Annotated in this window: 63 protein-coding genes (2 of these 63 only partly in view); 27 read left to right on the plus strand and 36 right to left on the minus strand. The window is 66.0% G+C overall.

From position 1 onward, the window contains the following. The 3 genes in view from FHR22_RS13555 to FHR22_RS13565 are tightly spaced (at most 1 nt apart) and all read right to left on the minus strand, a layout consistent with a single transcriptional unit that may run on beyond the window. On the minus strand, positions 1 to 97 hold the beginning of the coding sequence (locus FHR22_RS13555) for a CoA transferase subunit B (RefSeq protein ID WP_166943646.1). 545 nt of this gene lie to the left of the window's left edge; only the first 97 of its 642 coding nucleotides appear in the window; its start codon is at positions 95 to 97; the stop codon falls past the left edge of the window. 1 nt (position 98) lies between these two features. Further along, positions 99 to 998, minus strand: a complete 900-nt coding sequence (locus FHR22_RS13560) for an HAD family acid phosphatase (protein ID WP_166943952.1) — start codon at positions 996 to 998, stop codon at positions 99 to 101. After that, positions 995 to 1,705 carry a CoA transferase subunit A gene (locus FHR22_RS13565; RefSeq protein WP_166943648.1) on the minus strand — a complete coding sequence of 237 codons (711 nt, stop codon included), beginning with the start codon at positions 1,703 to 1,705 and terminating at the stop codon, positions 995 to 997. Before FHR22_RS13565 ends, FHR22_RS13560 begins: the two co-directional genes overlap by 4 nt. 91 nt (positions 1,706 to 1,796) lie before the next feature. Between FHR22_RS13565 and FHR22_RS13570 the strand changes: the two genes are divergently transcribed. Next, positions 1,797 to 2,690 carry a LysR family transcriptional regulator gene (locus FHR22_RS13570; RefSeq protein WP_166943954.1) on the plus strand — a complete coding sequence of 298 codons (894 nt, stop codon included), beginning with the start codon at positions 1,797 to 1,799 and terminating at the stop codon, positions 2,688 to 2,690. Positions 2,691 to 2,844: 154 nt separating this feature from the next. Here the strand turns inward: FHR22_RS13570 and FHR22_RS13575 are convergent, their stop codons facing one another. Together FHR22_RS13575 and FHR22_RS13580 are read right to left on the minus strand one after the other, a co-directional pair. After that, positions 2,845 to 3,492 (minus strand): HAD-IA family hydrolase, encoded by a 648-nt coding sequence (locus tag FHR22_RS13575; RefSeq protein WP_166943650.1) that lies wholly within the window; start codon positions 3,490 to 3,492, stop codon positions 2,845 to 2,847. Continuing rightward, on the minus strand, positions 3,489 to 4,607 hold the full coding sequence (locus FHR22_RS13580) for a DUF2855 family protein (RefSeq protein WP_166943652.1): 1,119 nt from the start codon (positions 4,605 to 4,607) through the stop codon (positions 3,489 to 3,491). The genes FHR22_RS13575 and FHR22_RS13580 overlap by 4 nt, the downstream gene beginning before the upstream one ends. A gap of 56 nt (positions 4,608 to 4,663) precedes the next feature. On the opposite strand from FHR22_RS13580, the gene FHR22_RS13585 reads away from it, so the two are divergent. Next, positions 4,664 to 5,047 carry a DUF488 domain-containing protein gene (locus FHR22_RS13585; RefSeq protein WP_166943654.1) on the plus strand — a complete coding sequence of 128 codons (384 nt, stop codon included), beginning with the start codon at positions 4,664 to 4,666 and terminating at the stop codon, positions 5,045 to 5,047. A gap of 118 nt (positions 5,048 to 5,165) precedes the next feature. Here FHR22_RS13585 and FHR22_RS13590 read toward each other — a convergent pair whose 3' ends face one another. The 4 genes from FHR22_RS13590 to FHR22_RS13605 are packed head-to-tail and all read right to left on the minus strand — an operon-like array spanning position 5,166 to position 7,488. Further along, positions 5,166 to 5,855, minus strand: coding sequence for a VIT1/CCC1 transporter family protein (locus FHR22_RS13590; RefSeq protein WP_208417693.1), 690 nt, complete (start codon positions 5,853 to 5,855; stop codon positions 5,166 to 5,168). A 13-nt stretch (positions 5,856 to 5,868) separates the two neighbouring features. Further along, on the minus strand, positions 5,869 to 6,261 hold the full coding sequence (locus tag FHR22_RS13595) for a type II toxin-antitoxin system VapC family toxin (RefSeq protein ID WP_341786622.1): 393 nt from the start codon (positions 6,259 to 6,261) through the stop codon (positions 5,869 to 5,871). Next, positions 6,258 to 6,536 (minus strand): type II toxin-antitoxin system Phd/YefM family antitoxin, encoded by a 279-nt coding sequence (locus FHR22_RS13600; RefSeq protein WP_166943657.1) that lies wholly within the window; start codon positions 6,534 to 6,536, stop codon positions 6,258 to 6,260. Before FHR22_RS13600 ends, FHR22_RS13595 begins: the two co-directional genes overlap by 4 nt. 31 nt (positions 6,537 to 6,567) lie before the next feature. Continuing rightward, entirely contained in the window at positions 6,568 to 7,488 is a 921-nt protein-coding gene (locus FHR22_RS13605; protein ID WP_166943660.1) for an SMP-30/gluconolactonase/LRE family protein, read from the minus strand. 187 nt (positions 7,489 to 7,675) lie between these two features. On the opposite strand from FHR22_RS13605, the gene FHR22_RS13610 reads away from it, so the two are divergent. After that, entirely contained in the window at positions 7,676 to 8,275 is a 600-nt protein-coding gene (locus tag FHR22_RS13610) for a TIGR02466 family protein (RefSeq protein WP_166943663.1), read from the plus strand. 51 nt (positions 8,276 to 8,326) lie between these two features. After that, on the plus strand, positions 8,327 to 9,760 hold the full coding sequence (locus tag FHR22_RS13615; protein WP_166943666.1) for an NAD-dependent succinate-semialdehyde dehydrogenase: 1,434 nt from the start codon (positions 8,327 to 8,329) through the stop codon (positions 9,758 to 9,760). Between the two features lie 83 nt (positions 9,761 to 9,843). Here FHR22_RS13615 and FHR22_RS13620 read toward each other — a convergent pair whose 3' ends face one another. Together FHR22_RS13620 and FHR22_RS13625 are read right to left on the minus strand one after the other, a co-directional pair. Beyond that, positions 9,844 to 10,605: an SDR family oxidoreductase gene (locus FHR22_RS13620; RefSeq protein ID WP_166943670.1), complete on the minus strand. Its 762-nt coding sequence runs from the start codon at positions 10,603 to 10,605 to the stop codon at positions 9,844 to 9,846. Next, entirely contained in the window at positions 10,602 to 10,985 is a 384-nt protein-coding gene (locus FHR22_RS13625; RefSeq protein WP_166943673.1) for a dihydroneopterin aldolase, read from the minus strand. Before FHR22_RS13625 ends, FHR22_RS13620 begins: the two co-directional genes overlap by 4 nt. 90 nt (positions 10,986 to 11,075) lie before the next feature. Between FHR22_RS13625 and FHR22_RS13630 the strand changes: the two genes are divergently transcribed. The 4 genes from FHR22_RS13630 (at position 11,076) to FHR22_RS13645 (ending at position 14,103) form a co-directional block, all read left to right on the plus strand. Then, the gene (locus FHR22_RS13630) at positions 11,076 to 11,579 is read left to right on the plus strand and encodes a GNAT family N-acetyltransferase (protein WP_166943676.1); all 504 of its coding nucleotides are present in this window, start codon (positions 11,076 to 11,078) and stop codon (positions 11,577 to 11,579) included. Positions 11,580 to 11,723: 144 nt separating this feature from the next. Then, positions 11,724 to 12,308: a DUF1285 domain-containing protein gene (locus FHR22_RS13635; RefSeq protein ID WP_166943961.1), complete on the plus strand. Its 585-nt coding sequence runs from the start codon at positions 11,724 to 11,726 to the stop codon at positions 12,306 to 12,308. Continuing rightward, positions 12,308 to 12,898 carry a CoA pyrophosphatase gene (locus FHR22_RS13640; RefSeq protein WP_166943679.1) on the plus strand — a complete coding sequence of 197 codons (591 nt, stop codon included), beginning with the start codon at positions 12,308 to 12,310 and terminating at the stop codon, positions 12,896 to 12,898. The genes FHR22_RS13635 and FHR22_RS13640 overlap by 1 nt, the downstream gene beginning before the upstream one ends. Then, entirely contained in the window at positions 12,895 to 14,103 is a 1,209-nt protein-coding gene (locus tag FHR22_RS13645; RefSeq protein WP_166943682.1) for a tRNA nucleotidyltransferase/poly(A) polymerase-related protein, read from the plus strand. The genes FHR22_RS13640 and FHR22_RS13645 overlap by 4 nt, the downstream gene beginning before the upstream one ends. Here FHR22_RS13645 and FHR22_RS13650 read toward each other — a convergent pair. Further along, a complete protein-coding gene (locus tag FHR22_RS13650; RefSeq protein WP_243853721.1) occupies positions 14,076 to 15,752 on the minus strand; it encodes a putative bifunctional diguanylate cyclase/phosphodiesterase in 1,677 nt (558 codons plus the stop codon). The two genes, FHR22_RS13645 and FHR22_RS13650, sit on opposite strands and share 28 nt — an antisense overlap. A gap of 88 nt (positions 15,753 to 15,840) precedes the next feature. Next, on the minus strand, positions 15,841 to 18,144 hold the full coding sequence (gene parC / locus FHR22_RS13655; RefSeq protein ID WP_166943688.1) for a DNA topoisomerase IV subunit A: 2,304 nt from the start codon (positions 18,142 to 18,144) through the stop codon (positions 15,841 to 15,843). 318 nt (positions 18,145 to 18,462) lie between these two features. Between parC and FHR22_RS13660 the strand changes: the two genes are divergently transcribed. Together FHR22_RS13660 and FHR22_RS13665 are read left to right on the plus strand one after the other, a co-directional pair. Then, positions 18,463 to 18,981, plus strand: a complete 519-nt coding sequence (locus FHR22_RS13660) for a hypothetical protein (protein ID WP_166943691.1) — start codon at positions 18,463 to 18,465, stop codon at positions 18,979 to 18,981. Next, the gene (locus tag FHR22_RS13665) at positions 18,978 to 19,796 is read left to right on the plus strand and encodes a ferredoxin--NADP reductase (RefSeq protein ID WP_166943693.1); all 819 of its coding nucleotides are present in this window, start codon (positions 18,978 to 18,980) and stop codon (positions 19,794 to 19,796) included. Before FHR22_RS13660 ends, FHR22_RS13665 begins: the two co-directional genes overlap by 4 nt. Before the next feature lie 30 nt (positions 19,797 to 19,826). Here the strand turns inward: FHR22_RS13665 and FHR22_RS13670 are convergent, their stop codons facing one another. Further along, positions 19,827 to 21,236, minus strand: coding sequence for a M20/M25/M40 family metallo-hydrolase (locus FHR22_RS13670; RefSeq protein ID WP_166943696.1), 1,410 nt, complete (start codon positions 21,234 to 21,236; stop codon positions 19,827 to 19,829). Positions 21,237 to 21,350: 114 nt separating this feature from the next. Between FHR22_RS13670 and FHR22_RS13675 the strand changes: the two genes are divergently transcribed. Genes FHR22_RS13675 through FHR22_RS13685 form a run of 3 tightly spaced genes read left to right on the plus strand, consistent with a single transcriptional unit; the run spans position 21,351 to position 23,187 of the window. Next, positions 21,351 to 21,983 (plus strand): lysophospholipid acyltransferase family protein, encoded by a 633-nt coding sequence (locus FHR22_RS13675; RefSeq protein WP_166943699.1) that lies wholly within the window; start codon positions 21,351 to 21,353, stop codon positions 21,981 to 21,983. Next, positions 21,980 to 22,807 (plus strand): DUF1295 domain-containing protein, encoded by an 828-nt coding sequence (locus tag FHR22_RS13680; protein WP_166943702.1) that lies wholly within the window; start codon positions 21,980 to 21,982, stop codon positions 22,805 to 22,807. The genes FHR22_RS13675 and FHR22_RS13680 overlap by 4 nt, the downstream gene beginning before the upstream one ends. Continuing rightward, the gene (locus tag FHR22_RS13685) at positions 22,774 to 23,187 is read left to right on the plus strand and encodes a ribose-phosphate pyrophosphokinase (RefSeq protein WP_166943705.1); all 414 of its coding nucleotides are present in this window, start codon (positions 22,774 to 22,776) and stop codon (positions 23,185 to 23,187) included. Before FHR22_RS13680 ends, FHR22_RS13685 begins: the two co-directional genes overlap by 34 nt. A gap of 4 nt (positions 23,188 to 23,191) precedes the next feature. Here the strand turns inward: FHR22_RS13685 and FHR22_RS22345 are convergent, their stop codons facing one another. Together FHR22_RS22345 and FHR22_RS13695 are read right to left on the minus strand one after the other, a co-directional pair. Further along, positions 23,192 to 23,647: a hypothetical protein gene (locus FHR22_RS22345; protein ID WP_243853722.1), complete on the minus strand. Its 456-nt coding sequence runs from the start codon at positions 23,645 to 23,647 to the stop codon at positions 23,192 to 23,194. Between the two features lie 371 nt (positions 23,648 to 24,018). Beyond that, on the minus strand, positions 24,019 to 24,948 hold the full coding sequence (locus FHR22_RS13695; protein ID WP_166943712.1) for an isopenicillin N synthase family dioxygenase: 930 nt from the start codon (positions 24,946 to 24,948) through the stop codon (positions 24,019 to 24,021). Between the two features lie 121 nt (positions 24,949 to 25,069). Between FHR22_RS13695 and FHR22_RS13700 the strand changes: the two genes are divergently transcribed. Continuing rightward, entirely contained in the window at positions 25,070 to 25,495 is a 426-nt protein-coding gene (locus tag FHR22_RS13700) for an EVE domain-containing protein (protein WP_166943715.1), read from the plus strand. A 13-nt stretch (positions 25,496 to 25,508) separates the two neighbouring features. On the opposite strand, the gene FHR22_RS22550 is transcribed toward FHR22_RS13700, so the two are convergent. The 8 genes from FHR22_RS22550 to FHR22_RS13740 all read right to left on the minus strand — a co-directional run bounded on the left by FHR22_RS22550 (position 25,509) and on the right by FHR22_RS13740 (position 30,768). Next, positions 25,509 to 25,829, minus strand: coding sequence for a PilZ domain-containing protein (locus FHR22_RS22550; RefSeq protein ID WP_166943717.1), 321 nt, complete (start codon positions 25,827 to 25,829; stop codon positions 25,509 to 25,511). A gap of 90 nt (positions 25,830 to 25,919) precedes the next feature. Next, positions 25,920 to 26,507: an SOS response-associated peptidase family protein gene (locus FHR22_RS13710; RefSeq protein ID WP_166943719.1), complete on the minus strand. Its 588-nt coding sequence runs from the start codon at positions 26,505 to 26,507 to the stop codon at positions 25,920 to 25,922. Between the two features lie 9 nt (positions 26,508 to 26,516). Then, the gene (gene arfB, locus FHR22_RS13715) at positions 26,517 to 26,918 is read right to left on the minus strand and encodes an alternative ribosome rescue aminoacyl-tRNA hydrolase ArfB (protein WP_166943721.1); all 402 of its coding nucleotides are present in this window, start codon (positions 26,916 to 26,918) and stop codon (positions 26,517 to 26,519) included. Further along, on the minus strand, positions 26,911 to 27,594 hold the full coding sequence (locus FHR22_RS13720; RefSeq protein ID WP_166943724.1) for an RluA family pseudouridine synthase: 684 nt from the start codon (positions 27,592 to 27,594) through the stop codon (positions 26,911 to 26,913). The genes arfB and FHR22_RS13720 overlap by 8 nt, the downstream gene beginning before the upstream one ends. Positions 27,595 to 27,855: 261 nt before the next feature. Then, the gene (locus FHR22_RS13725; RefSeq protein ID WP_166943726.1) at positions 27,856 to 28,662 is read right to left on the minus strand and encodes a DODA-type extradiol aromatic ring-opening family dioxygenase; all 807 of its coding nucleotides are present in this window, start codon (positions 28,660 to 28,662) and stop codon (positions 27,856 to 27,858) included. 4 nt (positions 28,663 to 28,666) lie between these two features. After that, entirely contained in the window at positions 28,667 to 29,269 is a 603-nt protein-coding gene (wrbA, locus tag FHR22_RS13730) for an NAD(P)H:quinone oxidoreductase (RefSeq protein WP_166943728.1), read from the minus strand. 74 nt (positions 29,270 to 29,343) lie between these two features. After that, positions 29,344 to 29,940, minus strand: a complete 597-nt coding sequence (locus tag FHR22_RS13735) for an FMN-dependent NADH-azoreductase (RefSeq protein WP_166943730.1) — start codon at positions 29,938 to 29,940, stop codon at positions 29,344 to 29,346. A gap of 129 nt (positions 29,941 to 30,069) precedes the next feature. Further along, positions 30,070 to 30,768 carry a pirin family protein gene (locus FHR22_RS13740; protein ID WP_166943733.1) on the minus strand — a complete coding sequence of 233 codons (699 nt, stop codon included), beginning with the start codon at positions 30,766 to 30,768 and terminating at the stop codon, positions 30,070 to 30,072. Positions 30,769 to 30,948: 180 nt separating this feature from the next. Here FHR22_RS13740 and FHR22_RS13745 point away from each other — a divergent pair, with 180 nt between their 5' ends. Then, positions 30,949 to 31,896 (plus strand): LysR family transcriptional regulator, encoded by a 948-nt coding sequence (locus FHR22_RS13745; protein ID WP_166943735.1) that lies wholly within the window; start codon positions 30,949 to 30,951, stop codon positions 31,894 to 31,896. Between the two features lie 184 nt (positions 31,897 to 32,080). Continuing rightward, on the plus strand, positions 32,081 to 32,788 hold the full coding sequence (gene ctrA / locus FHR22_RS13750; RefSeq protein ID WP_166943737.1) for a response regulator transcription factor CtrA: 708 nt from the start codon (positions 32,081 to 32,083) through the stop codon (positions 32,786 to 32,788). A gap of 265 nt (positions 32,789 to 33,053) precedes the next feature. On the opposite strand, the gene FHR22_RS13755 is transcribed toward ctrA, so the two are convergent. Beyond that, on the minus strand, positions 33,054 to 33,455 hold the full coding sequence (locus tag FHR22_RS13755) for a PilZ domain-containing protein (protein ID WP_341786623.1): 402 nt from the start codon (positions 33,453 to 33,455) through the stop codon (positions 33,054 to 33,056). 309 nt (positions 33,456 to 33,764) lie between these two features. Here FHR22_RS13755 and FHR22_RS13760 point away from each other — a divergent pair, with 309 nt between their 5' ends. From FHR22_RS13760 to FHR22_RS13810, 11 genes are all read left to right on the plus strand, one after another. Continuing rightward, entirely contained in the window at positions 33,765 to 34,907 is a 1,143-nt protein-coding gene (locus FHR22_RS13760; RefSeq protein ID WP_166943741.1) for a zinc-ribbon domain-containing protein, read from the plus strand. Between the two features lie 86 nt (positions 34,908 to 34,993). Further along, positions 34,994 to 35,557, plus strand: a complete 564-nt coding sequence (locus tag FHR22_RS13765; protein WP_243853724.1) for a GbsR/MarR family transcriptional regulator — start codon at positions 34,994 to 34,996, stop codon at positions 35,555 to 35,557. Positions 35,558 to 35,568: 11 nt separating this feature from the next. Further along, the gene (locus FHR22_RS13770; protein ID WP_166943746.1) at positions 35,569 to 36,246 is read left to right on the plus strand and encodes a DUF4166 domain-containing protein; all 678 of its coding nucleotides are present in this window, start codon (positions 35,569 to 35,571) and stop codon (positions 36,244 to 36,246) included. Then, positions 36,239 to 36,664 (plus strand): thiol-disulfide oxidoreductase DCC family protein, encoded by a 426-nt coding sequence (locus tag FHR22_RS13775; protein WP_166943748.1) that lies wholly within the window; start codon positions 36,239 to 36,241, stop codon positions 36,662 to 36,664. The genes FHR22_RS13770 and FHR22_RS13775 overlap by 8 nt, the downstream gene beginning before the upstream one ends. Positions 36,665 to 36,666: 2 nt before the next feature. Next, on the plus strand, positions 36,667 to 38,331 hold the full coding sequence (locus FHR22_RS13780; protein ID WP_166943963.1) for a saccharopine dehydrogenase family protein: 1,665 nt from the start codon (positions 36,667 to 36,669) through the stop codon (positions 38,329 to 38,331). A gap of 98 nt (positions 38,332 to 38,429) precedes the next feature. Beyond that, positions 38,430 to 40,589 (plus strand): prolyl oligopeptidase family serine peptidase, encoded by a 2,160-nt coding sequence (locus FHR22_RS13785; protein ID WP_208417696.1) that lies wholly within the window; start codon positions 38,430 to 38,432, stop codon positions 40,587 to 40,589. Then, entirely contained in the window at positions 40,565 to 41,680 is a 1,116-nt protein-coding gene (locus FHR22_RS13790) for an exonuclease/endonuclease/phosphatase family protein (RefSeq protein WP_166943750.1), read from the plus strand. Before FHR22_RS13785 ends, FHR22_RS13790 begins: the two co-directional genes overlap by 25 nt. Positions 41,681 to 41,695: 15 nt before the next feature. Beyond that, positions 41,696 to 42,184 (plus strand): GAF domain-containing protein, encoded by a 489-nt coding sequence (locus FHR22_RS13795; RefSeq protein WP_166943752.1) that lies wholly within the window; start codon positions 41,696 to 41,698, stop codon positions 42,182 to 42,184. A gap of 457 nt (positions 42,185 to 42,641) precedes the next feature. Further along, positions 42,642 to 43,529 carry a glycine zipper 2TM domain-containing protein gene (locus tag FHR22_RS13800; protein WP_166943755.1) on the plus strand — a complete coding sequence of 296 codons (888 nt, stop codon included), beginning with the start codon at positions 42,642 to 42,644 and terminating at the stop codon, positions 43,527 to 43,529. A gap of 187 nt (positions 43,530 to 43,716) precedes the next feature. Then, on the plus strand, positions 43,717 to 44,244 hold the full coding sequence (locus FHR22_RS13805; RefSeq protein ID WP_166943757.1) for a hypothetical protein: 528 nt from the start codon (positions 43,717 to 43,719) through the stop codon (positions 44,242 to 44,244). Between the two features lie 195 nt (positions 44,245 to 44,439). Then, positions 44,440 to 44,979, plus strand: a complete 540-nt coding sequence (locus FHR22_RS13810; protein WP_166943759.1) for a hypothetical protein — start codon at positions 44,440 to 44,442, stop codon at positions 44,977 to 44,979. 82 nt (positions 44,980 to 45,061) lie between these two features. On the opposite strand, the gene rplQ is transcribed toward FHR22_RS13810, so the two are convergent. From rplQ to FHR22_RS13865, 11 genes are all read right to left on the minus strand, one after another. Further along, the gene (gene rplQ / locus FHR22_RS13815) at positions 45,062 to 45,481 is read right to left on the minus strand and encodes a 50S ribosomal protein L17 (protein WP_166943761.1); all 420 of its coding nucleotides are present in this window, start codon (positions 45,479 to 45,481) and stop codon (positions 45,062 to 45,064) included. A 165-nt stretch (positions 45,482 to 45,646) separates the two neighbouring features. Next, the gene (locus FHR22_RS13820; RefSeq protein ID WP_054589141.1) at positions 45,647 to 46,705 is read right to left on the minus strand and encodes a DNA-directed RNA polymerase subunit alpha; all 1,059 of its coding nucleotides are present in this window, start codon (positions 46,703 to 46,705) and stop codon (positions 45,647 to 45,649) included. A 106-nt stretch (positions 46,706 to 46,811) separates the two neighbouring features. Further along, entirely contained in the window at positions 46,812 to 47,201 is a 390-nt protein-coding gene (rpsK, locus tag FHR22_RS13825; RefSeq protein ID WP_003040416.1) for a 30S ribosomal protein S11, read from the minus strand. A gap of 103 nt (positions 47,202 to 47,304) precedes the next feature. Further along, a complete protein-coding gene (rpsM, locus tag FHR22_RS13830; protein ID WP_166943967.1) occupies positions 47,305 to 47,673 on the minus strand; it encodes a 30S ribosomal protein S13 in 369 nt (122 codons plus the stop codon). Between the two features lie 189 nt (positions 47,674 to 47,862). Beyond that, the gene (locus FHR22_RS13835) at positions 47,863 to 48,654 is read right to left on the minus strand and encodes an inositol monophosphatase family protein (protein ID WP_166943763.1); all 792 of its coding nucleotides are present in this window, start codon (positions 48,652 to 48,654) and stop codon (positions 47,863 to 47,865) included. A 7-nt stretch (positions 48,655 to 48,661) separates the two neighbouring features. Then, positions 48,662 to 50,005, minus strand: coding sequence for a TldD/PmbA family protein (locus FHR22_RS13840; protein ID WP_166943765.1), 1,344 nt, complete (start codon positions 50,003 to 50,005; stop codon positions 48,662 to 48,664). Between the two features lie 157 nt (positions 50,006 to 50,162). Then, a complete protein-coding gene (locus FHR22_RS13845) occupies positions 50,163 to 50,561 on the minus strand; it encodes a hypothetical protein (protein WP_166943767.1) in 399 nt (132 codons plus the stop codon). Between the two features lie 286 nt (positions 50,562 to 50,847). Beyond that, positions 50,848 to 51,447 carry a hypothetical protein gene (locus FHR22_RS13850; RefSeq protein WP_166943769.1) on the minus strand — a complete coding sequence of 200 codons (600 nt, stop codon included), beginning with the start codon at positions 51,445 to 51,447 and terminating at the stop codon, positions 50,848 to 50,850. 85 nt (positions 51,448 to 51,532) lie between these two features. Next, positions 51,533 to 52,057 (minus strand): demethoxyubiquinone hydroxylase family protein, encoded by a 525-nt coding sequence (locus FHR22_RS13855; protein ID WP_166943771.1) that lies wholly within the window; start codon positions 52,055 to 52,057, stop codon positions 51,533 to 51,535. Beyond that, the gene (locus FHR22_RS13860) at positions 52,054 to 52,533 is read right to left on the minus strand and encodes a disulfide bond formation protein B (protein WP_166943773.1); all 480 of its coding nucleotides are present in this window, start codon (positions 52,531 to 52,533) and stop codon (positions 52,054 to 52,056) included. The genes FHR22_RS13855 and FHR22_RS13860 overlap by 4 nt, the downstream gene beginning before the upstream one ends. A 12-nt stretch (positions 52,534 to 52,545) precedes the next feature. Beyond that, positions 52,546 to 53,161: the final stretch of a S41 family peptidase gene (locus FHR22_RS13865; protein WP_166943775.1), read on the minus strand. It continues 773 nt past the right edge of the window; only the last 616 of its 1,389 coding nucleotides appear in the window; its start codon lies beyond the right edge, outside the window; its stop codon occupies positions 52,546 to 52,548.

Below are 53,161 nucleotides of genomic sequence, written 5' to 3' on the forward strand. Positions count from 1 at the left end.
CGACCAGGGTCGGAATGCCGATGCCGAGGTTGACGTAATAGCCGTCCTGCAGTTCCTTCGCGGCGCGCGCCGCCATATCATCACGCGTCCAGGGCATATCAGTTCGGCTCCCATTGCTTGTCGGAGGGGAAAATATCGTCGAAGCCGCCACGGATCGATGGGCCATAGACGGGGTTGGGCAGCAGGAACCAGCCACGGCCCCAAAGACCGGCGATCGGCTCACCCGTCGCGAGCATCTTGCGATCCGCGACCGAAAGCTCGCGGGCGTTGAAGCCCTGCGCGAAGTCGCCGAGTTGGTCGCCGCCCATCGCGATCACGCAATAACGCGATGCGATCAGCGCGCGGCGGCCGTCCTTGCTCGCGCCGTCGGGCGTGTCGCCCATCAGGAACAAGGTCTCGCCATGCTTGAATTCGCCGAGTCCGGCGGCGCGCAGCGTATCCTCGCTACCCTTCGCATTGGCGGCGGTGCGGTTGGTGTTGACGATGACCGTCACCCCGGCGCTGCGCATCACGGCGATCGCGTCGGTGACGCCGGGCATCGCGACCGCCTTGCCAGCCCCGGTCTTTTCCCACCGGTCCCAGGTCGCGGGGTCGAAATCCTTATGCTGTTCGGCAAAATAGCGCATCGCGCCAAGGTTCCAGATCAGCGTTTCGTCGGCATCGAACACCGCCGCCAGCGGCTTGTCGCCGCAATCGTCGAAACGCGGCGCGGCAAGCGTCGACCCCTCGGCCAGCACGACCTGGCGGTGCGGGGCCGCCGAGATGGCAATCGCGCGGACATAGGCCGCGAGCGAGCGATAGACCTGGGCCGAAGCGACCGCGCCCTCAGCCGAGCCATAGAGCCATTGCTGGCCGGCGGGCGGCGAGGCCGGCACCGGCCTCTCCCCGGCCTGCGAGACCATAGCATCGGCGCTCGGCGGCTTCGGAAATGTTTGTGCGGTGGTCGCAGCACAGCCCGCGAGCAGCAGGCCGGCCGCGAGCCCGAGACTGCGCATCAGGCGGCTTCCCGCGGACGCGTCGTGCGGAATTCGATCTTCTTGTCGTAGGGCGCGCCGAGGACGAGGCGCTTCACATAGATGCCGGGCAGGTGGATGCTGTCGGGGTCGAGGCTGCCGACGGGGACGATTTCCTCGACCTCGGCGACGCAGATCTTCGCGGCGGTCGCCATCGGCTGGTTGAAGTTGCGCGCGGTCTTGCGGAAGATGAGGTTGCCGCTTTCGTCGGCCTTCCATGCCTTGACGATCGCAAGGTCGGCGAAGATGCCGCGTTCGAGGATATAATCCTGGCCGTCGAAATTCTTCACTTCCTTGCCCTCGGCGACCAGCGTGCCGACGCCCGTCTTGGTGTAGAAGCCGGGGATGCCCGCGCCGCCGGCGCGGCAGCGTTCGGCGAGCGTCCCCTGCGGGCAGAATTCGACCTCGAGCTCGCCCGCCAGATATTGCCGCTCGAACTCCTTATTCTCGCCGACGTAGGAGGAGATCATCTTCTTGACCTGCTGGGTGCGGAGCAGCTTGCCGAGCCCTTCGCCGTCGATGCCGGCGTTGTTGCTGGCGATGGTCAGATTCTGCGTGCCCGCGTCGCGGATCGCGTCGATCAGCCGTTCGGGAATACCGCAAAGGCCGAAGCCGCCCGCGCAAATCTGCATGCCGTCGAAGAGCAGGCCTTCGAGTGCGGCGGCGGCGTCGGAATAGCGCTTGTTCCCCATGAAACAGCCTCCTTGTTGGGTGATCGCGCGCGATCTTGGCGCATTTGATCCATCAATTCTAATTACTCTATTTTTCGATTATACATAAATGATGTCTATCAATCGCGTCTCGCTATATCATCTCGAAACCCTGCTGTGGATCGACCGGCTCGGGACTTTTTCGGCCGCCGCCGAGCGGCTCAACACGACCCAGCCCGCCGTGTCGGCGCGAATGCGCGAGCTGGAACAACGGCTCGGAACGACGCTGTTCCACCGCGACGGGCGCGTCATGGCGCTGACCTCGGCGGGGCGCAAGCTGGTGCGCGATTGCGACCCGCTGCTGCGCGACATGCAGGTCGCGCTGCTCGGCAGCGGCGGTTTTGGCGAAGCGAGCGGGGTGGTGCGAATCGGCGCCGGCGAAATCGCGGCGGCGAGCTGCCTTCCGGCTTTCGTCGCGGCATTGAAGGCGGACATGCCCAATGTCGGCCTCGAAATCGAGATCGACCTCACCGCGAACCTCATCCAGCAATTGCTTACCGGGCGCACCGACATGGCGTTTGCGGCCGGGCCGATCGCGCATCCGGCGCTCAAGACACGGCCGATCGGCGAGGTCGAACTGGTGTGGCTGGCAAGCGCTGCCGTCGCGGCGGCGTTCGCGGCGGGCGAGGCGAAGCTGCCGGTCTGGTCGCTCGCCAGCCACTCGCCGATCCACGGCCGCATGCGCGACGCGATCCAGGCGTCGCGGATCGCGCCAAAGTCGCTCAACCTCTGCAACAACGCGCGCACGATGATCGACATCGCGAAGGCCGGCGGCGGGATCGGCATTTTCCCGCGCCCGATGGTGCGCGGCGAGGTTGCGGGCGGCGCGCTCGTCGAAATCGCGGCGATGCCCGCGCTCGCGCCGGTCGAATTCCATGTCGCGATGCGGGTGTCGGACACCGAACCCGTGCTCGCCGAAATTTTCGCCCGCGCGGCGATGCTCGATATCGCCGACGTATTGGGCTGATCTATGTTTTGCGCCGGACCTTGCCAGTTATCGTCATCCCGGGCTTGACCCGGGATCCCGCTTTTTTCGGCTGAGCGCTTCCTGGTTTCAAGCGGGACCCCGGGTCAAGTCCGGGATGACGAAGAAGGGAAATGATAACAACAGGCCGGAACCCTCAGGGCAAACGCATCTCCAGCGCCGCCGACAGGTCGGCGAGCGCCTGTTCGCCGCTCGTCACCTTGATCGCGTGCATGCCAAGCTGGCTCGCGGGTTTGCAGTTGATGCCAAGGTCATCGAGATAGATGCAATTGGCCGGCGCGACCCCGAGCGCGTCGCACATCATGCGATAAATCGCCGGATCGGGCTTGCGCACGCCGACCTTGCTCGATTCGATGACATGGTCGAAGCGCGCCATGATCGCCGCGACTTCGGCCGCCAGTTCCTCGCTGCGCGCCATGCCCGCGCCCTTGCCGCTCGGCACATTGTTCGTGATGCAGCCGATCGTGAAGCCGGCCGCCTTCAGCGTATCGAGCGCCGCGACCATCGCCGGCCGCACCGCCCCCGCGAGGACGGCGAGCACCGCTTCGCCTTCCAGTTCGTGGCCAAGCGTCCGCGCTTCGGCGGCGAACAGCGCATCGAACGCCGCCGCGTCGATCTCGGCGCGTTCGAACTTCGCCCAGGCATTGCCGTCGGGATCGGCAGCGTTGACGCGGCGGACGAAGTCGCGCGGTAATCCGCGCTCTTCCTCCAGCCGGTTGAACGCCTCGAAGGGCGAGGCGGTGATGACGCCGCCGAAGTCGAAGATGATGGTGGTGAAGTTCATGGTTTGATGACGATTCCTGTCCTGGGGTCGGCCTGTCCCGATAGCATCTCATGATAGGCGGCGAGCGCCGCCTCGCCGCCGCGGCGCTTGTCGATCGTCGTCAGCCGCGGCGCGACCTCCATGAAGGCGAGCCAGGCTTCGGCGATCTTCTGTCCGAACACCGCGCCGCCCCAGTCGGCGATCCGTTTCTGGCTGCGGCCCGGCGCGAAAAAGCCCTGCCGCTCGGGGCCCGGCAGACCCTCGATATCGGCCTGCGCGTCCCAATGCGACTTGCCGACGATGATCGAGGCTTTCAGATTATTTCCGAAATGGCTGTGCACCGCGCGCGTCACCGCGCCATTCCCCGCCATGTCGACCAGCGCGGCGGGGCTCGCGGCGTTGAGCGTCATGATCTGGTCATAGCTGATGACGCGGTCGTAAATCCCCTGCGCGGCGAGCGTGTCGACGTTCGCCGCGCTCGTCAGGCCGATCGTTTCGGGCCGCGCCGTTCGCCGTCCGAGCGAAAAGCCAAGCCCGATCGCGGTCTTGCTCGACGCGCTCGCGATCAAGATCTGGCCGGCGCCATAATCGCCCTCATCCTCGAACTGGTCGGCAATCAGCCAGCCGGTCAGGAACAGCGGGCGAAACACCGGCCAATAATCATGGTCCGCGGCGCGATAGCCCTCCAGCGCCTCGACCCGCTGATAATGATTGTAGATCGGGGGCAGGGTGGTGCGCCGCGGCGTGACGTCGGTAAAGCCGCCCGGCCCCGCCTTGCCGGCGGTCAGCACCGCATGCTGTGCCATCGGATAATAGCCGTAGAAGCACTCGCCCGCCGCGACGCCGTCGGCGGTGCTTTCGGTCACCGTCGCAAAGCCCCAGACGGGCAGGCGGCCGGACTGGCCGGGCTCGGCGAAGAAATCCCAATAGCCTTGATCCTCCCCATCTTTATTGGCGCCGAACAGCCCCGCGGGCTTGCCGAACACCGCATAGGTGATGTTGTTCGCGGTCATCGCATAGCTGTCCAGATGGACACGCACCTGCCCCGGCGCGAGCGGGGTAGCGGGATCGGCGACCAGACGGGCCTGCGTGATATCGTCGCGATCGATGTCGATCGCCCAGCTTGTTCTGCTCATGTCCGGACCCCTCCGATGGCTTGCCCGCGGCTGCGGAATCGCCGATAGTCATACAGATGGCGGCGCCCCTGACAATCGCGGTCAAACGCATTCACGAACCGGCCGGTCCCGGCGATGGCACGCGTTTCCTTGTCGACCGGCTGTGGCCGCGCGGCGTGTCGAAAGAGAAGGCGGCGCTCGCCGCGTGGCTCAAGCCGCTGTCGCCGAGCGATGGCCTGCGCAAGCGTTTCCACGGCGAAACCGCCGATTCGGACGAAGCGTGGGACGAATTCCGGTTCGATTATTTCGCCGAACTCGATGCGGGTGGCGAGGAGGTGAAGGCGGCGCTCTTCACACTTGATGCGGCGGCGAGAGCCGGGCCGGTGACCTTGCTCTATGCCGCGAAGAATGCGGAGCGGAACAACGCCGTCGCGCTGCGGGAGTGGCTGGCGCGGCGTTGAGCCAAATAGATTACCGTGTCCCCGCGCAGGCGGGGACCCATCTCCTGCCGGTTCAAAATAGTGCCGACTGGAGATGGACCCCTGCCTTCGCAGGGGTCCACGGAAATTTTGTGATATCTTACCCCACCGTTGTCCCGAGCAGCGACCCGATCGCGATCGTCACCGCCATTGCCATCGCCCCCCAGAAGGTTACCCGAACGACCGGGCGCAGCATCGGCGCATTGCCCGCCCGGGCTCCGAGCGCGCCGAGAATCGCGAGGAAGACAAGCGACGCCGCCGAAACGGTCCACGGCAACGACGCGCCGCTGTCGACCAGCACCGTCGCCAGCGGCAGCGCCGCGCCGATCGCAAAGCTCGCCGCCGAAGCCGCCGCCGCCTGCACCGGCCGCGCCGCCATCGCGTCGGTCATGCCCAGCTCGTCGCGCAAATGGGTGTCGAGCGCGTCATGTTCGGTCAGTTGGACCGCGACCTGCTCGGCGAGCGCGCGGTCGAGCCCGCGCTCCTCATAGATTTGCGTCAATTCCTCGAGCTCATACTCCGGATCGGCGGCCAGATGGCGCTTCTCCAGCTCGACATCGGCCTTTTCGGCGTCGCCCTGCGAACTCACCGACACATATTCGCCCGCCGCCATCGACATCGCGCCGGCGACGAGGCCCGCAGTCCCGGTGACGAGGATCGACGCCCCAGATGCTCCTGCCGCCGCGACGCCCGCGATCAGGCTGGCGGTCGACACGATCCCGTCATTGGCGCCGAGGATCGCGGCGCGCAGCCAGCCGATCCGGGTGACGGTGTGGGTTTCCTCGTGCATCTTCGGCAGCCTCCTACCAAAAGCGGATGACGCCGAACTGGTCGAACAGCGCTTCGTTCGACACCAGCACCAGCTGCTCAATTTGCGCCTGCGCGATCAGCATGCGGTCGAACGGATCGCGATGGGGGATTTGAAGCGCCCCCGCGAGCCGGGCATGTTCGGCGGTCAGCGATAGCGGGAGGAAGCCGGGTACCGCGATCTCCTTCAGGAAATCGAGCGCTAAAGGTTCGGCAAAGCCGAGTTTGCCGAACCCGTGCTTGAGCGCAATTTCATAAGCTGAAACCGCACTCGCATAAACGATCGCTTCACCATCTCCGATTGCTTCACGAACATCCGATCGCAGGCGTTCGGGCGCATAGATCACCCATAGCAGCGCATGGGTATCAAGCAGATAAGCTTGACTCACAGGGCGTCATTGGGATCGTCAACTTCCCCGTTCCAAAGCTTCAGATCTTCTTCGGGGAGAGGATCCCAGAAACCATCTTCCAGCGGATCTTTGCCCGGCGGAATCAGGTGCGCAAGGTGGCCGAGCTTGCGCTTCGCCTTGGGTATTTCCTTCACTGGCATCAGCTTGACCACCGGCTCCTTGCCGCGCGCGATCGTCACTTCTTCGCCCGCCAGAACGCGGGCGATCAGGCGCGACAGATGCGTCTTCGCTTCGTGGATGGTCACGATGGTCATGGCGGATACTTAGCTAAGTCATATGACTAAGTCAATATTGCAGCTGCAGCCCCGGCCTCGCCCAGCGCGCCTTTACCAGCCGGCCCGTGCCCGACAGGGTGATATAGGCGTCCTGCCGGTCGGGCCCGCCGAACGCGATGTTGGTGGTGAAGATATCGTCGGTCGCGACAAATTCGACCAGTTCGCCCTGCGGCGAGACGACGCTGATTCCGCACTCGCCGATCGTCGCGACGCAGATATTGCCATTGGCTTCCATCGCAAGGCTGTCGAAGAATTTATAGCCGGCGGGGCGATACAGCGGGATGCCGGGACCGCCGGGGCCGGCATCCGCCGCCACCTTGCCGGGCGCGATGATGTTGAATTTCATCAGGCGGCAGGTGTAGGTTTCGGCCGCGTAAAGCGTGTTGCCGTCGGGAGAGATGCCGATGCCGTTCGGATTGTTCGACGGAAAGATCACTTCCTCGATGAAGCTGCCGTCGGCCTTGGCATAAAAGATGCCGACGATGTCGTGACAGCGCGCGGCATAATCGACCTTGCCATGATCGGTGAACCAGAAGCCGCCATGCGTGTCGAACATGATGTCGTTCGGGCCGCGCAGGATCACGCCATGGTCGCCGCTCTTGTAAAGGATTTCGACCGCGCCGGTGTCGATATCGATCCGCTCGATCCGCCCGCCCGAATAATCGTCCGCAATGCCGTGTGGCGCCAGATAGCCATTCGATTCGACATAGTTGAAGCCGCCGTTGTTGCAGCAGTACAGCTTGCCGTCGGGGCCGATCGCCAGGCCGTTGGGGCCGCCGCCGGGGGTCGCGACGACCTCCTTCCGGCCGCCGGGCCAGCAGCGCGTGATCCGCTTCGCCTCGATCTCGACGACGATGACGCTGCCGTCATCCATCACCACCGGCGCCTCGGGAAAACGCAATCCGTCGGCGATCAGTTCAAACTCGGCCATCCTCGTCTCCCTGGTTGTGCGAGGTCAATGGAGTTTGCCGCTGTTTCTTCTTTCGTCACCCCGGACTTGATCCGGGGTCCATCGAGGCCTTGGCGGGAAGAATGGATGCCGGATCAAGTCCGGCATGACGAAATGAGGGTCAGCGTCTCTCCTTGCTCTCGCGGGCTTCCTATGCTTTGCGGCCATCATGCCCGTTCGCACGCTCTTCGCCACCAATTTTTACGAGGCCGATATCGGCACGCCCGGCCTGCTCGAAGAGCTGGAGGAGAGCAGCCGCCTGTTCGCCGAAGAGGATGGCGCGGGCCGGCGCTGGAGCCGCGATCATGGCTACAAGGGCTATACAAGCTATGCGTCGCTCGGCGACCTGCCCGAGCGCGATCCGGCCTTTTATGATCTCAAGCGCCTGCTCGACAAGCATGTGAAGGCGTTCGCCAAGGCGTGCCATTTCGACCTCGCCAAGCCGCTGAGGCTCGACAGCCTGTGGGTCAACATCCTGAAACCCGGCGGCACCCACAGCGGCCATATTCACCCGCACAGCATCGTGTCGGGGACCTTCTATGTCGCGGTCCCGCCGGATTCGGGGGCACTGAAGCTGGAGGATCCGCGCCTCGCGATGCTGATGGCGGCGCCTGGCCGCACCGACGATGCGCCCGAACAATTATTGCCGTTCGTCTATGCCGAACCCGCCGCGGGCCGCGTCTTCCTGTGGGAAAGCTGGCTGCGCCACGAGGTGATGCCGCATGCGGGCAAGGGCGAACGGATCAGCATCAGCTTTAACTATCGCTGAGCCGATCCTATATCGCGGCACATCCCCCCATTCCTTGACAAAGGATCCCCCATGACCGCGACCTACGACGCCGACCTCCAGCTCTTCATCAACGGCGCGTGGCGGAGCGGCGAGGGGCGCGAGGGGCGGCCGGTCTATAATCCCGCGACTGCGGGCACGCTCGCCGAACTGCCCGTCGCCACCATCGCCGACCTCGATGAAGCGCTCGCGGCGGCGGAGCGCGGCTGGCCGGTCTGGCGCGCCAAGACTCCCGACGAGCGCGCGGCGCTGATGCACAAGGCGGCGGGGATCATCCGCGAGCGGGTCGATCATATCGCGACCCTGCTGACGCTTGAACAGGGCAAGCCGATCGCCGAGGCGCGCGGCGAAGTGCTGTCGGCGGCGGGGCTGTTCGACTATTTCGCCGAACAGGGCAAACGCATCGAAGGCCGCGTGCTCCAGCGCCCCGCGGGCCAGCGCGCGATGGTCACCAAGCATCCCGTCGGCCCCGTCGCCGGCTTCAGCCCGTGGAACTTCCCGGTCAATCTGATGGTCAAGAAGATTGCGCCCGCGCTTGCCGCGGGCTGCGTCGTGATCGCGAAAGCGCCCGAGGAAACGCCGGGCTGCACCAGCGCGATCATGCGCTGCATCGCCGATGCGGGCATCCCCGGCGACGTCGTCCAGCTCGTCTATGGCGATCCCGACCAGATCAGCCGCCATCTGCTTGCCAGCCCGGTGATCCGCAAGGTCAGCTTCACCGGTTCGACCGCGGTCGGCAAGCATCTGATGAAGCTTGCCGCCGACGGGGTGAAGCGGATCACGATGGAACTCGGCGGTCACGCCCCGGTGCTCGTCTTCGATGATTGCGACCTCGAGGCGACGCTCGACAAGGTGGTGATGCAGAAATTCCGCAACGCCGGGCAGGTCTGTATTTCGCCGACGCGCTTCTATGTCCAGCAGGGCATTTACGACGCCTTCGTGAAGGACTTTGGCGAACGGACCGCGAAGGTGAGGATCGGCAGCGGGCTCGACGCCGATACCCAGATGGGGCCGCTCGCCAACGCGCGCCGCATCCCCGCCCTGGAAGCGCTGGTGGCCGACGCCAAGGCCAAGGGCGCGCGCGTCATCGCGGGCGGCGAAGCGACCGGCGACGGCTATTTCTTCCAGCCGACCGCGATCGCCGACGTGCCGGTCGAGGCCGATGCGATGAACAACGAACCCTTTGGCCCGATGGCGCTGATCCGTCCGTTCGGCACCGAGGATGAAGCGCTCGAACAGGCGAACCGGCTGCCCTATGGTCTCGCCGCCTTCGCCTTCACCGAGAATGGCCGCCGCATCAACCGCATCGTCGACGGCATCGAAAGCGGGATGGTCGGCGTCAACAGCTTCGTCATCTCGGCGCTCGACACGCCGTTCGGCGGGATCAAGGAATCGGGCTTCGGCAGCGAAAGCGGGCCCGAGGGGCTGGATGGCTATCTGGTCACCAAGGCGGTGCATATTTATTGACGCCCGTCGCCCCCGCGAAGGCGGGGGCCGCTGGAGACGTAGCGCAAGGCCGACTGCGGCCCCCGCCTTCGCGGGGGCGACGTTCAGTCTTTTTCCAGCGCGACGAAATCGCGCTCCATCGGCGCCAGATGCGCGCCGCCGTCGACGAAGATCGTCTGGCCGGTCACCGCCTCGGCGCGCGCCAGATAGACGACGGCGTCGGCGATCTGCGCCGGCGTCGGCAACGCCCGCAAGGGCATGCGCTGCGCCAGCCGTTCGACCTGGCCCGGGCTGTAATCGTCGGTCGCCATCGTCAGCCCCGGCGCGACGGCGTTGACGCGCGCGCGGTTGCCGAATGCCACCGCCAGCGTCGCGGTCGCTTGCCACAGCGCCGATTTCGACAGGCTGTAGGCGATCTGGTCGGGCACCGGATGGACGACGCGCTGGTCGACGATATTGACGATCGCGGGCCGGGCGCCCTCGCTCGCCGCGACCAGCGCTTTCGCCAGCATCACCGGCGCATGGTGATTGACCTGCATCATTTCGGTCAGCGCCGCCGCCGACAGGTCGCTCCATTCGCCCTCGGCGAACAGCGCGGCATTGTTGACAAGCAGGTCGGGCACACGGCCGAATTTCTCGATCACGGCCGGCAGCAGCGCATCGACCTCTGCCGGATCGGCGAGGTCGGCGGCAAAGCGATGACAGCGCGCGCCCGTCTCCGCAATGGCTTCGGCGAGCACCGGATCGGCCTCGGCCGCGCTGCGCTTGTGCAAGGCCAGCGCATAGCCTTCGCGCGCGAGCCGCGCCGAAATCGCGGCGCCGACGCGGTGGAGCCCGCCCGTGACGAGAGCGAGCTTTTGCGTCATTTCCTTGACCCCAAACGGCTTCGGCGCATCGTGATGCCAATCTCCTCGCCATCCTCGGCGATCGCGAGCTTGACGATCTTCACCTCGATTTCCTCGATCTTTTCGTCCTGCAGGAACAAGGTGTCGATGATATGGTCGGCGACGCTTTCGATCAGCACGAAATGCACGTCCTTCGGGATGCCCTCGGTCGCCGCGAATTTCAGATGCATGTAATTTTTGGATGCGCTGAGCGGCGTCACCGGGTCGTAATGATCGATCATCGCCAGCTTGGCGCGGACCGAGATGCGCAGCGGCTGCGGCAGATGCGTTTCTTCGGAATAAATGCCGGTCAGCACCTGGGCCGTCAGGCCCGCCACTTCCAGCCACAATGTATCGGTCACCAGAACATCCTGTCGAACGAGCGCGACATTCGGCTTTCCATTGCCGGTCCGCGACCCTAAAGCGCCGCCGCATTAGCGAAAGGGTACGCGTTGGTCGAGTTACTTCCATTGTCCGATATCGAACCGCAGGCGGTCGAGCATCTGCTCGACGCCGCTTTCGGAACGGATCGCTTTGGACGAACCGCCTATCGCATCCGCGCCGGCGTCGACGCGGTGCCCGCGCTCAGCTTCGCGGCGGTCGAGGACGGCGCGCTCATCGGCACGATCCAATGCTGGCCGGTCGCGCATCGTGCGGCCGACGGCAAGGCCACACCGTTGGTCATGGTCGGCCCCGTCGCCGTATACCCCGGCCAACAGCGCGGCGGACATGGCCGCACGCTGATGGCGCATATGCTCGAAGCGGCGGAAACCAAAGCCGACAGCGCGTTGATGATGATCGGCGACCCCGAATATTATGGCCGCTTCTTCGGCTTCGACGCCGATGCGACGGGCGTATGGGACCTGCCCGGCCCGTTCGAACGCCGCCGTCTGCTTGCTCGCGTGGTGAATGGCCATGCCTTGCCGACGGGCGCGGGGATGATCGGGCCGAGGTAACCCAATAATCGTCATCCCGGCGAAGGCCGGGATCTCGACCTCTCGTCCTGACGCGCCGGTGAGATCCCGGCCTTCGCCGGGATGACGGAGTTGTTGATGGCGTCGCGGACTTGCACCCCTCGCCTGTCCCCCTATGTCGGTTCCATGGTCACCCCCGCGCCTTCGCTTCCGAAAGACTTCTCGCAACTCTCACTCGCCGAAGCGGCCGAGCTGCTCGCGGCGCGCAAGCTGCCGCCGGTCGAGCAATGGCATCCAGCGCGCGAGGGCGACAGCGCGATGGAGATTCGCGCCGACGGCAGCTGGTATCATGAGGGCGGGCGGATCAATCGTCCCGCGATGGTCAAGCTGTTCTCGACGATCCTGCGCCGCGAACCCGGCGGCGGCCACGTCCTCGTCACCCCTGCCGAGAAACTGTCGATCGCGGTCGAGGATACGCCCTTCCGCGCGGTCGAGATGAAAAGCGAGGGCGAGGGGGCGGCGCGCAAGCTGGTGTTCCGCCTCGACACCGACGACCTCGTCATGGCGGGCGCCGATCATCCGCTCGGCTTCGGCAGCGATGCCGACAATCCCGATCCGCGCCTCCACGTCCGCGGCGCGATCGGCAACGGGCTCGAGGCGCGGATCGATCGCGCGCTTTATTATGAGATCATCGACATGGCGCTTGCCGAGGGGGCGGAGCCGCCCGCCATCTGGTCGAACGGCACCCGTTTTGCGTTGGTCGATCGCTGATGCTGTCCGAAAAGCTGCGCACCGCGCTCGCCAACCTGCTGCCGGGTGCGGGCGAGGACGAAACCTATCTGATGGACGATATGCCGACGCTGCGCGACGCGGCGGTGCTGATCGCCTTCACCGACCGGCCCGATCCGGGCGTCATCCTGACCCAGCGGCCGCAATGGCTGCGCAGCCATGCGGGGCAGGTCGCTTTCCCGGGCGGCAAGATCGATCCCGGCGACCGCGACGCCATCGACGCAGCCCTGCGCGAGGCGGAGGAAGAAATCGGGCTCGACCGCCGCGACGTGACGATCGCAGGCACGACCGAGGCCTATCGCTCGGGCAGCGGCTATCACATCACCCCGGTGCTTGGGGTGATCCCTCCCGACCTGCCGCTCGATCCGAACCCCGACGAGGTCGAGGACTGGTTCGAAGTGCCGCTCGACATCCTGTTCGACCCCGGCAATTACATGCAGCAACAGGCGCATTGGCAGGGCCATGATCGCCACTATTATGACATGCATTGGCAGGGACGGCGGATCTGGGGCGTGACGGCGGGCATCATCATCAATCTGGCGCGGCGCATGCCGGCGGGCTGGCACCGGTGACCCGGTTGCCGCACGCCGAATGGCTGGACCGCCCGGGGCTGCACCGGATCGTCGCGGCGCTGACGGCCGATGGCGGCGCGGTCCGCATCGTCGGCGGCGCGGTGCGCGATACGCTGCTCGCCCTGCCCGTCACCGATATCGACCTCGCGACGCCGCTTCGCCCCGAAGAAGTGTCGCGCCGGCTCGAAGCCGCCGGTATCAAGGTGATCCCGACCGGTATCGCGCACGGCACGGTGACCGCGATCGCGAGCGGCGACCATCACGAAATCACGACGCTGCGCCGTGACGTCGAAACCGACGGGCGCCGCGCGACGGTGGCGTTCGCCGACGACTGGCGCGAAGATGCGGCGCGGCGCGATTTCACGATCAACGCGCTTTACGCCGACCCGGGCACGCGGGCGGTCGACGACTGGTTCGGCGGGCTCGCCGATCTGGAGGCGGGTCGCATCCGTTTCATCGGCGATGCCGCGACGCGCATCGCCGAGGATCATCTGCGGATCCTGCGCTTCTATCGCTTCGCGGCGCGCTTCGGACGCGGCGAACTCGACCCCGACAGCCACGCCGCGGTCATTGCCGCGCGCCAGTCGCTCAAAAGCCTGTCGCGCGAACGGATCGCCGACGAACTGATCAAGATATTGGCGCTGCCCGATCCGCGCGCGATCGTGGCGCAAATGGCAGGCGACGGGATTTTCGGCGTCCTGCTCCCCGAACTCGACCCGGCTTTCCTCCCCGCGCTCGATCGCCTGCGCGCCAATGAGGACACGACGGATACGCCGCCCGCGGCGCTTCGTCGCCTGTCGGCGCTGCTGCCGGCCGACCCGGCGGCGGCCGAACAGGTGGCGAGCCGGCTGCGCCTGTCGACGCGGCAGCGCAAATATCTTGGCGCTCTTGCGGCGCATCGCGGCGATGGCCCGCGCCCGGCGCGGCAACTGGCGCATGCCATTGGCATCGACGCGGCGCGCGACGTCTACCTGCTCGCCGGCGATGGCGCGACGGCGACTGCGGCGCTGCAGGCGCTGGCCGGCTGGGAGGTTCCGGTGCTGCCACTCAAGGGCGGCGATATCGTCGCGCGCGGCGTTGCGGTGGGGCCCGAGGTCGCGCGCCTGTTGAAAGCGGTCGAGGCGGCGTGGGTGGCAGAGGATTTTCCCGGCGCGTCGCGCGTCGCCGACCTCGTCGATCAGAAGATCGGGCGCACCAGCGACTGACGCCAATAATCGAGCGCGGCCTTGCTTTCCATCGGCCGCGCGAACAGGAAACCCTGCCCGAAATCGCAGCCGAGCGCCGACAGCAGCCGCGCCTGATCGGCGTTCTCGACCCCTTCGGCCGTCGTTCGCATGCCGAGCACTTCGGCCAGGCTCTGGATCGTGCGGACGATCGCCACCTTGTCGCGATCGTCGACCATATGTTCGACGAAGCTGCGATCGATCTTCAGCACGTCGATCGGCAGGCGCTGCAGATAGGCGAGGTTCGAATAGCCGGTGCCGAAATCATCCATGGCGATCCGCGCGTCGAGCGCCTTCAACTCGCTCAGCACCGACAGCGCCAGGTCGGGATCGCCGATGATCGCGCTTTCGGTGAGTTCGATCATCAACCGTTCGCCGCCGATTTCATGCGTGGCGAGCGCCTGGCGCACGACCGCGGCGATATCGTCGCGAACGAGTTGGATCGCCGATACATTGACCGAAAAATAACAGTCGACAGGGACGCCGTTCTGCCGGTCCCAGTCGGCCAGCACCGCCGCCGCCTGGCTGATCACCCGCTGGCCGAGCGGGACGATCAGCCCCGAATCTTCGGCGATCGGGATGAATTCGGTCGGCGGTACCGACTTGCCCTCGCTATTGTCCCAGCGCGCGAGTGCCTCGAACCCCGATACCTTGCCGCTCGCCAGTTCGATCAGCGGCTGAAAGGCCAGGTGCAGCCGGTCCTCTTCGATCGCATTGCGCAGTTCGGTCTCGAGCCCGAAGCGGTTGTCCGAAAGCATCGCGGCTTCGGGTTCGTAGATTTCGATGCGGTCGGTCTGCTTGGCGCGCTTGAGCGCGATCTGCGCATGGCGGATCTGGTCGCCGATATCGGTGTCAATCGAAGGCTGAATTGCGCAGCCGAGCGCGCAATCGACGCTGACTTTCAGTTCGCCGATACGGAACGGATGGTCGAAACAGCCGCGGATACGCCGCGCCATTTCACGAATGTCGGCGCGGCCGCCGGCGACGCGGGTTGAAATGGCGAATTCGTCGCCGCCCGTCCGGGCCAATATGTCGCCGCTGCGCAGGCTCGATTTCAGCCGCCGCGCGACGGTGATGATCAGCTCGTCGCCGGCGAGCGGGCCGATATGTTCGTTGATGCGGCTGAACCGCGCGAGGTCGAGCAGCAATATCGCATGGTCGCCGGCGCCTTCGCCCGCCGCGCGCTGTTCGACCAGTTCCTCGAAGCCCGCGCGGTTGGGCAGCCCGGTCAGGCTGTCCGACACCAGCTCGCGGCGCAGGTTGCGCTCGGTCATCATTTCCTGGGTGCGGTCGATCAGCGTCAGCAGGAACAGCGATTCGTCGCCGCAATCCTCGGACAGCGGGCCGATCGATCCGCGCAGGTCGCGCGCCGCCGGTCCTTCGCCCAGCTGGCAGGAAAATTCCTGGGTATCGTCGGGGTGGTGCGCCGCGCGTTCGATCGCGCGCAGCAGCTCGATCGGCGCGTTGACGCCCGCGGGCGACAGGTCGAGCCGGTCGAACGCGGCGTTGCTCGCGTGCAGGCGAAAATTGCCGCGCTCCATCGGGCGGATCAGCGCCGCCGGGACAGGGAGTGCGTCGATCCAGCCGACGTAAAGAGAGGGCCGGTCATCACCGGTGCGATCGATAGGCATAACAGCAGGTTTTGAGCGACCTTTCCCCATTGGCCCATGCCTATGGTAGCGGGGGTAAAGAAGCTATTTACGGCAACATGAAATACGGTCAGCTGAAGCGATTGTTCCGCGGAAAGCCGGTCGGCGGCATCCGGCCCGCCGCCCCGCGCGCGACGCGCCACGGGGCAAGGTCGGTTTCGGTCCGCGTCCGGCCGCTGTCGCCCCCCATCGCCCAGCTCAATCCTTCGGCAAAGGCAAAGCTGATCGCGTCGGACAAGCCGCCGTCGCGATAGCGTTGCAGCATGACGCCCTGGCCGCGCGCCATCACCGGCACTTCGGCGACGGGGAAGACCACGAGCTTGCGGTTTTCGCCGACCACCGCGACGCTGTCATCCGCCGCCGCGATCCGCCGCACCACCGCGAGCACCGCCTTGGGCTTCAGGTTGACGACGCCGCGGCCCTTGCGCGTTTCGGCGATCACCTCGCCCATCTGGACGATGAAGCCATGCCCGCTCGTCGAGGCGAGCAGCAGGCGGCCGTCGGGGGTGGCGGGGACCATCGCGACGATTCGCGCCTCGGGATCGATATCGACCATCAGCCGCAGCGGCTCGCCGAAACCGCGCCCGCCGGGCAGCTTGTCGGCGCCGACGGTGAAGAAACGCCCGTCGCTCGCCGCGATCAGCAGCTTGTCGGTCGTCTGCGCATGCACGGCGAACAGCAGCTCGTCGCCTTCCTTGAACTTGAACTCACCCCACTGGTCCGCCGCAACATGGCCGCGCTGGGCGCGAATCCAGCCGCGTTTCGACAGGATCACCGTCACCGGCTCTTTCTCGATCATCGCGTCCAGGGGAATGTCGCGCGCCGGGGCGGCTTCGGAAATCGTCGTGCGCCGCGCGCCGAGCAGCGTGTCGAGGCCATAGACGTCGCGCAGCTTTTCGAGATCCTTGCGCAGCCGCGTCTTCTGCCGCGCCGGGCTTTCGACCAGCTTCGCCAGCTCCTCGCGCTCGGCGATCAGGTCGGCCTGCTCGCGCTTCAGCTCCATTTCCTCAAGCTTGCGCAAGGACCGCAGGCGCATGTTGAGGATCGCCTCGGCCTGGCGGTCGGTCAGCTCGAATTCGGCGATCATCACCGCCTTCGGCTCATCTTCGGTGCGGATGATCTCGATAACCCGGTCGAGGTTGAGGAAGGCGATCAGATAGCCGCCGACGAGTTCGAGCCGGTCGTCGATCTTGCCGATCCGGTGCTCGGCACGGCGGACGAGGACGATGATCTGGTGCTGCAACCATTCGGCGAGCAGCTGTTTGAGCCCCATCACCTTCGGCGTGCGGGTCGCATCGAGCACGTTCAGATTGAGCGCGAAGCGGCTTTCGAGGTCGGTCAGCCGGAACAGGCTTTCCTTGAGCACATCGGGGTCGACGTTGCGGCTCTTGGGCTCGATGACGATGCGCAGATCCTCGGCGCTCTCGTCGCGCACATCTTCCAGGATCGGCAATTTCTTGTCGGCGATCAGCTGCGCGATCGCCTCGATCAGCTTGCCCTTGGCGACCCCATAGGGGATTTCGCTGACCACCAGCTGCCAGGTGCCGCCCGGCTGTTTTTCGATTCCCGTATCTTCCCACGCGCCGTCCGCCGCCTTGCCGGTCGAAAAGCGCGCGCGGACGCGAAAGCCGCCGCGGCCGGTCTCATAGGCGTGCGCGATCGTCTCGGCGCTGTCGACGACGATGCCGCCGGTCGGGAAATCGGGGCCCTTCACATGCTCGAGCAACGCGGCCAGTTCGGCGTGCGGGTTTTCGATCAGCACCAGCGCCGCGTTGATCACCTCGGCGGCATTATGCGGCGGGATGTTCGTCGCCATGCCGACCGCGATCCCGGTCGCACCATTGGCGAGCAGGTTCGGGAACAGCCCCGGCATGATCTCGGGCTCGTCATATTCGCCATTATAGGTCGGTTTGAAATCGACCGTGCCGTCGTCGAGCCCCTGCATCAGGTCGACCGCGACGCGCGTCAGCCGCGCCTCGGTATAGCGATACGCCGCGGCATTATCGCCGTCGATATTGCCGAAATTGCCCTGGCCGTCGACGAGCGGGTAACGCAGCGCGAAATCCTGCGCGAGCCGGACCATCGCGTCATAGACCGAGGTGTCGCCGTGCGGGTGGAATTTGCCGATGACGTCGCCGACGACGCGGGCGGATTTCTTGTAACCCTGCGACGGATCGAGCCGCATCGCGCGCATCGCCCATAACAGGCGGCGGTGGACGGGTTTCAGCCCGTCGCGCAGGTCGGGCAGCGACCGCGCGGTGATCGTCGACAGCGCATAGACGAGATAGCGCTCGGACAGCGCGCTGTCGAACGGGGTATCGATCTGGCCGGGGACGGGTTCGTTATTGTCGGGATCGTCGGTCGTATTCGCCATGGTTGATCCGCCGATAGCAAGGCTGGGCCGCCATGGCAAAGGCGAAGCCGTCAAAAGGCGAAAGCGGGTGCCGATAGCGTGCGCAAAGCCGCGAAAGACCTGTCTGCGCGTGCCGGGCTTATGTCTTTATAGCGGCTGCTCGCTCGCACATGGCGGCGGGGCGGGGCGACGGTTATTTGGCTAGCGCCCACTTCCGGCCGCTTTGGACACATGCCCTCCAAGGAGCTTTCGCACGCCCGGACCCATGCTCATACGCCCCGCGCCGCCGCCGCAGGCCGAGCCTGACCAGCCCCGCCCGATAGAATTTCTTGGTTGCGAATGACTATCATTAACATCTATGCGCGCAGGCGCCGTGCGCCGAACCGGGTGCGATATCAGGAAAGCCGCATGTACGCCTTCGTCGATCGTCCCGTCGAAAATCTCTGCAACAGCAGCCGCTTCCTCCTCTGGGCGATGCGCGGCTGGGCCGATGCGGTGGCGCGCCGGCGCTGCCCGCCGCAGGCGCTGCGGCGCGGTTTCGAAGGGGTCGGCGCCTTGCCGGCGCTCGCCGATTTCCATGCCGCGATGATGTCGATCGGCACGGGCGCGATCGAGGATATCACGCTTGCGCCGATGCCTTGCCGGCAGATCGGCGAAGAGGAAGCGATCCTGATCGCCCTGTGGCACGATATGGCGCTCGACCGGGTCGAGCAGGTGCAGGCGACGCTCGCGCTGCTCGTCGAAGCCGACCATGTCGTGCCGGTGAGCACCGCGATCGCCGCGGCGTCGCTCAAACTTTCCGCCGCCGGCTTCGACCTCTCTCCTCCCAATATGAACCATCAGGAAAACCGACCATGAGCGACCGTATCGCCGCCGCCGCAACGCTTGCCCCCTCCGCCTCGCTGACGGTCGAGGAGGTGCGCTCGGTCCGCCACTGGAACGAACATCTGTTCAGCTTCACGATCACGCGGCCGCCCAGCTTCCGCTTCCGCTCGGGCGAATTCGTGATGATCGGCCTGCCCGGCGGCGAGGGGCGTCCGCTGCTGCGTGCCTATTCGATCGCCAGCCCCGCCTATGCCGAAGAATTGGAGTTTCTCTCGATCAAGGTGGCCGACGGCCCGCTGACCTCGCGGCTCCAGAAGATCCAGCCCGGCGACCCCGTTTATCTCGGCCGCAAGCCGACGGGGACGCTCGTCGCCGATGCCTTGCTCCCCGGCAAGCGGCTGTTCATGCTGTCGACCGGCACCGGCCTTGCCCCCTTCCTCAGCCTCGCGCGCGATCCCGACATCTATGATCGCTTCGACCAGATTTCGCTCGTCCATTGCGTGCGGCGGGTCAGCGACCTCGCCTTCCGCGACGACCTGGAAAGCCAGCTCGCCGGCGATCCGCTGGTGCAGGATCAGGCGTTGCTGCAATTCCATTATCTTCCCACGGTGACCCGCGAGCCGTTCCGGACCGAGGGGCGCATCGACGCGCTGATCGCGGGCGGCCAGCTTTTCGGTCACCCGCTGACCGGCCCGACCGCATTCGATCCCGCCGGCGACCGCATCATGATGTGCGGCAGCATGGCGATGATCCGCGACCTGCAGGCGCGTTTCGGCGAACTGGGCTTCAACGAGGGCTCGAACGCCGCACCCGGCGACTTCGTGATCGAACGCGCGTTCGTGGGATAAACCAGTCCCAGCCCGCTCCCTCACACCGAACTACGGCTTGTCGGCGTAGGCCTTCACCAGATCGAACATATAATCGCGCCCGACATAGACCGATCGCACCTCCATGCGTTCGTTGAGGCCGTGTGCGCCGTTACCGTCGGGGTCGCCCCACATGCCGGGCATGCCGTAGGTCGGAATGCCGGCCGCGCCGAGGAAGGTCGCGTCGGTATAGCCGTTCGCCATCGCGGGGACGACTTTCAAGCCCGGCCAATATTGATCGACAAGCTTCTGCATCGGGCCGATCACTTTCGGATCGAGCGGCGGGGCGGGCGGTGCCGGGCGTTTGGGCGGAAGCTGGGTGATGGTGACACCGCTATCGCCGATCACCCCGGCAAGCTCCGCACCGATCGATTCGATGCTGTGCCCCGGAAAGATGCGGCAGTTGACGTTCGCGCCCGCGCGCTGAGGCAGCGCGTTCGGGGCGTGCCCCCCGTCGAGCATGGTCGCGACGCACGTCGTGCGCAGGTTGCTGTGCAGGAACGGGTCGCTGTTGACGATCGCCTCGGCCGCCTTGTCGGCCGGATTTTTCGACAGCGCAACCATCGCCTTGCCGATCTCGTCGGCGCGCGCGGCGCCGGCTTCGGCAAAGAAACGCCGCGTCGTGTCGGTCATTTCGACCGGGAAGTCGTGATCGCCGATCTTCGCCAGCGCGTGTGCCAGCTGATAGATGGCATTGGCCGGAACCGGGGCCGAACTGTGGCCGCCGGGATTGCGCGTTTCGAGGCGGAAATTGGCGAAGGTCTTTTCGCCGACCTGTACCGACTGACCGATAACTTTGCCCTTGCCATCGCTGTCCCCGCCGCCGCCTTCGTTCAGCGCGAATTCGGCGTCGATCAGGTCGCGCTTGTTCGCCGCGAGCCATTGCGCCCCGTTGAACGCGCCATTGGTTTCCTCACCGCAGGTCAGCGCGACCTTCACCGTGCGCTTGGGCTTATATCGCTGCTGTTTGAAACGGATCAGCGTATCGATCCACACTGCCGCCTGCGCCTTGTCGTCGGCGGTGCCGCGGCCATAGAAATAGCCATTTTCCTCGACCATCACGAACGGGTCGCGCTCCCAATCCTCGCGCTTTGCCTCGACGACGTCGATATGCGCGATGAGCAGGATCGGCTTGGCGGTCTTCGACGTGCCCGGATAGACGGCGACCAGGCCGCCTTCCTTCGGATTTTCGGGCGTCGCGAAGAGCGTGAGCTGGTCATCGGTGAAGCCCGCGGCCTTCAGCCGCGCCGCCATGCGCTCGGCGGCGAGAGTGCAGCTGCCAGACGACAGCGTCGTGTTGGTCTCGACGAGCTCCTTGTAAAGGTCGCGAAAGGCGAGCTGGTCGGGGCGCGGCGCCGCTTGCGCGATGCCCGGTGTCGCCACCAGCATCGCCGACGCCAGCAGCGCGATCATCGTCCTCATCACCGTCTCCCCCAAATAAAGCTGAGGACCCTAAGGAGCAGAAAGCCGGGGCGCTAGCAAGCCGCTTGCGCGCGACCTTTCTTTCGCGCAATTGCGGAGCAGGGGGAAAGCGATTTGAAGTCCATCGAAGACGATCCGCCGGGGCTGCTGGCGCGGGCGGTGCGCCGTTTGCTACTGCGGTCATACCGGATGCGGGGGTGGACCGCGGTGGGCGAAGTGCCGGAACCGCGGCGTTTCATCATCATTGCGGCGCCGCACACCAGTAACTGGGATTTCGTCAATTTCCTCGGCCTGACCGCCGATGTCGGCATTCGTCCCCATTTCATGGCCAAGCTATCGCTTTTCCGTTGGCCGATCGGCGGTTTCATGCGCCAGATGGGCGGCATTGCGGTCGACCGTCAGGGTGGCGGCAATGTCGTTCAGGCGATGGTTCAGGAATTCGCTCGCCGCGCCGAATTCATGCTGACCGTCGCGCCCGAAGGGACGCGCGGCAAGGCGAAGAAATGGCGTACCGGCTTTTATCAGATCGCGCTCGCCGCCAAGGTGCCGATGGTCGTCGGCTTCATGGATTATGGAACGCGGACCGGCGGGCTTGGCCCGCTGATCTGGCCGACCGGCGATTTTCGGGCCGACATGACGAAGGTGCTGGACGTCTATAAAAGTTGTATTCCGAAATTTCCGGAACGCGCGGTGCGCTCGATCGATGATATCGTCGGCAGCGAGGTGGAAACAGGAGAGCGGGCATGAGCGATGCGGCGGTTTTGCTGGCGATCAATTTCGCCGTGCTGGTCGGCGCTATCCTGCTGTTGTGGCGCGCGTCGGTGGCGATCCGCGATGTGTCGTTCATCGACGCCTTCTGGGCGCTCGGCATGGTGCTGCTCGCATGGGCGGCGGCGACGCAGGCGGGTTTCGACGGGCTGCGGACCCAGTTGATCCTCGTCCTCGTCACGATCTGGGGGCTCAGGCTTGCCGCCCACCTGTTCCTGCGCTGGCGCGCGCAGGGCGAGGATCCGCGCTATGCGAAGATCATCGCCCGGACGATGGAGACAAAGGGGTGGAGCTGGTCCCGGACCGCGCTCGTGTCGGTGTTCCTGACCCAGGCGCCCCTGCTCTTCATCACCTGCCTTCCGGCGCAGCTCGGCATCTGGGCGAGCGCCACGCACCCGCCCGCGGTTGTCGGGCTCCTCGCGAAATTCGGCATGTTCGCCGCGCTGATCGGCATCGCGTTCGAAACTGTCGGGGATTTGCAGCTCAATGGCTTTCGCAATGACCCGGCGAACAAGGGTAAGGTGCTCGACACCGGCCTGTGGCGCTATACGCGGCATCCCAATTATTTCGGCGACGCGCTGGCCTGGTGGGGCATCTGGCTCGTCGCGGCGGAAGCGGGATGGGCGATTGCGCTAGCCAGCGTCATCGGCCCCATTTTCCTGACCTTCACGCTCGTCAAATGGTCGGGCAAGGCGCTGCTCGAAAAGGGATTGCACAAGACGCGTCCCGGCTATGCCGATTATGTTCGTCGCACCTCCGGTTTCATCCCATGGCCGCCAAAAGCGCCCGCGACCAAGGCCTAGGCGGCGAGGCCGCCGCTGCCGACGTCGCCGCGCTTGGCGACGCCCCGCGCATCCGTGCGATCCTGGTCGCGGCGGCGCGCGAAGGACGCAGCGTCAGCTATTCCGAACTGCTCGGCGATCTGGGGTTCCGTTTCACGCGGCCCAAGATGCGCGCGGTGTGCCGGACGCTGGAGGAAGTCGACCGCCTGAGCGCGCTCGACGGCGAACCCGACCTCGCGGTGCTGGTGGTGCGCGAAAGCGACCGCTTGCCCGGCCAGGGCTGGTGGGTCGGCGGCACCGCGCTGCTGCTCGGCTATGACGGGCCATGGGAGGGCGCGGCGGCGGCGCGCTTCATCCGCGAACAGCAACAGGCGGTGTTCGATTATTGGGCGGAGCGCTGAGCGGCTAGCCCGCCGCGACGGCTTTGAGCGCGGCCGACTCTATATGCCAGCGCAGTTGGCTGGCGCTCGCCCCGTCGACGCCATTGACCCGGCGCAGAATATAATGACCGCGAAATTTCTGATGCCGGCCCGAATCGACAACCGCATCGACGGTGACAGGCACCGTCAGAAAGATCGATCCCGCCGCGCCCTCTCCATCCGTCACCGCGCCAATGGTCACGCGGGTCGACTGCGTCCGGGCAAAGCCGGCGCGAAATGTCTCGCGTGTTTGCCGCGGCGGGCCATCGTCGCCCCACTGCTGCCACGCGGTATCGAAGTCGCGCGCGTCGATCGCGGAATAATAGCGTTTCACGACCTCGGCGGCCGCCTCCTTGCTGGTCGATTCGGGGCCGCAACCCGGTGCCGAGGCACCGTCGCCTTGTATGAGCGCGCAACTGCGGGCGATCTCGTCCTCGATCATCGCGCAGCTGTTGGCGGCGTGGCAGGGTGGGCGGGTGGCGGGCGAAACGCGGCGGCACAGGTCAACGCGCCGTCCGGCGGCGGCCGCGCCGAGTTCGGTGGCGCAGGATCGCGGTGATGCGCCGGGCGCCGCAGAAGCGAGAGGCGTGCCGGGGGCCCTCGGTGCCGCGGCGCCCGGCGGCGCTGGCTCAGCGTCCGGTTGCGATATCTCCGCGCCGGTGCGAGGCGCCGCCGAATCTTGTCGATCGCTTACACCGCCGCATGCCGCCAGCGTCAGCGCCGACAGGCATAACAAGCCGGAAAGTGCCCAGTGCCGAATAGCCATGGCGCCTATACGCGGCGCGCGCGCACCGGTTCCGCCATGGGGTGGGGCTATTTCTTCAGGCCGATCTCGCGCAGCCGTTCCTGCAGATAGTCATCGGCGGTGATCGGGTCGGGATACAGGTTCGGGTGCGCGGCGTCGATACAGCTTGCCAGCGTCTCGATCGGATAGTCCGAACGGAAGTGGAGGAAGAAGGGCATCGAATAGCGCGCGACGCCGGCCCGTCCCGCGTCGGGGTTGCGGACGCGGTGGGTGGTCGACGGCAGCCGGTCGTTGGTCAACCGTTGCAGCATGTCGCCGACGTTGACCGCCATCGCGCCCGGCGGCGGGCTGACCGGCAGCCAGCTGCCGTCCTTGTCGAGGATTTCGAGCCCCGCTTCCTCGGCGCCGAGCAGCAGGGTGATCGTGTTGATATCCTCATGCGCCTCGGCGCGGATGCCCTTCGCGGGCGCCTCGACGGGCGGATAGTGGAGCAGGCGCATCACGCTGTTGCCGTCGGCGACGCTGTCGTCGAAGAAATCGGGGGCGAGGCCAAGGTAGCGCGCGATGCCGGAGAGCAGCCGCCCGCCGACGCGGTCGAATTCGGCGAAGAGCCTGTCATAGGCGGTGCGAAAGCCGTCGACTTCAGCGGGCCAGACATTGTTCGGCTGTTGCGCGGCCAGCCGGTGCCCCGCGGGCAGGTCGCGCCCGACGTGCCAGAATTCCTTGAGGTCGACCTCTTTCGCGCCCTTGGCGATTTCGGTGCCGAACGGCGTATAGCCGCGCGCGCCGCCGCTGCCCGCGATATGATAGGCGCGCTTTGCCGCCTCGGGCAGCGCGAAAAAGGCCTTCGCCTTGTCCCATGCTTCGTCGATCAGCGCCGGATCGATGCCATGATCGGTGATCATCGCGAAACCGAAGCGTTCGAACGAGGCGCCGAAATCGCGGGCGAATTCGTCGGCGGGAAGCGACATGGAGATGACGGGTACGGCGGCGGTCATGATCTGGGTCCGTTGCTGGGCGGGGCGTTCCCGCGACTCTGGTCCCGCATGTAAGCCCCTATGCGGCCGCGCGAAAGAGGCTCGCTCTTTTCAAACCGGCACCGCTTGCTAAGAGGGCGGCATGGCAAAATCATATTGGCTGATGAAATCCGAACCCGACGCCTATGCGTGGGACCAGCTTGTGCACGACGGCACCGGGATCTGGGACGGCGTGCGCAATCACACCGCGAAGCTCAACATGATGGCGATGAAGGCCGGCGACGAGGCCTTTTTCTACCACAGCAACATCGGCAAGGAATGCGTCGGGATCATGAAGATCGTCGAGACCGCCTTTCCCGATCCCACCGCCGAAAAGGGGTCGCCGTGGGTCGTGGTGCGCGTCGAGCCCGTCCGCGCGCTCGCGCATCCGGTGACGCTCGCGGCGGTCAAGGCCGATCCGAAGCTCGCCGACATGGACCTGATCCGCCAGTCGCGGCTCTCGGTCGGGCGCGTCACCCCCGACGAGTGGAAGCATATCCTCAAAAAATCGGAAAAGCCCGCGCTCTAGGCCCCGGCCGCGTCTATTTGCGCAGCTTGGTCTGCATATGCTGCGTCACCGACGGGTGCAGCGGGCTGACGAATTCGCAGCCGCAATTGGTGCCGTCGACGCGGCGAACGACCGCTTCGAGCAATTGCAGCCCGGGCAGGTTGACCCAAAGATGCGTGTCGACCGCGGGCGGCGAATAGGAGAAAAAGCGAAAGCCCGTCGACGACAGGTCGAACAGGTCGACGTCGAACGGGTTCATCCCCGCCTCGCGCAGCCGCGCCCGCGCCGAGACATCGGCGCGCGCGGCGCGGCGCCCGTCGGGTGCGGACTGGCTGATGCTGTTGTTCCTCGGCACGATTTGGCGATCCCTGGTGCGATTCGATTCGCGCTTTTCTAGCGCACCGATGGTTACCGTTATGTCAAAGCCCATGGTGAATTTTGCCGGTCAGGGCGGGGTGTCCCCGACGGCCATCAACTGGCTTGGATAGGCGGTGACGAGCGCTGCCGCCTCGCGCCAGTCGGCGGTCAGCCAGCGGTCATAATCCTCGGCATGGACGATGACCGGCATGAGCTTGGGTTGATAATGCGCGACGAGCCGGTTGGGCTCGGTCGTCAGCATCGCGAAGCCCGGCCAATCCTCGATCTGCCGCTGGATTCCGGCAAAGGCGAAGATCGGGCGCGAGGGCAGCGAAAACCAGTGCTGGCGCCGCGCTCCGTCGGGTCCCGACCAGAAGACGAAGGCGGTGGCGGGGACCAGGCAGCGCAGTTCGGGATGGCGCAGCGTCCCGATCCAGAACGGGCTTTCGAGGTTGCGGACGGTGGTCAGCGGGCGCGTGCCTTGCGGCGGCGGCGGCACGCCCCATAATTTCGGGCGCAGGAAACGCCGCGACCGGACGCGGCCGTCGCTGACGATCACCGGAGCGGGGCGCCCCGGCGCGACATAATCGCCCGTCCACGGATCGTCGCCTGCCTCGGCACCGAAAGCGGCGGCGATCGCGCGCGCCGGCGCGTCGAGGCGGTAGAGGCTGGTCATCCGGGTGCGTCAGTCGGTCCCGCGCACCCGTCCGCGTCCCGCCTTCACCGTGCTGCGCGCCTTCTTGCTGTCGACGCGCTTCGCCTTCGCCGCCTTGCTCGGCTTGGTCTTGATCCGCCGTTCGGGGCGGACCAGCGCGGCATCGACCAGTTCATGGAGCCGCGCCCGCGCATCTGCGCGGTTCGCTTCCTGCGTGCGATAGCGGCGCGCGAGGATGACGAGTTCGCCCTCGCCGGTCATCCGGCTTCCCGCGAGTGTTTTCAATCGCTTATACGCGTCGGGGGTCAGGCCGAGCGCATAGACGTTGACGCGCAGCTGGCACGCGGTCGCGACCTTGTTGACATTCTGTCCGCCGGGCCCGGTCCCCGCGAGAAACTTCTCGCTGATCGCGCTTTCGGGAATCTCAGCCACGCGTCGGCTCCGCTCCCTCCGGCGCCGCAAAGCCCAATGCCACGAAGCTGTCGGGAAAGGGCGCCTCGGCGATAATCGACGGCTTGACGTCACGTTTTACGACCAGCCGTTCGGCGTGGAGCAGCGTGCGCGTCTTGGTGCCGCCGCGCCCGTAAACGGGATCGCCGAAGAGCGGAAAGCCAAGGCCTTCGAGCGCGTGGACGCGCAGCTGATGGGTGCGGCCGGTTTCGGGACGGAAACGCAGCAGCGCGCGGTCGCCGACGACCGCCAGCTTTTCCCAATGCGATACCGACGGCTTGCCCTTCGGATCGCCGACCATGCGCCAGCCGTCCTCCGCGGTCGATGTCTTCGCCAGCGGCAGGTCGATCGTCCCGCCGTCGCTCGCCGGCACCCCGTCGACGATCGCGAGATATTGTTTTTCGACCTCGCGGCTTTCGAAGGCGCGGGTGAAACGGCCGTGCGCCTTGGGATTGCGCGCGAGGAGCAGGCAGCCCGAGGTGTCGCGATCGAGCCGGTGGACGGCGAGCGGCCAGCGCTTGAATCCGAACTTCAACAGGTCAAGATGGTTTTCGAGGCTGATGCTGCCGTCGCGCGGGGCGTCGACCGGCAGGCCGGCAGGCTTGTCGATGACGAGCGCCTCGCCGTCGAGAAAAAGGACACGGTCTGAAAGAAGCATGGCGCGCTATAGGGTGCGCGCGGCCTGACGTCCATCATGGCGGGATGTGGATCAGGGGCAAGGTCTGTTTCGGGGTGGGGAGGGGCCATATAGCCCTCTCCCCTTTAGGGGAGAGGGTTGGGAGAGGGGGACGCGTAAAAGCCCCTCTCAACTGCGGCTAGCCGGTAAACCGGCAAGCCTCCGTATCTCTCCCCTAAAGGGGAGAGAGCAAGCCTCCCAAACGTCCGCCTCCAGCCGAAACCGGCCTCTTTGCCCAGATCTTCATTTCCCGCCGAACGCATAAACATCCATCGCCAGCAGGCCATATGTCACACTATGGTGCAGCCGCTCGGCCTCGAACGCGGCCCCGCCCGCGCCCATCGCCGCGAACAGCGGCAATATATGATCGGGCGTCGGGTGATTATCGCGGCCGTGCGGTGCGCGTTCGACTGCGTGGAGCAGGTCGTCGACCGCGCCCGCCGCCATCCGGTCGGCGACCCAGCCGGTGAAATCGGTGACCCATGCGGGCGCCGGGGCATCGATCGGCAGGCGCGCCGAAAACAGCGCGCGCAGATTATGCGTGATACTGCCCGATCCGATGATCAGCACGCCCTCGTCGGCGAGCGGCGCCAGCGCCTGGCCCAGCGCGAAATGCCATTCGGGCGAAGCGTTCGAGTGGATCGAAAGCTGGACGACGGGAATATCGGCCTCTGCGTAGATCAGCGACAGGGGCACCCAGGCGCCATGATCGAGCCCGCGTGCCGGATCGGCGGTCACGGCAAGGCCGTGACCCGCCAGTAGCTCGACGACCCGCGCCGCCAGCGCCGGATCGCCCGGCGCGGCATAGCGCATCGCGAACAATTCGTCGGGAAAGCCGCCGAAGTCGTGGATTGTCGGCGGGGCGGGTGATGCGGTCACCGTCGCCCTGCCGCCCTGATATGCCGCATCATGATGCGCCGACACGATCAGGATCGCGCGCGGACGCGGCAGGCGGCTGCCCAGCCCGGCGAGGAAGTCCCGCGCCGGGCTGGGCTCGAGCGCCATCATCGGCGAGCCGTGCGAAACAAAAAGGCTCGGGAGACGGCGCATCGGTTCAGGCCGCCAGCTTCGCGGCGGTGCGCGCGACGCGCTCGCCAAGATAGCGGGCGCCGCCGAGGTCGGCTTCGCCCGGCTGGCGCGAACCGTCACCGCCGGCGATCGTCGTCGCGCCATAAGGCGCGCCGCCCTTGACCGTTTCGACGCCCATCTGGCCGGCAAAGCCATAGTCGAGCCCGACGATCGTCAAGCCGAAGTGGAGGAGGTTGGTGAGGACCGAAAAGAGCGTCGTTTCCTGGCCGCCATGCTGCGAACCGGTCGAGGTGAAGGCTGCACCCACCTTGCCGTTCAGCTTGCCCTGCGCCCACACGCCGCCGGCGGTGTCCCAGAAGCTGGCCATCTGGCTCGACATGCGGCCGAAGCGCGTCGGCGTGCCGACGACGATCGCGTCATAATTCGCCAGTTCGCCGGGGTCGCTCAGCAGCGGGTGCGCGGTGTCGGTCCTGAAACCCGCGGCCTGCACCACCGCTGCGGGAGCGGTTTCGGCGACGCGGCGGATGTCGACCTCGGCGCCCGCGGCGCGCGCGCCCTCGGCGACGGCGTCGGCCATCTGTTCGACATGACCATAGCTCGAATAATAAAGCACCAGTATCTTGGCCATAATGACTGTCCTTGCGTTGATTTGAATGGGGATGAGCCGCCGCCCCGGGATGGGGAGGGGCCGCGCCCGGCGGGTCAGGCGGCCTGCTGCAAGCCGTCGATTGCGGTGGCCGCGCGGCCCATCGCTTCGCCGTCCGTCAGATGGCCGTCGGCGGCGATGATCGTGACGTCGGTGATGCCGACGAAGGCCAGGATATGCTTGAGGTATCCGCTCGCGAAATCGACCGCGCTGCCCAGCGGCACGCCGCCCGAGGCGAAGACGATGAAGGCGCGCTTGCCCTTGAGCAGGCCTTCGGGGCCAGCTTCGGTATAGCGGAAGGTGCGGCGGGCGCGGGCGATCAGGTCGACCCAGGCTTTGAGCGAGGCGGGGATCGCGAAATTATAGATGGGGGCGGTGATGACGATCGTGTCGGCGGCTTCCAGCTCGGCGATCAGTTCGTCCGACCCTGCGAGCACGGCCTTTTGCTCGTCGCTGCGCGCCGCTTCGTCGGTGAAGTTGGCGCCGATCCAACTTTCGGTCAGCAGCGCCGGCGGCGCCGTGTTGAGGTCGCGGCGGGTGACGGTCGCGCCATAGCCCTGTTCGACGAGGCGATTGACGAGCTGGTCGGCGAGCGGACGCGTCGTCGATCCTTCATTGCGGGCACTGGCGTCGATGCGAAGAATATGGGTCATCGGGATACTCCTTTTCATGTCGCGGAGGCTGGGAAGGGTGTGCCGCGAGCCGTCCCTGTTTTGGGGGAAGGGCTCGCGGCACCAGTATGGGCCGCCGCCAGGGAGGGGGGATCGGCGGCCCGGGGTTCGTCAGAGGCTGTCGACCAGCACCAGCTCGGCGTCGTCGAGCGCTTCGACCTCGATCGTGCCGACATCGCGGAGTGCGATGCCGTCGCGCGGATCGGCATCCTCGCCATTGACCCGGATGCGGCCCTTGGCGGCGACCAGATAGGCGTGGCGTCCGGCTTCGAGGCGGTACGAAATGCTTGTCCCGGCGTTCACCGTTGCGGCGGCGACGCGGGCATTGGCGCGAATCGGCAGCGCGTCTTCGTCACCATCGATGCCGCTTGCCAGCGTCACGAACTGGCCCGAACGATCGGCCTGCGGAAACTGGCGGGCGCCCCAGCCGGGATTGCCGCCGTCACGGTCGGGCATGATCCAGATCTGGAACAACGTCGTTTCCTCATCCTCCAGATTGAACTCGCTGTGCGTCACGCCGGTGCCGGCGCTCATCACCTGGACGTCGCCCGCCGCGGTGCGGCCGGCATTGCCCATTGAGTCGCGGTGGCTGATCGCGCCGGTGCGGACATAAGTGATGATTTCCATGTCGCGGTGCGGGTGCGGGGGGAAGCCCGACTGCGCCGCAATGGCATCGTCGTTCCAGACGCGCAGTGCGCCCCAGCCCATCCGCTTCGGGTCATGGTAGTTCGCGAAGGAGAAATGGTGACGGGCATCGAGCCAGCCGTGGTCGGCGTGGCCGAGCGTGTCGAATTTGCGAATGTCGATCATGGCCTTATCCTTTCTTTCAGCGCCGCGCCGGAACATCGGTGTCCGGCGGCGCTCATCTGTTGAGGTCAAGATAGGCGGATGGATCGTTTCTAAAATAGCGTAGATGGAAAACCATCGTTTCTATATAGGCGCTAATCATGCGGGCGATTTGCACCGTTCGCCCTAAGCTTGGAGTATCTGATGGCGCTTCCCGACTATGAAGGCTGGGCCTGTTTCGTCGCCGTCGCCGATGGCGGCAGTTTCACCACGGCGGCGGCATCGCTCGGCCTGTCGAAGGCGAGCGTGTCGAAGGCGGTGACGCGGCTCGAGGCGTCGCTCGGCATCACCTTGCTCCACCGCAGTTCGCGCGTCGTTGCGGTGTCGACCGCGGGCGAGGGGCTGCTGGGCGAGGCGCGCGCGATGGTCGCGGCGGCGACCGCAGCGACGGAGGCAGCGCGCGGCGATCGCCAGGACCTCGCGGGACCGATCCGCCTTGCCGCGCCGATGAGCTTCGGGATCAAGGTGCTCGGGCCGCCGCTCGCCGCCTTTCTCGACCGGCATCCCGCGGTCGAGATCGACGTGCTATTGAGCGACGCGCGCAACGATCCGATTGCCGAAGGGATCGACCTGACGCTGCGCATTTCGCCGCTCGCCGATTCCAGCCTGCTCGCGCGGACGATCGCGCCGGTCGCAGCGTCGGTGATCGCCAGCCCCGCCTATCTGGAGAAACATGGCACGCCCAGGCATCCGCTCGAACTCGCGGGCCACCGGCTGATCGGCTACGGCCACCGCCAGCGCGCGATGCCGCTCCATTTCCATCGCAAGGGCGAAGAGGCGACGGTGCTGCCGACGGGCCCGCTGTTCGCGAACAATGGCGACGTCATGGTTCCGCTGATCATCGCGGGGGTCGGCATCGCGGTGCTGCCCGACTTCATTGCTGCCGACGAGCTGGCGTCGGGTGCGGTCGTCCCGATCCTGACCGACTGGTCGTTGCCGCAATCGCACCTGCACCTGTTGTCGCCGCCGTCGCGGCTGCGTCCGGCCCGTGTGCGGGCGCTCTCGGACCATCTGGTCGATACGCTGAAGATCTCGTGCACCGGCGCGCACGACCGGTATATCGCGCTCCACCACGATGCGAAAACCGGCTGAGCGCGTGTTGCAAATAGGGCGCGACTCGTGGAGTTGTGCGGGTTAAATCAAAATTAACCTTTTCCCTTCATTAGTTTCGTGGTTAATGTTCCGGCAGTCCTGAGAACGGGGTTGGTCGGTGACATCCTTGATAGTCATGCGATCGGTTCGCGGGATTATCGTGGGAACATTCAAGGGGTGCCCAATGCGCGTACTGCTGATCGAGGACGAGCCGACGACCGCGAAGGCGATCGACACGATGCTCACGACCGAAGGCTTCAACGTCTATACCACCGATCTTGGTGAGGAAGGCTTGGACCTGGGTAAGCTCTATGATTACGACATCATCCTGCTCGACCTGAACCTGCCCGACATGCACGGCTATGACGTGCTGAAAAAGCTGCGCACCGCCAAGGTGCAGACGCCGGTGCTGATCCTGTCGGGCATTTCCGAAATGGATTCGAAGGTGCGCTCGTTCGGCTTCGGTGCCGACGATTATGTCACCAAGCCCTTCCATCGCGACGAGCTGGTCGCCCGCATCCACGCGGTCGTCCGCCGGTCGAAGGGGCATAGCCAGAGCGTCATCAAGACGGGCAAGCTGGCGGTCAACCTCGACACCAAGACGGTCGAGGTCGACACGACGCGCGTGCATCTGACCGGCAAGGAATATCAGATGCTCGAGCTGCTTTCGCTGCGCAAGGGCACGACGCTGACCAAGGAAATGTTCCTCAACCATCTTTATGGCGGCATGGACGAGCCCGAACTGAAGATTATCGACGTTTTTATCTGCAAGCTGCGCAAGAAGCTCGCGCTGGCCTGCGAAGGCGAAAATTATATCGAGACGGTCTGGGGCCGCGGTTATGTGCTGCGCGACATCGACGACGACGGCAACGAAGTCCGCCACGTCGCCTGACACCTAACGACATTCATCGTCACAACCGGGGAAACCGCCACCCCCCCCCCCCCCGGCTTTTCTTTTCGGGACATGTGATTGGAAGGGCCGTTCTCGGGGTGGTGAGCAGACGCTGCTTAACGCACCTTCGTCATCCCGGACTTGATCCGGGATCCCGCTTTTTGACCGCATAATCCGTCTTTGACTTCAAGCGGGACCCCGGATCAAGTCCGGGGTGACGATAAGGGTAATGACGGCAATCAGCCGTTCTCTGCCGTTGGCGTCTTCAGCGCCGGCCGATACCGCCGCCCGTGAAGGGTGAAGGGGCGATGCCCAGGCCCGGGCGCCTGGCCGAGATTCGGGGCGCCGGTACGATCTGAAACTCTGCCTTGCCGTCGGCGGTGGTGAGGCCCTCGCCCAGCGCGCCGCGCAGGCGGCCGGGATGGATTTCAACATCGGTTTCGATCCCGAATCGCTGCTCGACGACCCAGCGCACGGTGCCCATCATCGGGTCGTGGCCGGGCAGGTATACGGTCAACCGTTCGCCAATGTGCAGCATATGCGGACTTTGTCCGCCGACCCCGCTTTGCGAGACGTTGCGAATGGTGATGTCGAACTGGCCAAGCCGCACGCAGCCAAGCGCCGCCTTCACCAGCCGTGCCTGACGCGGCTGGCGTTGGTCGGCCACGGCTGGCGCGCCGCTTTCTGCTCCAGGATCTGCCATGGACGGCCCAATAGCTTCCGCCCGGTTCCCACTCCGGGCGGTGACGATGGTCCCGCGCCTCTCGTAACAGCGGAAGGTAAATTTTCATTATAGACGTTCGGTGACCATTTGGCTGGGGGTGGGGGCCTTTCGCATCGTGCCTCAACCAATATCCGTCCGGACGATCTTCCAGATATTTGGCTCCAGTGCTTTTGATCACATGACAAGCGTTCGATCATCGTTAAACCGATGGAACCGAATGATTTTCCCAGCCAACAAAGGATCGACCAGACGATGGCCAATTTTTGCTCCGAATGCGGGTCACCCCTGTCGCCGGGGGCGCGTTTCTGCGCTGCCTGCGGTGCGGCGATTGAGGCCGCGTCGAGCGAAGCGGCGCCCGCCGCCGAAGAAATCGCTCCGCTTTCCCGTGCGGCCCATGAGTCGCCCTTGCCCGATTCGAGCGCGGTCAAGGCGCCGCCGGTATCGCGCAAGCCGGCTATGATCCTGACGGGCGCGGCGCTTTTGGCGGTGGCAATCGGCGGCGGTGCCTGGCTCGGGCTGGCGAGTTCGGGAGACAAGGCCGAAACCGGTCAGGAAGCGGCGCCGGATGGCGCCAAACCCGCAGGGGAAAGCGCCTCGCTGTTCGCCGTCGCCGAAGCCAATTTGCGCAATGCGCCGACGCTCGATGGTTCCAAGGTGGTCGGATCGCTGAAGCGCGGCGAAAAAGTGACCGGTACCCTCGTCACCGATGAGCGTGGCAAACAGTGGCTGAAGGTCGACGGCACCGGGAGATTTGTGAGCCTGGCAAATCTCGCGAACGATCAGCCGCCGACGTTGGCTACCCTTGACGGCAGCGACCGGATTGCCACGGCACAATGTCCCGTTCTGGAGACGGCCGCTGCTGCATCCGCCACGAAGATGACGTTGAAACCGGGCGCCGCGATCCGGCTGGTCGGGACAACCGCCGACGGATTTGCCGAGCTTGGTCTGCCGGGCGGCGGCGTCGGCTACACGCCTGCATCGGCCGCCTGTGCCACCGATCCCTCGCCGGCGAAGGGCGCGGTGGCGAATTCGCTGATCCAGTTCGACCCGCGCACCTGCGAACTCGGTGCCGAGTTGGAGCCCTATTTCGAGAAAGCGCGCAACGCCCGCGACCAGCAGGGTGTCGAAGAGATGGAGGAGGAATATAGTTTTCCCGTCGACAAGCGCTTTCATGGGCTGCGCGTGACGTCGGTGATCGTCGGTTATGAATGGCAAGGCGTCGCCTTCGGCGATCCGGCGAGCAAGGTTCAGGCGGCGTTTCGCGAGATGGGCTTCAAGATCGAAAAGAACGGCAGCTTCACCGTAGCCGACGACGTCGATGTGGCGACGACGATCCGCCCGGCCGACGCCAGCGTGAAGTCGCGCGGTCAGAGTGAACTGATCTGCGGCATCTGATCCGGAACCCCTTGGGCCGTAAAGCAGTTGACCGATAGTCTTTTTTGTCCGATATTTCTGTTATGACAGAAATTAAGGAAATAGAATTGAAGCTGCCTGCGGCGGCGACCGAATTCATCCTTCATTGGGGCAATCTCGGCGGTCAGTGGGGGGTGAACCGGTCGGTGGCACAGATCCATGCGCTGCTGTTCGTCAGCGACGGGCCGATGCATGCCGAGGAGATCGCCGACCGTCTGGGCCTGGCGCGGTCGAATGTATCGAACTCGATCAAGGAATTGCTTGGCTGGCGGCTGATCCACCGCGTACCGGTGCTCGGTGACCGGCGCGATCATTTCGCTGCCGAGACCGACATCTGGGAAATGGTGACGCGGATCGCAGCGGGGCGCAAGGCGCGCGAGATCGATCCCGCCGAGGCGGCGCTGAAGCTCTGCGTATCGCGCGCGGCGCAGGATCCCGAGCTCAGCGCCGGAGCGAAAGTCCGGCTGTCCGAGATGCTCGATTTCGTGACGGTGATGAGCCGCTGGCACGACGAGATGCTGAACGTGCCCAAGCCCGCATTGATGCGGCTGATCAGGCTGGGCGCCGGGGTGACGAAGCTGTTGGGCTGGCGTCCCGGTCGCGGCAAGGATGGCGGCAAGGACGCGCGATAGGGAGACGGACGATGCGAAAACAGGCCATCGACAGAGCCGAAGCGCCGGGCGCCGCCGCCGTCCCGGCGCGCGAGGGCGGCGACGCGCTCTACGATTATCGCTTTCGCCGGCTGGTCGGGCGCGAGGCCTGGGATGCGCTGCCCGACGATGTCCGCCGCCGCTTTTCCAAGCGCCTCGCCGGCTCTGCAGTCGCGACCTACAGCGGGAAGATCGTCTGGACGCGGCTCTCGATCGCCGGCTGGTTGCTCGCACAGCTTTGCCGCCTGATCGGCGCGCCGCTGCCGACGAACGGGAGCGGCCGCGCGCCCGCGGCGGTGGCGGTGAGCGAGGACCGGGCGAGCGGGGGTCAGGTCTGGACGCGTATCTATGGCCGTGCGCGCGGTCACCCCCAGGTGATTCACAGCGCCAAGCGGTTTGCCGGAACGACGGGGCTCGAAGAGCATATCGGTGGCGGCATCGGTATGGCGCTGACCGTCCGCGCCGAGACCGATGCGCTGATCTTTCTGTCCGATCATTATTTCTGGCAGTTCGGAGGTGTCCGGCTGCGCCTGCCTCGCTGGCTCGCCCCTGGCGTCGCGCGGGTGACGCACCGGCATCTCGGGCGCGGGCGTTTCGCCTTCGACTTGCAGGTCACGCATCCGTGGCTGGGCGAGCTCGTCAACCAGCATGCGCTGTTTCGCGATGCCTGATGCACCGAACCTCGCTGAGGGCGGCGACCGTCCGGTCATCCTGTTCGATGCCGAATGCGTGCTCTGTTCGGCGAATGCGCTTTTCGTCCTGAAGCACGACGGCGCCGGACATTTCCGGCTGGCATCGATGCAGGGGCCGGCCGGCGGGGCGATCTGCCGCCGCCACGGGGTCGATCCGCAGAATCCGGCGAGTATCCTGATCGTCGATGGCGACCGGGTCCGCCGGGACAGCGATGCGGTGCTTGCCATCTACGAGGCGCTCGGCTTCCCGTGGCAGCTGTTCGGCCTGTTTCGTCTCGTCCCGGCGATCGTCCGCGACCCGGTCTATCGATGGATCGCGCGCCATCGCTATCGCCTGTTCGGCAAAAGAGAGAGCTGCTGGGTCGCGCCGCGCGAATATGGGAGCCGCATCCTGTGACGATGAAGATATTGATCCTCGGCGGTTATGGGGTCTTCGGCGGACGGCTGGCTGAGTTGCTCGCCGACCTGCCCGACATCGAACTGGTGATCGCGGGCCGCGACCTAGCACGGGCCGAGCGTTTCTGCGCCCGCTATCGCGGGCAGCCGCGCCTGCTGCCATACCGGCTCGACCGGCGGGCCATTGCCGAGGGATTGCTGGCCCAGCGGCCGGACCTTGTCGTCGATGCATCGGGCCCGTTCCAGGATTATGGCGCCGATCGCTATCGGGTCGTCGAGGCGTGTATCGCGGCGGGCATCGACTATCTCGATTTCGCCGATGCCGCCGATTTCGTCTTTGGCATGGACCGGTTCGATGCGGCCGCGAAAGGGGCAGGCGTTTTTGCGCTGGCGGGGGTGAGCAGCTTTCCGGCGCTGACCGGTGCGGTCCTTGCGGACATGGCGAAGACCATGGACATTCACAGCGTCGAGGGCGGCATCGCGCCGTCGCCTTTTGCCGGGATCGGGCTCAATGTGATGCGCGCCGTGGTCGGCTATGCCGGGGCGCCGGTAAAGCTGCGGCGCGGCGGCCAGGACGCCTATGGCACCGGGCTGGCCGAAAGCCTGCGTTTCACCGTCGCGGTGCCTGGCCGCCTGCCGCTGCGCAACATTCACTTCTCGCTCGTCGATGTGCCCGACCTGCTGGTGCTGCCGCGCGAATATCCGGACATCGTCGATATCTGGATGGGAGCGGGGCCAGTGCCCGAACTATTGCACCGGATCCTCAACCTGCTCGCCAAGGCGCGAGCGCGGCTGCGGCTGCCGTCGCTGCTGCCCTTTTCGCGCCTGTTTTATACGATCCTCAACTGGATGAAGTTCGGCGAGCATCGCGGCGGCATGTTCATCCGCGTGCGCGGCCTGGCGGCGGGCCAAGCGGTCGAGCGGAGCTGGCACCTTTTGGCCGAGGCTGACGACGGACCCTATATTCCTTCGATGGGGGTGGAGGGGGTTGTCCGCAAGATGCTCGTTGGGGAGCGGCCGGCCGCGGGGGCGCGGTCGAGCGTCGGGGCGCTGAATCTCGCCGATTATGAGGCGTTGTTCGCCGGGCGGTCGATCTATACCGGATTTCGCGCGGACGATATTTGCGCGCCTTTGTACCGCCTTTTGCTCGATTCGGCATTCGATTCGCTGCCGCGACGGGTGCAGGACCTGCACGGCAGCGGCGCAAGCCGCCGGTGGCATGGCGCGGCCGAGGTCCGGCGCGGCCGCGGGCTGCTCGCGCGCGCCGCGGCGCGGGTTTTCGGCTTTCCCAAGGCGGCGGCGCGCGTCCCGGTGACGGTGGACTTCGCGCCGGAGGGCGGCGGCGAGCGCTGGACCCGGACCTTTGGCGAGATGTCCTTTTCCTCGCTTCAGTCGCCCGGCACCGGACGCAATGCGCAACTGCTCGTCGAACGCTTCGGTCCGCTGGCTTTTGCCATGGCGCTGGTCGTCGAAGGCGGGCGGCTGCACCTGGTGCCGCGCCGCTGGTCGGCGTTCGGTATCCCGATGCCGCGCTTCCTGCTGCCCGATGGGACGAGTTTCGAGAGCGAACAGGATGGGAAATTTCATTTCGCCGTGGAGATTTCGGCGCCGCTCATCGGCCTGGTCGTCGCGTATGAAGGCATGCTCGAACCCGCCGATCGGGGCTGATCCACGAACATTCGGGCGCCAAATCCGCTTGCCCCCGCCTCTTCCATCCTTACATTGAGGCGCACGATTATTTCCCGAACGATGAGGATCGCCTTGCCATGTCCCGAACAGCCTTTCGCGCGCCGCTGGCGCTGGCCGCGTTGATGATGACGCCGGCCGCCGCACAGGCCGCGGGGGATGCGGCGGGATCGGCGCCCGCGCCCGCGCTCGCCTATCCCGACACCGCGCGCGACACGATCGTCGATCCGCAGTTCGGGATCGACGTCGCCGACCCCTATCGCTGGCTGGAAGACGATGTCCGCGTCAATCCGAAGGTCGCGGCGTGGGTCGCGGCGCAGAACAAGGTCACCGACGCCTATCTCGACACGCTCCCCGGCCGCGATGCCTTCGCCAAGCGGATGACCGAATTGTATAATTACGAGCGTTTCGGCCTGCCGACCAAGGCCGGGGCGCGCTATTTCTACACGCGCAACGACGGGCTGCAGCCGCAGTCGGTGCTGTATGTCCGCGAGGGGCTGAAGGGCGAGGGGCGGGTGCTGATCGACCCCAATGCCTGGGCCAAGGACGGCGCGACCGCGCTTGCCGAATGGGTGCCGTCCGAAGACGGCAAGCATCTGCTCTACTCGGTCCAGGACGGCGGCACCGACTGGCGCATCGTCCGTGTCAAGGATGTCGCGACCGGGCAGGATCTGGCCGACGAGATACGCTGGGTCAAATTCTCCGGCTTCGACTGGGCCAAGGACGGCAGCGGCTTTTATTATTCGCGCTTCCCCGAGCCGGAAGCGGGTGAGGCGTTCCAGTCGTTGAACGAGAATCACGCCGTCTATTTCCACCGGCTCGGGACGCCGCAGAGCGACGATGTGCTGATCCACGCGACCCCCGACAAGCCCAAGCTCAACAACAGCGCGGTCGTCACCGACGACGGCCAATATCTGCTCGTCGTCGGGTCCGAAGGCACCGACGAGCGCTATGGGCTGACGCTCTATCCGATCGGCAAGCGCGTCGGAAAGCCGATTCCGCTGGTCGAAGATTATGCGAACAACTGGGAATATGTGACCAACGCGGGCACGCGTTTCACCTTCCTGACCAACAAGGGCGCGCCGCGCCAGCGGCTGGTGTCGTTCGACATCAAAAAGCCCGCGGCGCTGACCGAACTCGTCGCCGAGAACGAGGCGACGCTGGTCGGCGCGTCGCGCGTCGGCGACCGGATCATCCTGTCCTACCTCGGCGATGCCAAGTCGGAGGCGCGAATGGTCGCCCTGGACGGCAAGCCGATCGCCAACATCAGCCTGGCCGACATCGGGTCGGCATCGGGCTTTGGCGGCAAGTCGGCCGATCCCGAAACCTTCTATGCCTTTTCCAGCTATGCGCGGCCGACGACGATCTACCGGCTCGATACGGTGACCGGGAAAACCGAGATTTTCGCCGAGCCGAAACTGACCTTCGACCCGAAGCAATTTTCGGTCGAACAGCGTTTCTACAAATCGAATGACGGCACCGAAGTGCCGATGTTCGTCGTAATGAAGAAGGGCATCGACAGAGCCAAGGGATCGCCGACGATCCTTTACGGCTATGGCGGCTTCAACGTGTCGATGACCCCCGCCTTTTCGCCGACCCGGTTGGCCTGGGTCGACAAGGGCGGCGTGCTCGCGATCGCCAACCTGCGCGGCGGCGGCGAATATGGCAAGGCGTGGCACGATGCCGGCCGGCTCGCCAAGAAGCAGAATGTCTTCGACGATTTCATCGCCGCGGGCGAATATCTGATCGCGCAAGGCATCACCGGCAAGGGTGAGTTGGCGATCGAAGGCGGGTCGAACGGCGGGCTGCTTGTCGGCGCGGTGACCAACCAGCGCCCCGACCTGTTCGCCGCCGCCTTGCCCGCGGTCGGGGTGATGGACATGCTCCGCTTCGACCGTTTCACCGCCGGGCGCTATTGGACCGACGATTATGGCTATCCGTCGAAGGAGCAGGATTTCAGGAATCTGCTCGCCTACTCGCCCTATCATAACATCAAGGACGGGACGGCTTATCCGGCGGTGCTGGTAACGACCGCCGATACCGACGACCGCGTCGTTCCCGGGCACAGTTTCAAATATACCGCCGCGCTGCAGCATGCGCATGCCGGCGGCAGGCCGCACCTCATCCGCATCGAAACGCGCGCCGGGCACGGGTCGGGCAAGCCGACCGACAAGATTATCGCCGAAGCCGCCGATAAATATGCCTTCGCCGCGCGATGGACCGGGCTGACCGTCGAGTAAGGCGCGGGTTCCCCATCGCCGCTGTCGCCCTGCTCGGGCTGGCGGCGGCGGGGTGGGCCGTGCTGCCCGACGGCAGGCTCGCCCGTGTCGAGCGGCGGGCCGATTGCACCGATCCCGCCAAACTGCCGCCGGTCGAAACGCTCGCCGACGGACGCCAGGCGATGCGGCTCAGGGTCCTGCTGTGGAATGTCGAGGGTCTGCCCTGGCCGATCCGCAGCGGGCGTGAGGTCAAGCTGGCGCAAATCGCCGACTGGATCGCGGCGCGTCGCGCAGCGGGGCGCGGTCCCGATATATTGATCCTGCACAAGGCGTTCGTGCCCGAGGCGTCGCGGATCGCGGTCGTGGGCGGTTTCGGTTCGATCGTACCGGGACCCGCGCTGGATCAGCGGAGGCGGCTGCCGGCGGCTGAAGCGCCCATCGGCTATGCCGACGGCGCGCGTTGGCGGAAGGGTGAAGGGCTGGGCAAATGGCTCGACGGCGGGCTGTATATCGCAACCGACCTTCCCGTGCTCGCGGCCCAGAGCGAGGCGTTTGGTGCCGACAGCTGCGCCGGATATGATTGCCTGTCGAACAAGGGCGGGCTGGTGCTGCGCGTCGCCGTCCCCGGCGCCCCCGAGCGGCTGACGATCTTCAATACCCACCGCAATTCGCGCGAGCCTGCCAAGGTCGGCATCGCGCGCGCCGAAGCGTCGCATAGGCTGCAGACGGCAGAGAATGACGCGCTTCTCGCCGCGACAACGCCGCCCCGCTCGGCGATGATCGCGGCGGGCGATTTCAACAATTATCGCGCCGGCGACCGGATCGGGCGCTTTGCCAACGATCCGGCATTCCGGCTGGCCGCGAAGGGCGCGGGCATGAGCGCGCGAGCAGCACCGATGACCGATCAAAAAGCGTGGACCGATGCATATGATCTGCTCGGCTTTCGCAGTTCCAGCGCGCTGCGCGTCGAACCGCTTGCCGTCGCGACATTGTTCGACGGCAAAAATGGTCCTCGCCTTTCGGACCATGACGCCCAATATATCGTCTTCCGGCTGAGCTGGCGCGGCGACGCCGCGGCGCTACCGGCCACCACCCCGCGCTGCCCCAGCTGATCCGAAAGGCCTGCCATGTCCTACGCCCTCTCCTTCACCGCGACCGCCGCCGATGCGCTGTGGATCGAAGCCGCCGATGCCGCGGAGGCGCTCGTCGCGGGCGAGCCCGACGGCATTGCCAACATGGCGAATGTCGCGGCGCTGATCTGGCAGGCGATTCCCGACCTCAACTGGGCGGGCTTCTATCGTTTCGACGGCGCCGAACTCGTCCTCGGGCCGTTTCAAGGCAAGGCGGCTTGTATCCGTATCCCGCTGGACAAAGGGGTGTGCGGCGCGGCGGCGCGGCTGCGCGCGAGCCAGCGCGTCGACGACGTCCATGCCTTTCCCGGTCACATCGCCTGCGACGCCGCGAGCCGCAGCGAACTGGTCGTGCCGATCGTTGCGCACGACCGGCTGGTCGGCGTGCTCGACCTCGACAGCCCGGTCCCCGGACGCTTTACCGCCGACGATCAGGTCGGTGCGGAGGTGTTGATCGCGCGGATTGCCGCGGCGTTGGCGGAGTAATCGGGAAAGGGTTGCGAACGTCCGCGAACAAAGTGATGTGGTCTGGCGCAGATGGCCGCTTTGGGGTGGGGAGGGGACATCCAACCTCGTCATGCGCACCCAATCTTTGTCATCCCCGCTTTCGCGGGATGACATGGATAGGAAATCAAACGTCCACTACTGGCCGTTTCCCGTCCTCTCCCTCGTCATCCCGGGCTTGACCCGGGATCCCGCTTTTTTGAAGTCATCAGCTGTTTTCGAGGTCAAGCGGGACCCCGGATCAAGTCCGGGGTGACGATAAAGGGAACGTCCGCTCCCTGCCGTCAGCTGACACCCGGCGCGCGAATGATCCGCCCCAAATCGGGACAGATTCGACACGGTTAACGGATTCGCGACGCGACCGCTATTTTGCTAACAGACTGTTAACCAATGGGCCGCCGCCAAGCTGGCGCCGGCCGCCGGAAGCAGGGAGTTTAGCATGCGCACGATGTTCCTTCTGGGGATTGCCGCCGGATCGATGCTGATGGCCGGATCGGCGTCGGCGCGCGACCAGCGCCCGTCGCTCGACTATGGGACGCCCGCGGCGCCTGACGCGCGTGTCTACACCGGCTATCCTGATCGCGTGCCCAGCGAAGTCGATTACCGGCAGGTTGGCGGCACCTATGACGCCGAGGGGCGCTGGACCGGAACGTGGGACGGCACCTATGAAGCGCCCGACGGCCGCCGTTATGACGGCCGCTATGAAGGCACGATCGAGGGCCCAACGGGAGGCGGGGGCACCAGCTATGCACCGCCGCCGGCTTATGATCCCTATTATGACGGCGACGATCGCCGCGGTTATGATGACCGCTATGATGGCCGTTACGACGCCGATATGGAACGCCGCTGTGGCCGGGGGGGCACAGTGGGCGGCGCGGTTGTCGGCGGACTCGTGGGGGGTGTCGCCGGCAACCGCATAGCCGGACGCGGCAACCGCACCGCCGGCACGCTGATCGGCGGCGGGGTCGGCGCGATCGCCGGTGCCGCAATCGGCAACGCGTCCGACCGCAAGAAGTGCGAAGAATATTGGGCGCGCAGCGGCGGTTATTCGCAGGGCGGCTATTACCAGGGTGCGCCTTATCCGGGCGGTTATTATCAGGGCGGCACCACCGTCCACCAGCAGGGCGGTTACGGCTATTATGGCGCGCCCTATGGTTATTACACGCCGGGCGTCGTCGTCACGACGGTGATCACCAACGGCGCGCCGATCGTGACCGAAACGGTCGAAACCTCCACCCGCACCTATTATGAAAATGTCCCGGTGCGGAAGCGCTATGTCGCCAAGAAGAAGTGGAAGCCGCGGCCCAAGCCGCGCTGCGTTTGCTGATACCCGACAGGTCTGGTCACCACGTCTGGTTATGGGCCCGCCCTCCGCAAGGATGGCGGGCCTTTTGCTGCGAGATCACGGCTTATCGCGCGTGGAGGGCGGTTCAGCGGCGCGAAAGCATCGCCGGCCTAAAGCGGCCGGGATAGCGGGCCGACTGTCGTTGCCCATATGCGGGGAGTTTCCCTCGATGCGTAAATGGATCAACCTTGCGGTCGCCGCCGCAGTTACCGTCACGTCGGTGGGCTTCAGCGCCGTTCCGGCCGAGGCGCGCTCGCGCCATGGCGGCTGGGGCCACCGCGACCGCGACCGGATCAGCACCGGCGAAGTGCTGGGCGGGCTGTTCGTGATCGGCGCGATCGCCGCCATCGCGGGCGCCGCGGGCAAGAACAAGGCCGAGCGGCGCGACGATCGCTACGACCCGCCGTACCGCGACGATGATTATCGCGAGGTTCCGCGCTACGAGCCCGAAAATCAGGGCGAGCCGCAGGGCGGATCCTTTGGCGGCGCCGACGCCGAGACGCGCGCCGCCGACGCGTGCAGCTGGGCGGTCGAGGCCGAAATGGGCGACGATGCCCGCGTCGACAGCATCGGCACCACCGAACCCAATAACGGCGGCTGGTATGTCACCGGCACCGCATTGCGGCTGGGCGGCGAGGTGCGCAGCTTTGGTTGCAGTTACCGCAACGGCCGCGTCGTCGACGTCAGCTTCGGCTGACCCAGCGCCTTTATCGGCATGCGGCGGGCCTCGTCATCCTCGGGTGGCGGGGCCCGCTGCTTTTGAAGCTGAACGCCAGCGAAACCGAGTCTGAACCACAGATAAGCAGGGGGTTCAGCGCCATGTCACCCCGCCCTTGGTAGAAGCTTTGCAACAGGCGGCGATTGCGCCGCCTGCGCCCAAGGAGACTGAACCATGGCTATGCAGAAACTGACCAAGGCCGCGATTGGTGCGGCCACCGCCGGCGCCATGCTGCTCGGCAGCACGCCCGCAATGGCGCGCGACCGCGATCGCGACGGCGACGGGATCAGCGCAGGCGAAGTGATCGCCGGCGCCGTCGTCCTTGGCGGGCTTGCCGCGATCCTGTCGAGCGGCGGCAATGACCGATATGACCGCAACGACCGGCGCTATCGCGATGATTATCGCGGCGGCGGCTACAACGACCCGCGCTATGGTTATGGCTATGACTATAACCGTTATGGCAACAGCCGCAGCGCGGTTAGCCAGTGCGTCAGCGCGGTCGAACGCGGCAGCCGCCGCTACGGCCGCACCGACGTCACCGAAGTGACCGGCATCGATCGCAAGCGCGACGGTTACAAGGTCAAGGGCCGTGTCATCGTCCGCGACGGTTATGGCGGCCGCTGGGGCCGCGGCGGCTCTTACGACAAGGGCAAGTTCAGCTGCGACATCCGCTATGGCCGCGTGCAGGATATCCGTTTTTCGGGTTTGCGCTAAGCCGGGCGGTAGACCCCGCGCACGAAAAAGGGCGGCGATCCTTGCGGACGCCGCCCTGATTTCGTTCGGTCGAAAGCGCGCCTTACGCGGCTTCGGCCTCGTCATATTGCTCGACCGGACCCGAATCCTGGCCCTTGGCATCGACGTCGCGATCGACGAATTCGATGATCGCCATCGGCGCTGCGTCCGAGGCGCGGATGCCGGCCTTGATGACGCGGGTGTAGCCGCCGTTGCGGTCGGCGTAGCGGGGCGCGAGGACGTCGAACAGCTTCTTGAGCTGCGTGTCATCGAGCAGGCGGCTGTTGGCGAGACGGCGGTTGGCGAGGCCGCCGCGCTTGGCCAGCGTGACCAGCTTTTCGATATAGGGACGCAGTTCCTTCGCCTTGGCGACGGTCGTCGTGATCTGCTCATGCTTGATGAGCGAAGCCGACATGTTGCGGAACAGGGCTGTGCGATGCGCGCTCGTGCGCTGCAGTTTCCGGCCACCCGATTTATGACGCATAATCCATTCCTTCGTTTGTTAAGGGCCCGTGTAAGGTAGCCCAGACCAGGTCGATTGCGGGCCGACCCCTTCCCGACCCCGTCGCCCCCGCGAAGGCGGGGGCCGCTGGAGGCATAGCGTAAGGCAGCAAGCGGCCCCCGCCTTCGCGGGGGCGACGTGCCAATTTTAACCCAGCAGCTCCTGTTCGAGCTTCTTGGCCATTTCCTCGATGTTCTCGGGCGGCCAGCCGGGGATGTCCATGCCGAGGCGCAGACCCATCGACGACAGCACTTCCTTGATTTCGTTCAAGGACTTGCGGCCGAAGTTCGGGGTCCGGAGCATTTCGGCTTCGGTCTTCTGAACGAGATCACCGATATAGATGATATTGTCGTTCTTGAGGCAGTTGGCGCTGCGGACCGACAGTTCGAGCTCGTCGACCTTCTTGAGAAGGAAGCGGTTGAGCTGGTTGACGTCCGATTCGTCGGCGGTGGTCGACGGCGCGGCCATGCCGATCATGCCGCTGTCGTTCATCGCTTCTTCGAAGTGGACGAAGACCTGCAGCTGGTCCTGGAGGATGCGCGCGGCGTAAGCGACGGCATCTTCCGGGGTCACCGTGCCGTCGGTTTCGACGGTCAGGTTCAGCTTGTCATAGTCCAGTTCCTGGCCGATGCGGGCATTGTCGACCTTGTAGGCGACCTGACGCACGGGCGAGTAGAGCGAGTCGACCGGGATCAGGCCGATCGGCGCATCGGCCGGGCGGTTGGCGGTCGCGGGGACATAGCCTTTGCCGGTGTCGGCAACGAGTTCCATGTTCAGCGTCGCACCATCGTCGAGGTGGCAGATGACATGGTTCGGGTTCATCACCTTGATGTCGCCCGACACCATGATGTCGCCGGCCTTGACGGTCGCGGGACCGGTCGCCGAAAGCTGAAGCCGCTTCGGGCCTTCGCCTTCCATCTTGAGCGCGATCTGCTTGACGTTGAGGACGATGTCGGTGACATCTTCGCGCACGCCGGCCAGGCTCGAGAATTCGTGCAGAACGTTCTCGATCTTGATCGACGTGATCGCCGCACCCTGGAGCGACGACAGGAGAACGCGGCGCAGCGCGTTGCCGAGCGTCAGACCGAAGCCACGCTCGAGCGGTTCGGCGACGAAGGTCGCCTTGCGCTTGCCGTCGCTGCCAGCCTTGATTTCCAGGTTGCTGGGCTTCTTCAATTCCTGCCAGTTCCGGATATTGACAGTCATGGTCTTCCCTTTGCTTTTGGCGGGACGGGGCGGGGACGGAAACCGACCTGTCCGGCGTAGAGAGGTGGCGGATGCAGCCCCGGGAGGGATGCATCCGAAGCAGGCATCAGACGCGGCGGCGCTTGGCCGGGCGGACACCATTGTGCGGGATCGGGGTCACATCGCGGATCGAGGTGATGTGGAAACCGACCGCCTGCAGCGCGCGGAGCGCCGATTCGCGGCCCGCGCCCGGACCCTTGACTTCGACTTCCAGCGTGCGGACGCCGTGTTCGGCGGCCTTCTTGCCGGCGTCTTCGGCGCAGACCTGCGCCGCGTACGGGGTCGACTTGCGGCTGCCCTTGAAGCCCATCATGCCGGCGCTCGACCAGGCAATCGCATTGCCCTGCGCGTCGGTGATGGTGATCATCGTGTTGTTGAAGGTCGCGTTGACGTGGGCCACACCCGATGAGATATTCTTGCGTTCGCGCCGACGAAGGCGCTGCGGTTCACGAGCCATGATGAAATCCTAACCTAAATCCTGAATGGCCGGTGGCGGGCGGTTCGCCGCTGCCCCGGCAGGGGAAATAAGGAAGCGCGCCCATATCGGACGCGCCGGAACCTTACTTCTTCTTGCCGGCGATCGGCTTCGCCTTGCCCTTGCGGGTGCGCGCGTTGGTGTGCGTGCGCTGGCCGCGGACCGGCAGGCCCTTGCGATGACGCAGGCCGCGGTAGCAGGCGAGGTCCATCAGGCGCTTGATGTTCATCGCCGTGGTGCGGCGAAGATCACCCTCGACCGTGTGGTCGGCGTCGAGCGTTTCGCGGATCTGCAAAACTTCGGCGTCGCTGAGGTCCTGGACGCGGCGGCTGTGGTCGATGCCCAGCTTGTCGGCGATGTCGACGGCGGTCTTGCGACCGATGCCGTGGATGTAGGTAAGAGCGATGATAACGCGCTTGTTGGTGGGCAAATTGACGCCCGCAATACGTGCCATTAGGTACTTTCTCCTGCTCCACAGGGCCTTGGCAATCGGCCCCATCTCAAAGCGTCTGGTTTCCAACGCAAAAAACGGACCACGATGCGCAGGCGCGCTTCGCCGTCCGGTCAAGATGTCGGAATAGGGCGCAACTAAGGTGAGTCGGGTCGATTGTCAAGCGAAGTGCGGCGGGTTGCGGCGCTCCGGTCAAACCTTCGACGTCAACGCGACGGCGCGATCGTGCAAGCGGTCGACCACCGCGGCATGGATCCCAGGGGAGCAGGCGATGACGCCGAAGGCTTGCGCGCGCGGGGTGTTGAAGACGAGCGGGTCGCCAAAGGCATCGGTCACCGTCGCGCCGGCCTCGGTCGCGATCAGCGCCGCGGCGGCGACGTCCCATTCGAAACCCCAGCGCAAGGTCGCGACGAGGTCGGCGCGGTCGTCGGCGACGAGCGCCATGCGCAGCGCGATGCTGTTCGGCTTGGTGACGATGACCAGGTCGCTGTCGACGCGGGGCAGGCTGTCGGCGGGCACCCGCGCGCCGGCGAAGACGGTGCGCGAACTGGCGTGCAGCGTTTCGCCGTTGAGGAGGGCGCCCTGGCCCCGCTGCGCGACCCACAGTTCGTCGAGCGCCGGGGCATAGAGGACACCGATTTCGACCGCGCCGTCGACGACCAGCGCCACCGATACGCACCATCCCGGACGGCCGCGGATGAAATCGCGCGTGCCGTCGATCGGGTCGACGCACCACATCGCGCGGCATGACAGGCGATCGGCACTGTCGGCGGTTTCCTCCGACAGCCAGCCGGCTTCGGGGACCATCGCCCCCAGCACCGCCTTCAATCGCGCATCGACCGCCAGGTCGACGTCGCTGACCGGATTGTCGTGCGATTTATTCCAGACGTTGACCGCCTTTCCCTCGCCGCGCCAGCGCGCCATCGCCATGTCGCCGACCTCGCGCGTCGCGGCAATCACCGCTTCCAGGTTGCGGCCAGGCACGCGGGGATCAGCTGCTGGCGACGGTCATGCCGTCGATGCGGATGGTGGGGACGTTGGTGCCGTGGCGGAACTCCAGGTCGTCGGCGGGGATCAGCGCCGCGAACATGTCGACGAGGTTGCCGGCGACGGTGAATTCGGCGATCGGCCCGGCGATCTGGCCATCGCGGATGACAAAGCCCGACGCGCCGCGGCTGTAGTCGCCGGTGACCGGATTGACCCCTTGGCCGATCAATTCGGTCAGATAGACGCCGGTCTTGATGTCGGCGATCAGCGCTGCGGGCGACCGGGTACCGGTCGCGAGGTGGAGGTTGCTGGCGCTCACCCCCGATGCGCCGCCGCCGCGGCTCGCATGGCCGGTGGGCGCGAGGCCGAGCTGTTTCGCTGACGCGGTGTCGAGCAGCCAGCCGGTGATCTTGCCGTTCGCGACGATGTCGCGCGCTGCGGTCGGCAGGCCTTCACCGTCGAAGGCGCGGCTGCGCAGGCCCCGCGCCCGGTGCGGTTCGTCGCGGATGACGATGCTGCTGTCGAACAGCATCTGGTCTTCCTTGCCGAGCAGGAAACTGGTTCCGCGCGCGACGGCGGGACCGGCGATCGCGCCGAGCAGATGGCCGACGATGCTGCTGCCGACGCGCGGGTCGATGACGACGGGCACCTTGCCGACCGGCGCCTTGCCGGGATTAAGGCGCGCGACGGCGCGGGTGCCGGCACGGGTGCCGATATCGGCGACGCTTTCGAGATCGGACAGATAATGCGCGCTGTGCCAGCCATAATCGCGCTGCATGCCCGCGCCTTCGCCCGCGATGACGCTGGCCGACAGGCTGTGCCCGCTCGATCCGTAACCGCCGGCAAAGCCGTGGCTGGTGACGAGCGCGAAGCGGGTGCGGCTGTGGCTGGCGGTGCCGCCCTCGCTGTTGGTGACGCCGTCGACGGCGCGCGCGGCTTCCTCGACCGTCAGCGCCGCCTCGCGCAGCGCCTGCGGGTCGGCTTCGCTGCCGTCGTCGAGGTCGAGATCGGGAACGCGGCCCTTGAACAGTAAATTTTCGGGGGCAAGGCCGGCGTAGGGATCTTCGGGCGCCTCGCGCGCCATCGCGACGCAGCGGGTGACCAGTTTGGCCAGCTCGCCGGCGTCCATATCGGCGGTCGATACGCTCGCGCTGCGCTGGCCGACGAAGACGCGCAGCGAAATATCCTGCCCTTCGGAGCGCTCGACATCCTCGAGCGCGCCAAGGCGCATCGAGACCGAGGTCGCGGCGTTGCAATAATAGAGCGCGTCGGCGGCGTCGGCGCCGGCTTTGGTCGCGGCGTCGCACAGCATCTGTGCGCGGTCGAGGGCTTCGGCAACAGTCAGCATCGCCGCGCCCTAGACGGCGCGCGGCAAAGCGTCAAAATCTAAAGCAACAATCCTCGTCACCCCGGACTTGATCCGGGGTCCAACAACGCAACGCTGGAATGGGTCCCGGCCCCCCGGATCAGGGCGGGGGTGACGCATCCGGGATGACGACGATGGATTATTTGACGATCGCGGCGATGGCGTCGGTGGCGGCCATCGCGCCGCTGACCCACAGGAAGGGCAGCGTCAGTGCGGCGACCCACAGGCGGCGGACATCGCGGCGGAAACGGGCGTGGAGTCCCCAGCTGGCGAGCGCCTGGCGGCTGAGGTGATACCAGCGCCGTTCGGTCAATCGCGCGACCGGCACCGCGATCGCGAGCAGAAAGACGAGCGCGACGATGGTCAGCATCGACGGGGCACCGGCGGCAATCGCGCTCGACACCAGCCAGATTTGCAGTGCGGCAAAGGCGATCAGTGCGGTCGCGGCGTGCAGCGTCATGCGGCGGCCCAGGCTGCGCGCCGCGGGCACGCTGGAAGTCGAGCGCCGGAACAGGCGCGGTCCAAATGCTGATGCCATTTTTTCAGCCTCCCCGGCTGGCGATTCCCAGAAACACCTAGTTTTCAGCCAATTATTACCAAGTCAAGACAAGCTACTGGCGATTCGTTAATTTTCGCGCTCGATCCGCCCCGGATTCGCAACAAAATGCGCCGAGCGGTCAAAAGCGAACAGCTGTCGCCGGTTGATGGTCGTCAAAAAGGCGCCGGGCGGGGAGGCCGGGCGAGGAGGCTGTCCGCCGAGTCGCAGGGCATGGAGCCTGTTTCAGTTGCACTGAAACAGTTCGGCCCCGGCAGTGGAACAGACGCTAGCGTGGCGGCGGAACCGGCAGCGGTTCGGCGTCGGGGGCCGGGGCATCCGCCTCGGGCGCACCGCCGCGTTCTTCGAGTTCGGCGGCGCGGCGCTGGCGTTCGGCGAGCGCCTTTTCCTCGGCCACCACCGCGGCTTCGACTTCGTCGGACGCGGCGTCGATGCCCGCGATGCGTTTTGCCCGTTCGTCGGCAATCATCGTCTGCCAGTCGGTCTTGTCCGCCGCCTTGCGTTCGGCCTTGGCGCCATCGACCAGCGCCCGGGTGCAACCGGTGAAGCCGCCGAGACCGGCCGGCGAACAGCTGTCGGTGCCGAAGCGGCCGACGCGTTCGAGCGCGACGATCTTGTTCGCCCACGCCTCGTTGCGCGGGTCGAGCACGCTGCCGCCGCGGAATATCTGCGGCACGCGGTAGCGTTCGGTCTCGGGCAGGCGGCTGCAAACGACGATTTCATCGGGGCTCGACTGTTCGCACTTGTCGTCGCCATAGACGATGACCTGGTTGATCTTCTCGCCTTCGACCGTCGTTTCCTGCGCCGCGGCGGGCAGGGCGGCGGCGCTGCCGGCGAGAATCAGCGCGAACAGGGGGAGGCGGGTCATCGATCGTTCCTTCATCATGCGTGCCGTTCGGCTTTGGCATCGGGGTCCTGCATCCGCGCTGAACGGGCAGGCATATGATCTTCTATCAGATATGTTTGGACAGCGCGATGGCTGCACGGCAACCGGCGCGAATGGCAAGGCTGAGCAGCGGATAGCCGGGGGCCTGTTCGGCGCCGGCGGCGAGCGCCTTTTCCTTATGCTCCAGTTCCTCGGCGCGAAAATCGGCGACCGCGGCGCTGAGTTCGGGGTCGCTGTCCGCCAGTTCATCGAGCTGGTCGCGGTAATGGCGGTCGATTTCGGTCTCGACCGCGGCGGTGCAGGCCATCGCGGCGCGCGGGCCCATCGCCGCGGTCACCGCGCCGAGCGCGAAGCCCGCGACGTTCCACACCGGGTGCAGCGCGGTCGGCCGCACGCCGCGCCGCGCGACCATCGCGTCGAAATATTTGCGGTGACGCTGCTCCTGTTCGGCCATATGCGCGATCTCGCGCGCTATCGGGTGACGATCGCCCATCACCGCGAGCTGACCGGCGTAGATGCGCGTCGCGCCATATTCGCCCGCCTGGTCGACGCGGATCATCGATGCGGTGCGCGGATCGCTTTTATCGCTCATCGTGCGCGGCCCGGCCGGCGAAGCAGCGAGAGGATGAATGCGGCGCCGGCGAGCGAGAAGATCGCGTTGAACCCGGCGAGCGAGACGCCGCCGAGCGTCCATTGTGCGACATCGCAGCGGACGATCGGCGCCGCCATGATATCGCTTAGCGAAACCGGCCCGGTCGCGCCCGTGCTGCACGTCGTCAGGCCTTCCCACCAGCCATATTCGACCCCGGCATGGAAGATGCCGATCGCGCCGCTGATCGCGATGGCGACGGCGGCGAGCAGGGTGAGCGCGCGCATCGCGGCGTCGTTCCGGCGCAGCAGCAGCGCGAGCGCGGCGAGGATCATCGCGACCTGATGCGGCCAGCGCTGCCAATAGCACATTTCGCAAGGGTGAAGGCCGAAGCCATATTGCGACACCAGCGCGCCGCCGTAGAGGAACAGCGGCACGGCGAAGGCGGCGGCCGGCGCGGCATAGCGCGAATTCAGCATCGGCGGCGGGCCTCAGTTACGCTGCGTCGGCTTGGCGGCGGGCGGTTTGGTGCCCTGGGCCATGCGGGGGGCGGGATTGATCCGCCCGATCGTCTGCAGCGCATAATAGAGCTGATAATCGTCGATCCCCTTGGCCTTCAGCTGTTCGGGGGTTTCGGTGAAGCGCGGATCGGCCTTTTCGTCCTTTTCGAGCAGCCCGTCGTCGACCTTCTTTTCGTTGATCAGGTGGCGGCGGAGATCGCTTTCGCGGAATTTCGGCCGCGACGCATAATCGGGATCGGACAGCTGCGGCACGCGAATGTCGGGGGCGATGCCGCCTTCCTGCACGCTGCGGCCCGAGGGGGTGTAATAGCGCGCAGTGGTCAGGCGGAGCGCGGTGGTGTCGGTGAGCGGCAGCACCGTCTGCACCGATCCCTTGCCGAAGCTGCGTTCGCCCATCACCAGCGCGCGATGCTGGTCCTGCAGCGCGCCGGCAACGATTTCGGAGGCCGAGGCCGATCCCGAATCGATCAGCACGACGACCGGCGCGCCCTGCGCAACGTCGCCGGGTTCGGCGAAATAGCGCTCTGTATCGCCCTTCTTGCGGCCGCGCTGCGATACGATTTCGCCGCGTTCGAGGAACAGGTCG

This window comes from Sphingopyxis panaciterrae (genome assembly GCF_011762125.1).
Lineage (GTDB): Bacteria > Pseudomonadota > Alphaproteobacteria > Sphingomonadales > Sphingomonadaceae > Sphingopyxis > Sphingopyxis panaciterrae.

Excerpts from the sequence above, each read along its gene's own strand:
- FHR22_RS13860 (WP_166943773.1), bottom strand. The coding sequence starts at position 52,533 with ATGCTGAATTCGCGCTATGCCGCGCCGGCCGCCGCCTTCGCCGTGCCG.
- FHR22_RS13640 (WP_166943679.1), top strand. The coding sequence starts at position 12,308 with ATGCTGTCCGAAAAGCTGCGCACCGCGCTCGCCAACCTGCTGCCGGGT.
- FHR22_RS13740 (WP_166943733.1), bottom strand. The coding sequence starts at position 30,768 with ATGATCGACATTCGCAAATTCGACACGCTCGGCCACGCCGACCACGGC.
- FHR22_RS13710 (WP_166943719.1), bottom strand. The coding sequence starts at position 26,507 with ATGACCAGCCTCTACCGCCTCGACGCGCCGGCGCGCGCGATCGCCGCC.
- rpsM (WP_166943967.1), bottom strand. The coding sequence starts at position 47,673 with ATGGCACGTATTGCGGGCGTCAATTTGCCCACCAACAAGCGCGTTATC.
- FHR22_RS13850 (WP_166943769.1), bottom strand. The coding sequence starts at position 51,447 with ATGACCCGCCTCCCCCTGTTCGCGCTGATTCTCGCCGGCAGCGCCGCC.
- FHR22_RS13775 (WP_166943748.1), top strand. The coding sequence starts at position 36,239 with ATGCCTGATGCACCGAACCTCGCTGAGGGCGGCGACCGTCCGGTCATC.
- FHR22_RS13820 (WP_054589141.1), bottom strand. The coding sequence starts at position 46,705 with ATGACTGTCAATATCCGGAACTGGCAGGAATTGAAGAAGCCCAGCAAC.
- FHR22_RS13635 (WP_166943961.1), top strand. The coding sequence starts at position 11,724 with ATGGTCACCCCCGCGCCTTCGCTTCCGAAAGACTTCTCGCAACTCTCA.
- parC (WP_166943688.1), bottom strand. The coding sequence starts at position 18,144 with ATGGCGAATACGACCGACGATCCCGACAATAACGAACCCGTCCCCGGC.
- FHR22_RS13680 (WP_166943702.1), top strand. The coding sequence starts at position 21,980 with ATGAGCGATGCGGCGGTTTTGCTGGCGATCAATTTCGCCGTGCTGGTC.
- FHR22_RS13570 (WP_166943954.1), top strand. The coding sequence starts at position 1,797 with ATGTCTATCAATCGCGTCTCGCTATATCATCTCGAAACCCTGCTGTGG.
- FHR22_RS13685 (WP_166943705.1), top strand. The coding sequence starts at position 22,774 with ATGGCCGCCAAAAGCGCCCGCGACCAAGGCCTAGGCGGCGAGGCCGCC.
- rplQ (WP_166943761.1), bottom strand. The coding sequence starts at position 45,481 with ATGCGTCATAAATCGGGTGGCCGGAAACTGCAGCGCACGAGCGCGCAT.
- FHR22_RS13735 (WP_166943730.1), bottom strand. The coding sequence starts at position 29,940 with ATGACCCATATTCTTCGCATCGACGCCAGTGCCCGCAATGAAGGATCG.
- FHR22_RS13590 (WP_208417693.1), bottom strand. The coding sequence starts at position 5,855 with ATGCACGAGGAAACCCACACCGTCACCCGGATCGGCTGGCTGCGCGCC.
- FHR22_RS13575 (WP_166943650.1), bottom strand. The coding sequence starts at position 3,492 with ATGAACTTCACCACCATCATCTTCGACTTCGGCGGCGTCATCACCGCC.
- FHR22_RS13780 (WP_166943963.1), top strand. The coding sequence starts at position 36,667 with ATGAAGATATTGATCCTCGGCGGTTATGGGGTCTTCGGCGGACGGCTG.
- rpsK (WP_003040416.1), bottom strand. The coding sequence starts at position 47,201 with ATGGCTCGTGAACCGCAGCGCCTTCGTCGGCGCGAACGCAAGAATATC.
- FHR22_RS13770 (WP_166943746.1), top strand. The coding sequence starts at position 35,569 with ATGCGAAAACAGGCCATCGACAGAGCCGAAGCGCCGGGCGCCGCCGCC.
- FHR22_RS13725 (WP_166943726.1), bottom strand. The coding sequence starts at position 28,662 with ATGCGCCGTCTCCCGAGCCTTTTTGTTTCGCACGGCTCGCCGATGATG.
- FHR22_RS13760 (WP_166943741.1), top strand. The coding sequence starts at position 33,765 with ATGGCCAATTTTTGCTCCGAATGCGGGTCACCCCTGTCGCCGGGGGCG.
- FHR22_RS13665 (WP_166943693.1), top strand. The coding sequence starts at position 18,978 with ATGAGCGACCGTATCGCCGCCGCCGCAACGCTTGCCCCCTCCGCCTCG.
- FHR22_RS13840 (WP_166943765.1), bottom strand. The coding sequence starts at position 50,005 with ATGCTGACTGTTGCCGAAGCCCTCGACCGCGCACAGATGCTGTGCGAC.
- FHR22_RS13845 (WP_166943767.1), bottom strand. The coding sequence starts at position 50,561 with ATGGCATCAGCATTTGGACCGCGCCTGTTCCGGCGCTCGACTTCCAGC.
- FHR22_RS13695 (WP_166943712.1), bottom strand. The coding sequence starts at position 24,948 with ATGACCGCCGCCGTACCCGTCATCTCCATGTCGCTTCCCGCCGACGAA.
- ctrA (WP_166943737.1), top strand. The coding sequence starts at position 32,081 with ATGCGCGTACTGCTGATCGAGGACGAGCCGACGACCGCGAAGGCGATC.
- wrbA (WP_166943728.1), bottom strand. The coding sequence starts at position 29,269 with ATGGCCAAGATACTGGTGCTTTATTATTCGAGCTATGGTCATGTCGAA.
- FHR22_RS13620 (WP_166943670.1), bottom strand. The coding sequence starts at position 10,605 with ATGACGCAAAAGCTCGCTCTCGTCACGGGCGGGCTCCACCGCGTCGGC.
- FHR22_RS13855 (WP_166943771.1), bottom strand. The coding sequence starts at position 52,057 with ATGAGCGATAAAAGCGATCCGCGCACCGCATCGATGATCCGCGTCGAC.
- FHR22_RS13720 (WP_166943724.1), bottom strand. The coding sequence starts at position 27,594 with ATGCTTCTTTCAGACCGTGTCCTTTTTCTCGACGGCGAGGCGCTCGTC.
- FHR22_RS13660 (WP_166943691.1), top strand. The coding sequence starts at position 18,463 with ATGACTATCATTAACATCTATGCGCGCAGGCGCCGTGCGCCGAACCGG.
- FHR22_RS13670 (WP_166943696.1), bottom strand. The coding sequence starts at position 21,236 with ATGAGGACGATGATCGCGCTGCTGGCGTCGGCGATGCTGGTGGCGACA.
- FHR22_RS13615 (WP_166943666.1), top strand. The coding sequence starts at position 8,327 with ATGACCGCGACCTACGACGCCGACCTCCAGCTCTTCATCAACGGCGCG.
- FHR22_RS22345 (WP_243853722.1), bottom strand. The coding sequence starts at position 23,647 with ATGATCGAGGACGAGATCGCCCGCAGTTGCGCGCTCATACAAGGCGAC.
- FHR22_RS13610 (WP_166943663.1), top strand. The coding sequence starts at position 7,676 with ATGCCCGTTCGCACGCTCTTCGCCACCAATTTTTACGAGGCCGATATC.
- FHR22_RS13585 (WP_166943654.1), top strand. The coding sequence starts at position 4,664 with ATGGCGGCGCCCCTGACAATCGCGGTCAAACGCATTCACGAACCGGCC.
- FHR22_RS13565 (WP_166943648.1), bottom strand. The coding sequence starts at position 1,705 with ATGGGGAACAAGCGCTATTCCGACGCCGCCGCCGCACTCGAAGGCCTG.
- FHR22_RS13800 (WP_166943755.1), top strand. The coding sequence starts at position 42,642 with ATGCGCACGATGTTCCTTCTGGGGATTGCCGCCGGATCGATGCTGATG.
- FHR22_RS13650 (WP_243853721.1), bottom strand. The coding sequence starts at position 15,752 with ATGCCTATCGATCGCACCGGTGATGACCGGCCCTCTCTTTACGTCGGC.
- FHR22_RS13700 (WP_166943715.1), top strand. The coding sequence starts at position 25,070 with ATGGCAAAATCATATTGGCTGATGAAATCCGAACCCGACGCCTATGCG.
- FHR22_RS13580 (WP_166943652.1), bottom strand. The coding sequence starts at position 4,607 with ATGAGCAGAACAAGCTGGGCGATCGACATCGATCGCGACGATATCACG.
- FHR22_RS13805 (WP_166943757.1), top strand. The coding sequence starts at position 43,717 with ATGCGTAAATGGATCAACCTTGCGGTCGCCGCCGCAGTTACCGTCACG.
- FHR22_RS13810 (WP_166943759.1), top strand. The coding sequence starts at position 44,440 with ATGGCTATGCAGAAACTGACCAAGGCCGCGATTGGTGCGGCCACCGCC.
- FHR22_RS13785 (WP_208417696.1), top strand. The coding sequence starts at position 38,430 with ATGTCCCGAACAGCCTTTCGCGCGCCGCTGGCGCTGGCCGCGTTGATG.
- FHR22_RS13605 (WP_166943660.1), bottom strand. The coding sequence starts at position 7,488 with ATGGCCGAGTTTGAACTGATCGCCGACGGATTGCGTTTTCCCGAGGCG.
- FHR22_RS13745 (WP_166943735.1), top strand. The coding sequence starts at position 30,949 with ATGGCGCTTCCCGACTATGAAGGCTGGGCCTGTTTCGTCGCCGTCGCC.
- FHR22_RS13790 (WP_166943750.1), top strand. The coding sequence starts at position 40,565 with ATGGACCGGGCTGACCGTCGAGTAAGGCGCGGGTTCCCCATCGCCGCT.
- FHR22_RS13600 (WP_166943657.1), bottom strand. The coding sequence starts at position 6,536 with ATGACCATCGTGACCATCCACGAAGCGAAGACGCATCTGTCGCGCCTG.
- FHR22_RS13795 (WP_166943752.1), top strand. The coding sequence starts at position 41,696 with ATGTCCTACGCCCTCTCCTTCACCGCGACCGCCGCCGATGCGCTGTGG.